Source organism: Brachybacterium halotolerans (genome assembly GCF_016623465.1).
Classification (GTDB): Bacteria; Actinomycetota; Actinomycetes; order Actinomycetales; family Dermabacteraceae; genus Brachybacterium; species Brachybacterium halotolerans.
In genome coordinates this window covers 405365-449911 of sequence record NZ_JAEDAJ010000003.1, presented here as the reverse complement: position 1 = coordinate 449911, position 44547 = coordinate 405365, and the positions used below count along the sequence as shown (strand labels likewise).

The following is a 44547-nucleotide window of genomic DNA, read 5'->3' as shown; positions in this document are numbered from 1 at the left end:
TGGGCCTGCTTGCCCACGAGGTGGAGCGCAGTGAGCTCCACGAGCACGCGCTGCAGGTTCTTGGCCAGGGCATCGGAGGCCAGGAAGCCCCCCTCCGCGTTCTCGGGCCGCGTGCGCTCGGCTCCGGACGGGGTCGGGACGTCAACGGTCTCGTTCATCGCACATCTCCTTCTTCCCATGTCGACTGCGGATGCCGTCCTCCTCGGAAGGACACTTAGACAGCCTATCAATAGCTGAAGCCAGCGAGACGCGACAGCACGAGGCGACCGACCACTGCCGAGCACATCACCGGCCGAGCGCAGCACACGCGCCAGCGGCGCATCCGTGCCCGTCGCGCGCTTCGAAGGAGCGCGGGGCCGACGAGTCGGCTGCACGGGATCGGCCGTTGCCACGCGTTCGCCCTAGTCCCGGAGCGGCTCATCGCCCCCGGGCCGTCCCGTCGGACGGTCCGGGTGCGCCCGCCACTTCGGTTCCGGAGGTGAGCCTCTCTGCTGCGCGCAGCACGAGGGGCTCGCGGCTGTGCCGGGCGCTGCGCATGACCGCCTCGACGTGCGCGGGGTCGGCTTCCGGCGCGCCGGGCGATCCGGCGTCGAACGGCGGCTGCGGGTCGTACTCCATGGCGAGCTGGACGCCCTGGGCGACGTCGGCCCCATAGATCTCCGCGGCGAGGGCCAGCGCGAAATCTATCCCGCTGGTCACCCCTCCCCCTGTGAACAGCTCGCCGTCCCGCACCACGCGCTCTCGCACGGGGATCGCGCCCAGGTGGCGCAGCAGCGGGTGCACCGCCCAATGCGTCGTGGCGCGTCGGCCCTGGAGGAGGCCTATCACCCCGAGCACGAACGCGCCGGTGCACACGCTCGTCACGAAGCGGGCGCCCGCAGCCTGGCGCCACACGAAGTCGAGCGCGACGGGGTCCTCGAGGGTGTCGAAGGCGCCCTGCCCGCCGGGGATCATGAGGACGTCGGCCTGCTCCGCCTCCTCGAAGGCGACGGTGGGGAGCAGGGAGAAGCCGGCGTCGGTGGGGACGGGCTCGCGCCGGTGCCACGCCAGATCCACGACGGCGCCCGGCAGGCCCGCGAATACCTGCGTGGGACCGGTGAGATCCAGCTGTGTGACCTGCGGGAACAGCAAAGTCGTGAAGCGGAGTGCGGGCGGTGTCGTTGCCATGGTGCGGTGCTTCCTCTCCCGGGGCGCCCGCCTCCTCGGCGGAGACGGCGCGGACCGGACGCGATGGGGCAGATGCGGTGGTGCGAATCGGGCGGCGCGGATGCGGTGGGCGGTGCTGATGGCCGGCGCCGACGGACTCACCGGGGCGCGGGAACGGGCTGCTCCGCGGGCGGCCTGCGGTGCGGGGCGCAGCGCCCCGGGACGAGCCAGGCGCACAGGGCCAGGGCGGCGACGGCGACGGTCGCCACGGCGTAGACCACGCCGGCGGCGCCGAGCCCGATGAGGTCGCTGAGCAGGCCCGCGCAGAGGGCCGAGGCACCGTAGGCGAGGTAGCCGACGATGTAGAACGCCGCGAAGAACCCGCCGCGCTCGTGGGGCCGCACATCGGGGAGCAGGAGGCGAAGGGTCGCGGAGAAGACCGCCCCGTAGCCCACGCCGGTGACGAGCGCCCCCGCGATCACCAGGGCCGCGCTGCCCGACGCGAAGGAGGCGCACTCGGCCAGGACGCCGAGCATCACCGCGCCGTACCCGCCCGGCACGAGCGCGCGCGGCCCGATGCGCGGGGCGAGCACGAGCGTGCAGAGCGTGGCGACGAGCGGCTGCGTCGCGACGATCAGCGCCGAGGGCAGGCCGACCCCCAGATGCAGCACGCTGCTGGCGAGGGATCCTCCGAGGCCCAGGATCAGCCCCGCGGACATCCAGATGGCGACGAGCCCGGGCGCGAGCCGGAGGAAGCGAGCGCGCACCGCCCCGGGGATGCGGATCCGCGGGACCAGCGATGCCGCGGCGCCGGGGCGGGGTGTGACGGTCTCCGGCGAGAACAGCAGGAGCACGACGGAGGAGAGGACGACGGCGAGCGCGATGCCGAACAGGGCCGCGTTCGGGGCGGGCGCCGCGTCGATCGCGATCCCCGCCACCACCACGCCGATCCCGAGCCCGCCGGCGGTGGTCAGGCTGACCGCCGTCTGCGCGAGCCGCCGGTGCCGGTCGGGCGCGAGCTCCACGATCGACGCGCTCAGCGCGGCGGTCGCGACGCCGATCGCCGCGCCCTGCACGGCCCGCGCGAGGACGAGGCCCCCGATGGTGTCCGCACGCAGGAAGAGGATCAGCGCCACCGCCGTGAGCAGCAGGGAGCCCACCGCCACCGGGCGGCGCCCGAGGTGGTCCGAGAGCGATCCGCAGGTCAGCAGCGCGACGAGGAGAGTCAGCGCATAGACGGCGAAGGCGCCCGTGAGCGCGCCGTCCGAGTACCCCCAGGCCTCCTGGTCGTAGCTCAGCAGGACGCTCGGCGCCCCCGCGGCGGCCATCGCCGCCAGGAAGGCGAGCACGGACACGCAGCAGGCGGCCCATCGGGGCATCGACGGCACGGTGATCAGGGTCCTCTCGGTGTGCTTCTCGGGTTCTCGTCGGCGCCTGCGCTCTTCGTCGGCGGCCGACGGACCCCATCCTGCGAAGGCCGACACCCGCTTCGACAGTGGCAGAGATGCCGCCCTGTGCAAGGATTGCGCCATGAGCGTTCACGAACCGTCGGACCTCCGGACCCGGCACGAGGTCGCCGTGCTCGTGATGCCCGGAGCGCTGCCCCTCGACGTCGGGATCCCGCTGCAGGTCTTCATCGACCGCCCGGGCGTCCCGTACGCGCTGAGCATCTGCGCCGAGCACCCCGGCGCGGTGGCGGCGGCCTCCGGACTCTCGTACCAGGTGGAGCGGGGGTTGGAAGCCCTCGGGAGCGCCGACACGATCGTCGTCCCGGGCTATTCGCCCCCGGATCGTCAGGTCTCCGCGCCCGTGCGCGAAGCGCTGGTGGCGGCCCATGAGCGCGGAGCACGCCTGGTGTCGATCTGCTACGGCGCGTTCGCACTGGCCGACGCCGGCCTGCTGAGCGGGCGGCGCGCGACGACCCACTGGGACGCGGCGGCGCAGCTCGCGAGGACCCACCCGGACGTGGACGTGGACCCGAACGTGCTGTTCGTCGACGAGGGCAGCGTGCTCACCTCGGCCGGGGTCGCGGCCGGCCTCGATCTGTGCCTCTACATCGTGCGCAAGGACCTGGGGCCCCGGACGGCCAACGAGATCGCGCGGCGACTGGTGGCCTCACCCCGCCGCGCCGGCGGCCAGGCGCAGTACCAGCCCACCGGCTGGATGCCCGTCGCGGGCGGAGAGGAGCTCGAGGAGGTGAGGACGTGGGCGCTCGCGCATCTCGACGACGACCTCACCACCCAGCAGATGGCCGACCGCGCCCGGATGTCCCGTCGGACCTTCGAGCGCCGCTTCGTTGAGGAGACCGGACGCCCTCCGCACCGCTGGATCCTGGGCGCCCGGGTGGACCTGGCGCGCCGCCTGCTCGAGGACAGCGACCTGCCGATCGATCAGATCGCCTCGCGCGCGGGCCTCGGCACGGGGGCGAACCTGCGGCTGCACTTCCGTCGCGCGCTGGGCACCTCGCCCGCCGAGTACCGCAAGACCTTCTCCGCGACTCTCACGCAGTGACCGGAACGCCCTGCTCGAGGGCGGGGGCGATGTCGCGCGGCGCGTCCTCGCGAGGCGCGTCCATGCAGGTCTCGTCCGTGCGGGGCTCGTCCTCGCAGGTCGGCGTCTCCCCGAGCAGCTCGAGCAGGAGCGCCGACGCGGCGTCGGCCGCCGGGGCGAGCGGGCAGATGGCGCTCACGGACCAGCTGGGCTGGGCGGCGCCCGGGAGCTCGCGGGTCACCAGCGTGGCCGCCTGCGGCTTCCGCGCGACGTGCGCGGGGACGATCGCGACGCCGAGCCCGCGGGTCACGAGGTCCAGCAGGGTGTGCACGTCGTTGACGCTGCAGCGCACGCGGCGGTGCACGCCGTGGGTCGCCAGCAGGTCGTCGTTCATGGTGCGCACGCCCCAGGTCTCGGAGAAGTCGACGAAGTCGGCGCCGTCGAGCATCTCCCAGCGCAGGGTCGCGCGTCGGGCGAGGCGGTGATCGGGCGGGACGACGAGCACGAGCGGCTCCCCGCCCAGGAACGTGTGGCGCAGCGCGCCGAGGTGCCGATCGGTCGCGACGAAGGCGACGTCGAGCTCGCCCTCGCGCACCGCCCCCACCAGCTCGTGGGAACCGGCCTGAGCGAACTCGGTGGCGACCCCCGGGTGGCGCTGGTGGAAGGTCGAGAGCAGGGCGGAGACGTCCACGAGCCCCAGGCACTGCTCGGCGCCCACGCGCAGGGAGCCGCTGATCGCGGGGCCGACGCGCATCACGGCCTCGCGAGCGCGCGCGGCCTCCTCGAGGAGTGCGCGGGCGTGCGGGAGCAGCGCGAACCCGGCGGCGGTGGGCTCGACCCTCCGGGTGGTGCGGTCGAACAGGGCGGTGCCGAGCTCCTGCTCGAGTCCGCGGATCGCGCTGCTGAGCCCCGACTGCGAGATCCCCGCGAGCTCGGCCGCGCGGGTGAAGTGCCGCTCGTCGGCGAGCGCCACCACGTACTCCATCTGCCTCAGGTCCATCTCCGCCTCGCATCCCTCGTGTCCATCGCCGATGTGCCGGGTTCGGCCCGGCCCATCCGCCGGCCCGGCCCCTCCGGCGGCCCGGCCCCTCCGCCGGCCCGGCCCATCCTCTCATCTACCAGCCCGCGCCATGAATGGCATCGCTGCCAGCTGTTGGACTTATATATCGAGGCTTCCTAGGCTCGAGCCCATGACTGTTCCCACGATCGAACTCAACTCCGGACACACGATTCCCCAGCTCGGCTTCGGCGTCTTCAAGGTCCCGGCCGACGAGGCCGAGAAGGCCGTGACCAGCGCACTCGAGGTCGGCTACCGCCACATCGACACCGCCGCCATCTACGGCAACGAGGAAGGCGTGGGCGCCGCGATCGCCACGAGCGGCATCCCGCGCGACGAGCTGTTCGTGACCACCAAGCTGTGGAACGACCGCCAGGCCGGCGAGGAGCCGCACGCGGCGATCCGCGAGAGCCTCGAGAAGCTCGGGCTCGAGTACGTGGACCTCTACCTCACGCATTGGCCCACCCCCGAGAAGGACACCTACGTCAACGCCTGGCAGAAGCTGCTGGAGATCCGCGACCAAGGCCTCTCCCGCTCCGTCGGCGTCTCGAACCACCTGCCCGAGCACCTCGACCGCCTCGTGCAGGAGACCGGCGTCGTGCCGGCCGTCGACCAGATCGAGCTGCACCCCGCGCTCCAGCAGCGCGACGTGCTCGAGTGGGCCGGCAAGAACGGGATGCACATCGAGTCCTGGGGCCCGCTGGGCCAGGGCAAGTACCCGCTGTTCGAGGAGTCCTCCGTGGCCGATGCGGCCTCCGCGCACGGCGTCACCCCCGCGCAGGTCGTCATCCGCTGGCACCTGCAGCGCGGTTTCATCGTGTTCCCGAAGTCCACGCATCGCGAGCGCATGGAGCAGAACTTCGACGTCTTCGGCTTCGAGCTGTCGGCCGACGAGGTCGCCGCGATCGACGCCCTCGACGCGGGCGACGGCTCGGGCCGCGTGGGCACCCACCCGCTCGAGTTCAACTGACGCCTGCGTCGCGAGGCACGTTCCCGGCCACGCCGACGGGGCCCGCACTCGCGGATCCCCTCGGCCGGCCGGGCCCGCTCCTCCGCCCCCGCCTGCCGAGGAGCCCGGAGACCGGCCGGGGCGCGCCGACTCCATCGTGATCTGCGGGCTGTACCCTGACCGCCCCGACGAAGGCGAGGGCACCATGAGCGAGTTCAGCATCGGCCAGACCGTGCAGCTCACCGGGACGACGATGACCGGCAACGTCGGCACGATCGTCCACATCGACCAGAAGAAGGACCGCTACCTGGTCCGCATCGACGCCCAGACCCAGAACTGGTTCTCGGCCGCCGATCTCCAGTCCTGTCCCGAGTCCTGACGCGGGCGGCCGCGGCCACCCGCCATCAGGCTGTTCGATCCGCTTCACCATGCCGGTCGGCTCCGCCGCACCGGTCCCCCGAGAACCAAGGAGCCCCTGCGATGAAGCATTTCCCCCTTCCCGGCACCGAGGTCACGGCACCGAACGTGGTGCTGGGCCTCATGCGGATCAACGACAAGTCCGACGAGGAGATCCGCACCCTCGTGAACACCGCCCGCGACGCGGGCATCGACTTCTTCGACCACGCCGACATCTACGGCGGCGACCACCTGTGCGAGCGGCGCTTCGCCGAGGCGATGCACCTGAACGCGAACGAGCGCTCCGAGATCACCATCCAGACGAAGGCCGGGATCGTCACCGACGGCCCCTACTTCGACTACTCCTACGAGCACCTGATCGAGTCGGTCGAGGGGTCGCTGAAGGCGCTGCGCACCGACTACATCGACATCCTGCTGCTGCACCGTCCCGATGCGCTCGTGGAGCCCGACGAGGTGGCCCGCGCCTTCGACGACCTGCACGCTTCCGGCAAGGTGCGCGCCTTCGGCGTCTCGAACCACACGCCCCGCCAGATCGACCTGCTCAAGCGCTCGGTGACCCGCCCGCTCGTGGCCAACCAGCTGCAGCTGTCGATCACGCACTCGCCGATCATCGCGCAGGGCATCGCCGCGAACATGAGCGGCGAGGAGCAGTCCAACGTCCTGGACGGCGGCGGCATTCTCGACTACTGCCGCCTGAACGACATCACGGTGCAGGCCTGGTCACCCTTCCAGGGCGGCTTCTTCGACGGAGTCTTCCTGGGCAACGACAACTACCCGGAGCTCAACGCCGTGGTGGACCGCCTCGCCGCGAAGTACGGCGTCGCCCCCGAGGCGATCGCGACCGGCTGGATCACCCGGCACCCGGCGAACATGCAGGTCGTGCTCGGCACCACCACGCCTCAGCGCGTCAGCGACTCGGCCGCGGGCTCGGAGCTGCCGCTCACCCGCGCCGAGTGGTACGAGCTGTTCCGCGCGGCGGGCCACCGGGTGCCGTGATCGCGGCTGGCGACGAACCAGGCGGGGCCGCCAGGGCCGACGGGGCGGACTGGGCCGACAGGGACGGCAAGGCGGACTGGGCCGACTGGGACGGCAGGGCGGACGCGCACCGGCCCCGCCAGGAGCACGTCGCCGGCGAGCATCGACTGCGCCGGAGGGGGGCGGTCGCCGAGCGGCGTATGCGGGACGTCTCTGCCATATCTGGCAGAGATGTCCCGCATAGGCCGGCCCATGACATCGCCGACGGGGACGGCATGGGCGACGGGGGCGGTGCCGTCGATGAGCCCGTGGTGCTCGACGTCGACGGCACCCTCTGCTTCGACGGCCGCACCCTCGCTGCCGGCATCGTCGAGGCCCTGCTCCGCGTCCGCGAGCGGCGCCCTCTGGTCTTCGCCTCCGCGCGTCCGGTGCGCGACCTGCTGCCCGTGCTCCCGGAGGAGCTCGCCGGCAGCGCCCTGATCGGCGGGAACGGTGCCTTCGTGCGGCGTGCACAGCACGCGGACGTCGAGGTGATCGGATTCTCCGTCCCCGCCAGGGCCCTGCTCGACGGGATCATCGATGCGCGCTCCCTGCCCGCGCTCGTGGACGGGCCCTGGGACTACTCGTTCACGGGCGACGAGCAGCACCGCATCTTCCGCCAGCTCGACGCCGGACGGCTCGCCCGCAATGTGCCGCGCAGCGCGCTCCCCGACTACGCGAAGGCGGTGCTGTTCACCGAGGATCCCCAGGTCATCCAGCAGCTGAGAGGCACCGGCCTGACCGTGTCCGTCCATCCCGACGAGCACCTGATCGACGTGGCGCCGAGCGGCGTCACCAAGCACTCCGCGCTGCGCCGTCTCGGCATCCTCGACGGCTCGTACACCGCCGTCGGCAACGACGTGAACGACGTCGAGCTGCTCCGCCACGCGCGACGCGGCATCCGGGTCGGAGAACACCCCGCGCTCGACTTCGCCCATCGCACCATCGATCGGGAGAGCGTCGCCGAAGCTCTCACCTCACTGGTCGCATGAGACGAAGGACCACCGCCGGTTCCCTCACCGCCGGATGGAGCGCGCGCTCCAGCGGCCGTCCTCGTGACGCACGGCGATCGGATGGTCGAAGGCCGCGGAGACCGCCTCGGTGGTGAGCACGTCCCTGATCGGGCCGTGCGCGCTGGGGACGCCGTCCCGCAGCAGCAGCGCGTGGGTGACGGTCGTCGGGATCTCCTCGAGATGATGCGTGACCAGCAGCGATGTGAGACCCGGATGGGTGCCGGGGAGCACCTCGAAGGTCTCCATGAGCTGTTCGCGGGCGGCGACGTCCAAGCCCGTCGTGGGCTCGTCCAGGAGCAGCAGCTCGGGATCGGTGACGAGCGCCCTGGCGATGAGCGCGCGGCCGCGCTCGCCCTGGGAGAGCGTGGGCCAGGTCGACTCGCGCTTGGCGCCCAGGCCCAGCGTGTCCATGAGCTCGCGGGCCCGATCGACCTGCGACGGCTCCGGGGCCCAGCGCATCATCTTCTCGGCGGTGCCGGTGAAGCCGGTGAGCACGACCTCCTCGATGGTGAGCGGCGAGCGCACCAGGTGTCGCGGGTCGACGTGCCCGATGCGCTCGCGCAGGGCCCGCAGCTCGACGCGGCCCACCTGGTCCCCGAGGATGCCGACGGCGCCGCTCGTGGGGTGCGCGTTCCCTCCCGCAAGACCGAGGATCGTGCTCTTGCCGGCGCCGTTCGCGCCCAGCATCACCCAGTGCTCCCCCCGGCCGATCGCGAAGGTCACGCCGGGCAGTATGAGCTTCCCGGAGCGCTGGAAGGTGACGTCCTCGAAGGAGAGGACGGGGGCATCGGGCGCGGTGGTCATGGTCCTCCTGGGACGTGGTCGCTCGGCGGGCGGGCCGACGATCGGACGCTGCCCCCCCCGAAGCATGCTGCGGCTCCGGCCGCCGATCGGGCATTGCCGTCCGATCCTGCCAAGCATCGCCCGTGAACGGCGGCCCGCGTCAATCTCTGGGCACCAGGACGTGGAGGCGGAGCCCTTCGATGCGAGCGAGAACGCGCTCTCCGACCAGTCGTCGATACGGTCGGTGAGGGGAGGAGCGAGATCCTCTCTCTCCGCCCCTCAGCGACTGCTCGATTCGCTCGCGCGAGAGCGAACGGCGTCATGCCGTGAAGCGCCGCACCGTCTCCCGGATCGTCTCCGCGTGGGCGTAGATGTCGTCGACGTCCTCGATGCGGTGGCGGGTCTCGACCTTGTTCTCGTCGAACAGCCCGATGTGCTTCGTGTTCTTCCCGTTGAACCAGAGCCTGGCGATGGTGCGGCGGTTGTTGTCGTCGAGGAGGACGGCGAAGTAGGACTTCGAGTCGCGCTGCGTGACCCGCTGCGGCTTGACCTCGCTGCAGGCGATCGCCTTCACCACCTGGTATCCCGCGAGCTCCTCCTCGGTGGTCACCACGTCGCCCTTGACGGGTGCCTCGGTCTCGGGAGCTTCCCCGCTCGTGCCCGGAGCCTCGGCACCCGCAGCATCCGCGACATCCGGCACCGCAGGCTCCGTGTCCCCGAGCGCGGTCTTGAGTCGGGCGTTCACCTGCTCCTTGAGGAACTGCCGCGTCGCCTTCTCGGTGAGCTCGGTGAACTGACGGATGTTGTCCACGGTTCCCCGACGGTCCGAGACGCGACCCATCAGGAGCTTGACCCACTCGGGTGAGGGGTCCCGGAACTCCTCGGCCACCTGGCGCTTCAGCGCGCCGACGTACTTCAGCTCCTCCGCGGAGCTGATCACCGAGTCGAGGTTGAAGGTCTCCTTCGTGAGCTTCTTCAGCTCGGGAAGGGTCGTCTCGTCGATGTCGAGCATGTCCAGGACCAGGAAAGGACGCTCGTCCATGATGTTCGGGGCGTCCAGGTCCGTGTAGAAGTTGAAGACCTGGCCATTGGTGAGCACGCCGATGCGCGCGTTCGTCACCGAGAAGTACCGGAAGAGCTGCGAGGCGTGCTTGATGTCGAGCCCGTCCCCGATCCGCTTGCACTCGATGAGGATCTGGACCTCACCCTCCTTCATGATCGCGTAGTCGACCTTCTCCCCCTTCTTCGTCCCGTGGTCCGCGGTGAACTCAGGGACCACCTCCAGGGGGTTGAAGACGTCGTAGCCCAGCACACGGGATATGAACGGCATGATGAACGCGTTCTTCGTCGCCTCCTCGGTCTGTATGGACGACGACTGGGTGCGGATCTTCGCCGCCAGATCAGCGATCGCTTCCTCGAAGCTCATGACGTACTCCTCCACGGGCTGCAGCAGGTGACACCTGCATGCGCGGCACTGCGCATGCACACATCTTGATGCGTCATCGCGCCCGAGGAGAACGAATCCGAGAAACCGGTTCATAGGTGACATCGGGACGGCACGTCGGCGCTCCGCCCCACCACGACCACTCCCCCTGCGAGAGCCAGCACCGCGAGCAGGACGACCGCGATCGGCCGGCCCCGCCGTCCCCGGCACGCGCGTCACCCCACGGGACCGAGCGAGCTCCCCTCCATGAGCCGTCCGACGCGCAGCACGTGCCGCGCCGGCCCTCCGGCCCCGTCGACTCCGTCGACTCCGTCCCGGACGCACCGCTCTTCCGCGTCCGTGAGCTCGACCATCCTCTCCAGGGCCTCGCGCGCCACGGCTTCGATCGGCAGGCGGACGGTCGTGAGGCCCAGCAGGTCGAGTCCGTCGCTGATGCCGTCGAAGCCGACCAGGTGGACGTCCTCCCCGATCCGCACACCCCGCGTGCGGGCCGCGCGCCAGAGCTCGAGAGCCGCGTAGTCGACGGGAGCGACGATGCAGGTCAGGCTCTCGCCGGCCGCAGCATCGAGAGCGGCGGCGACACCGGTCCGCACGGGCAGCAGGTCGATCTCGCGCACCACCGCCCCCCGCTCGTGCAGCCGCTCCCGCACGCTGCGCATGCGCAGCTCGAACACGCGCGAGTAGAGCACGGGCGCGACGAGCAGTCCCACCCGGCGGTGACCGAGGGCGAGGATCCGATCGGCCATCATCCGGCCGTGGGCGGCCTCGTCGTAGCTGATGGACTCCAAGCGAGGATCGTCGTTGGGACGGCCCACGACCATCACCGGGACCGAGGCGTTCGCCGCGACGATATCCTCGGGAGGAGTCACTCCCGTGGCGACGAAAGCCCCGGCCACGCGCATGCCCACGAGCCGCCGCAGCCCCGCGACCTCTTCGGGGCCGTACTCGTGGGGGAAGGCGGAGACGCTGATGAGGTGGCGCCCGCGCTCCTGCGCGGCGGCCTGCAGGGAGCCGATGAGCAGTCCATAGGCGGGGTTCGTGGCGTCGCGGACGACGAGACCCAGCACGGTGCGCTGAGTGAGCCCGCCCGCGAGCCCGCCCGCGACGAGGTTCGGCACGTAGCCGAGCTCGCGCGCGGCCTCGTGGACGCGGATCTTCGCGTCATCGGAGACGCTCGATCCGGGTTGGAACACCCGCGAGACCGTCGAGCGCGAGACGCCGGCGCGCCGGGCCACGTCGTCCATGGTCGAGGTGGGGCGCGCGGGTGCTGCCGTCGGGCGCGGGGACGGCGAGGGCGCGGCCGACGGGCCCGAGGACGACGTGGGCGAGGACGACGCGTTCGGGGACGACGACGGCGGTGCCCATGAGGGCGATTCCGACGGCTGCGCCGGCTGTTCCGACGAACGCGCGGGTCCCCCGGGATCCTGCGACCGGTACGGCGAGGGCTGCATCTTCTGTCCTCCGGTGGAGAGGGGTCGACGGCACTCTGCACGGCCCCCATCACAGCTCCACGACGAGCACATGGCGCCCGGGTGACACCACGGAACCGGTCCGAGGTGCGCCCGGGTCGGGCGCGCGGCGTTCGCCTCAACGTCTCCGGAACTCTGCGTGAACCCGTGCCGACGTCGGCCCCCGAACCGGGCGCCCGCGATGCCCGCGTGCCCCTCACCTCGCCTTTGGGAGCGCTCTCACCTGGCGTTCCATGTCCAGGCCACCGCCTCGTCACGCCTCGTTCGCGAACATTGCCCGTCCTCCCCGCCCTTCCTACGGTGAGATCGCCTCGCCCCGGAGCCCGCCTCCGGAAGCCACCGGGAGCAGGTGCCCGGACCGGCCGCCGACGTATGGCGCGCACCGTCCTGGGCATCTCCGCAGCGATCCGCGAGGCGCGTCGAGACCCCTCTTCGTCCCCTGATCCCGAGGAGCCCCGCATGTCCTCCTCCGCCGCTGTCCCCGCCACGACGGCCGGTCGGTCCGCCGTCCTCTCACCGCCGGCTCCCACGGCCCCGGATGCCGGGGAGACGGGGGCCGACGCCGGACGGGCCGCCTCCCGGCCGCCGCTGCGCCGTCGGCCGATGAGCCCCGTGCGCCGCCGTCGGCTGATCCGCGAGAGCCTGCTGTTCTGCGTGCTGATCCTGCCGAACCTCGCGGCGATCCTCGTCTTCTCCTACTGGCCGGCGATCTACAACATCGTGCTGAGCTTCATGGACTGGGACCTGGTCGCGCCGATGCCCGAGTGGGTGGGCCTGGAGAACTACATCGACCTGTTCACCGACCCGGAGTTCTGGTCGGTCATGCTGAACACGCTCGTGTTCACCACGGTCACCGTGGTCGGATCGCTCGTGGGAGGCGTGCTGCTGGGCACGCTGCTGGCCACGAAGGTGCCGTTCACCGGGATGGTGCGCACGTTCGCCTTCGCTCCGCACATGCTCCCGGGCGCCGCCGTCGGCATGCTGTGGCTGTTCATGTTCGATCCGAGCTTCGGCCTCTCCCGCTTCCTGTTCAACCTGGTCGGGATGGACTCCCCGCAGTGGACGACCACCTCGGACTGGTCGCTGGCCGCAGTCACCGTCGCCTACCTCTGGCAGCGCCTCGGCTTCGTCACCGTCATCTACTACACGGCGATCCTCGACCTCCCCAAGGACATCCTCGAGGCGGCCTCGCTGGACGGCGCCCACGGCGTGAAGATGCTGCGCCACATGGTGCTCCCGCTGCTCAGCCCCATCACCTTCTTCCTGTCGGTGACCGGGGTGATCGCGGCGGCGCAGGCCTTCGACCTGATCTCCATCCTCACCAATGGCGGGCCCGGGATCTCCTCCTCCACCCTCAGCTGGATGATCTACGAGGAGGCCTTCCAGAAGTTCGACATCGGCAAGGCCTCCTCCGCCGCGACGGTGCTGCTGGTCCTGCTGCTGGTGCTCACGTTCATGCAGGTCCGCTTCGGCGAGAAGAAGGTGAACTACGCGTCATGACCACCACCGCGCGCACTCCCGGCCCGCTCTCCCGCCTGCTCCCGGGCCGCAGCCGACCGCAGGGCCGCACCGCCGGCGCCGTCCGTCGGCCGCTCTGGCAGACGATCGTGCTGACGATCCTCGTCATCGCCTCGCTGCTGGTGTTCCTGGTCCCGATCTACTGGCTGTTCAGCGGGGCCGTGAAGTCGAACTCGGACATCTACTCCTGGCCGCTGAAGTGGTTCCCCACCTCGCTGCACCTGGAGAACTTCCGGGCCGCCTGGACCGCCGCTCCCTTCGACCGGTTCCTCGTGAACTCGGTGATCACGACCTCGGTGGGCACGGCCCTGGAGATGTTCAACGCGATCCTCTGCGCCTACGCCTTCGCGTTCGTGCACTTCCGGATCAAGCGCTTCCTGTTCCTGTTCCTCATCGGCTCGATGATGCTGCCCGGCCACGTCACCCTGATCGTCAACTACATCACCGTGGGGAACCTGGGCTGGCTGAACACCTATCAGGGCCTGATCCTGCCGGGCATCGGCTCGGCGTTCGCGATGTTCCTGCTGTACCAGCAGATGCGCACCATCGACCCCGAGATCCTGCAGGCCGCCGAGGTCGACGGCGCCGGCCATCTGCGCCGCATGGTGCTCATCGTCGTCCCCATGAGCTGGCCGATGATCCTCACCGCGACCCTGATCGTGCTGGTGGGGAAGTGGAACGAGTACGTGTGGCCGCTGATCGTCACCTCGACCGCCTCGATGCGCACCCTGCCCATCGGCCTGCTCTTCCTGCGCAGCCAGGAGGGCTACACGAACTGGGGCGCGCTGCTCGCGGGCACCGTCATCGCGGCCGCCCCGATGCTCCTGCTGTTCTTCCTGGCCCAGCGCCGCATCATCGGCGGCATGGCCGCCGGGGCGCTCAAGTGACCTGTCCGTCCCCGATCGCACCCACCCGCACATGACCCACTCCCGCACTCCTGGAGGCTCTGCCATGTCCCGTTCGCTCCTCACTCCGTCCCGCCGCCTGGCGGCACCCAGCCGGCGCTCCCTGTTGGCGGGCCTCGGCCTGGGAGCCGTGGGCCTCGGCGCCGCGGCCTGTGGCGCCCCCGGCGGCTCCGACGACGCCTCCGATCCCGTGCGCGACGGCTTCTCGCAGGCCGACATGGAGGTCCCCGCGAAGTACAAGGGCCGCACCGCGATCCTGTTCTGGGCGCCCTTCACCGGGAACCTCTACGCCGAGGTCCAGAAGCTGTTCACGACGTTCAACGAGTCGCAGGACGACATCGTCGCGATCAGCGAGTCCCAGGGCTCCTACGCGGACCTGAACCAGAAGTTCACGGCGTCCCTGCAGGCCAAGGCCGTGCCGGACATCGTCTGCTTCCCCGAGATGCAGTGGCTGCAGTTCTACTTCTCGAGCGCCCTCGCGCCGCTGGACGACTACTTCGACGATTCGTGGAACCTCGACGTCTACCTGCCCAACTACGTGGGCGAGGGCAAGGCCGCCGGCAGCACCTATGTGGTGCCCTTCGCCCGCTCGAACCCGCTGTTCTACTACAACAAGACGCTCTACAAGAAGCTCGGCCTGCCCGAGGAGGGCCCGAAGACCTGGGACGAGCTCGCCGAGTTCGCTCCCGAGATCACGAAGGTCCAGGTCGACGGCAAGCCGATGGCATCGATGACCTTCAGCTCGGCCGACGAGTGGTTCGGCCAGGCCGACATCTGGGCCTTCGGCGGCCAGAACTCCAAGGACTTCGAGGTCACGATCAACCAGGACGCGGGCGTCGAGTGGCTCGAGTGGCAGCGCACGTTCATCCACGAGGACAAGTTCGCGTACATGGCGAAGGCCTCCGGCACGGACTTCACGACCGGGATCTCCGCCGGCACCCGCGGCTCGACGGCCTCCCTGCGCGGATTCACCGACGAGGCGGACTTCGAGGTGGGCGCCGCGTTCATGCTGGGCCAGGTCAACGCGCCCACCAAGGTTCCCACCGGCGGCAGCGGCCTCTCGATCGTGCGCTCGGACTCGAAGGATCGCCAGGACGCGTGCGCGGAGCTGTTCCGCTTCCTCGCCGAGCCGGAGAACTCCGCGCAGTGGCACAAGGGCAGTGGCTACGTGCCGATCGTGAAGGCCGCCCAGGACACGAAGATCGTCAAGGACCTCGTGAAGGAGGACCCGAACTTCAAGGTCGCCCTCGACCAGCTGGAGAACGCCCACACCGCCGATCGCACGAACTGGTTCCAGGGCGCCGTCACCGAGATCGCCGCCGCGATGGCCCAGGTCTACGGGGACAACAAGGAGGCGAAGCCCGTGCTCGACGCCCTCGCACCGAAGCTCCAGGAGACCCTGGACGACAATCGTGAGGACATCGAGAAGGTGCTCGGCTGATGCCGCCGCTGATCGTCGGGCACCGCGGCGCGAAGGACGTCCTGCCCGAGAACACCCTGGTCTCCTTCCGCCGTGCGATCGCCGACGGCGCCGACGTGCTCGAGTGCGACGTGCACCTGAGCGGCGACGGACGCCTCGTGGTCATGCACGACGCCCGCATCGACCGCACCGTCTCGGAGGACTCGCCGCGCCGCTCGGGTGCGATCGCGGAGCTCACCGCCGCGGATCTGGCCGACGTGCGCGTGGGCGGCGGCCGGGAGGGGACGGACCAGCCTGTCCCCTATCTCGAAGAGGTCCTCGACCTCGCGGCCGACGCGCAGGTCCCGCTCCTGCTCGAGGTGAAGGCCCCCACGGCGGCCGAGCCCGTCGCGCGCCTGCTGCTCGCCCGAGCCGGGGACGGGGCGGGCGCCGCCGTCCGGTCGTCGCCCGTGGAGGGGAGCGCGTCGTCCGACGAGGACGCACTGCTGACCGACGTCGAGAGTCCCGGCCTCGCCCCCGGGGTGCACGCGCTGGTCGAGCCGTCGGGCAGGGACCGGGTCGTGGTGATCTCGTTCCTGCGCGAGGTGCTCGAGACGCTGCGCGAGGTCGCTCCGCGACAGGCGATCGGCCTGATCACGAAGACGCCCACGGAGGACGACTGGCAGTACGCGACCAGGATCGGCGCGCGCACCTTCGGCCTCACGCTCACGAACCTGCGCGAGCACGACGTGGTCCGCGCGCAGGAAGCGGGCATGGCGCTGAACGCGTGGACGCTCAACGACCCGGACGCGGTCGTCTTCGCGGCCGAGATCGGCGTCGACACCCTCACCACGGACGATCCCGCCTGGGCGCGCGCCGTCCTGGACGCGACCGCCCTCGAGCAGTCGGCGCTCGCGCGCTGACGCCGGGCCCTCCGGTCACGCTCCCGCTCCCCGCCCGGCCTGCCGATACCTCCTGCCGCGCACGGCGTGCGCGGCAGGAACGACGGAAGCGGCATCCGCGGTAGGAACTGCGTGCGCGCCGGGAACGACGATGGCCAGGATCTATGACAGGAATCGCCCGATCTCGCCATAGATCCTGGCCATCGTGCAGTCCTGCGGGGCGAGCCCGCGGACGAACGGAGGCGAAGCGGGAGCGCCCGGGTGCCGAGCGCCCATACTGGACATCTGATCCGCCCGGAATCGCGTCCCACCACCGGAGGCCCCGATGCGCCGCATGCTCCCGTTCCTCACGCTCCAGCCCGCGCGCGGCCAGCACGCCGCCGAGGCGATCGCCCTGTACACGAGCCTGTTCGACGAGGGCCGCGTGGTCAGCCACCAGGCGTGGCCCGAGGGTGCGCCCGGCCTCGAGGCCCTGGATGATCCGGCGGAGGCCGTCCAGCTCGCCGAGATCGAGATCGTCGCGGGTCAGCGCCTGCGCCTGAGCGACACCCTCATCAGGCACGGCTGGGACATGACCCCGGGCGTCTCGCTGTGGATCGACTGCGCCGACGCCGCCGAGCAGGAGCGTGTGTTCGGCGCACTCGTCGAGGGCGGCATGGCCCTGATGCCCCTGGACGACTACGGCTTCGGCCCCTTCGGCTGGGTCCAGGACCGCTTCGGCGTCACCTGGCAGCTCGCAGTGGCGGCCGACGACCCGCAGGACCCCGCGCTCTGACGCCGCCCCGGAGCGAGATGCGGGGCCGACGGATCAGTCCGCGTCGGTCCTCTCGTCATGTCCGGCAACGCCCGGCTCCGCCCCGTCGGCCGTCTCCTCCGGCTCCGCCCCGCCGGTCGTCCCACCGTGCTCCGCCCCGTCGGCCCCGCTCGCCGCGATCCGATCCGCCGGGGACTCCTCCGCCGCCCGCGGCGAGTCGGCGAGGAATGCGTTCAGCCACCGCGCCTGCGGGTCGGAGTCGACGAACAGCTCCTTGACCAGCAGCGTCATCGGCACCGACAGCAGCGCTCCGGCGGCGCCGAGCACCCAGGACCAGAACAGCACCGACAGGAACGAGACGCTCGCGGAGAGTCCCACGGCGTGCCCGGTGACCCGCGGCTGCACGAGTCCCTGGAGGATCATGGCGACCGCGACGCAGAGCGCGACCACCGCGACCGCGGTCCACGGGCCCTGGGCGAGCAGCGCCATGAGCGTGGGCGGGATCATCGCGAAGATGAAGCCGATGTTCGGGATGTAGTTGCACAGGAACAGCAGCACGGCCCAGACCCCGGGCAGCGGCACGCCGAGAGTCCACAGGGCGAGCCCGTCGATCACCGCGACGACGGCGCCGAAAGCGGTGGTGACCAGCCAGTAGGTCCGCACCGAGTGCGCGAAGTCCAGCAGTGCGTGGTGGGCGCGGGGGTGGGTCCGGCGCACCACGTCGAGGCGCTCGGGCAGGCCCGCCGCGTCCAGACCGAAGAAGACGATGGTGGCGACGGCCGCCGCGAGCAGTCCGCCGAGCGCGCCCAGCGAGCTGAGCGCCTGGTTCAGCAGTCCGAAGAGGCTCGAGAAGTTGAAGTCGGAGAGCCACTGGTCGATCTGGTCCTGGCCGACTCCCCAGCCGGCGAGGCGGTCCAGGCTGCTCTGCAGCAGCGCGTTGAACTCCGTGCCGTACCGGGGCAGCTGCCCGACCAGCTGGGAGATCGACCAGCCGATCGCGAGGAAGAAGACGGCGAGCGCGAGGAGCACGGTGAGCATCGCGGCGACCGACCCCAGGATCCGGGGCGCGCCCAGGCGCTCGATCCCGCGGGCGAGGGGCTGGACCGCGATCAGCAGGTTCAGGGCGAGGAACACGGGCACGACCAGGCCCGCGACCTCCTGCATCCCCTCGAGCACGAGCCAGATCGCCGCGAGGCCGACGAGGATCATCAGACCCCGGGGCAGGAGGGCGAGGCGCTCGTTCATGGAAGGATCGTAGGACGCCGGCGTGCGCGGGGTCACCGCCGTCCCGCGGCCCGCCGCACGGGTCGATCCGTCCCGCACCTCTCGACGCCTCGCCCCGCAGTCCACGCCTCCCCGCCATCCGCGCCACTTCGCACGACGATCACGGAGCACCGATGCCCCACGAACCCTCCAGCACGCGTCCGCACGCCGCGGCGGGTACTGCCCTCCCGCGGATCGCGGTCTGCGGGATCCACATCGAGTCCTCGACCTTCACGCCGTACGTGTCGACCGCCGCCGACTTCGACGTGCGCCGGGGCGACGCCGTGCTCGATCGCCACCCGTTCCTCGCCGCGGGATCGCCGCTGCGCGAGGCGGCCGCGTGGCACGGCGTGCTGCACGCCGGCGCCCTTCCCGGCGGGCCGCTGGACCGCGAGGACTTCGAGGCCTGGCGCGCGGAGATCCTCGAGGGCCTCGCCGCGCTCGTCTCCGGATCCGACGGTGCCTCGCTGGACGCCCTCTGGTTCGACATCCACGGCGCCATGAGCGTGCGCGGCATGGACGACGCCGAAGGCGCGCTGATCACGGCGATCCGCGAGGTGATCGGCGAGGACGTGCTCGTGGGCACCTCGATGGACCTGCACGGGAACGTCTCGCCGGCCCTCTTCGCGGGCTGCGACCAGCTGACCTGCTACCGCACGGCTCCGCACGTCGACGTCGCCGAGACCCGCGAGCGCGCCGTGCGCAGCCTCCTGGACGCGCTCGCAGCCGCGCCCGACGGCCTCCCGGCCCCGAAGCCCCATCGAGCGCTCGTGCACGTGCCGATCCTGCTGCCCGGGGAGATGACCTCGACCCGCGTCGAGCCCGCGGCCTCGCTGTATGCGCGGATCCCGGAGCTCGCCGCCCGCGAGGGCGTCACCGACGTCTCGTACTGGATCGGCTTCGCCTGGGCCGACGAGCCCCGCTGCCAGGCGGCGGTCGTCGCCTTCGGGGCCGACGGCGAGGCGGTCGACGCCGCCGCCCTCGAGCTCGCGACCGCGATCTGGGAGACCCGGCACGAGTTCGTGTTCGTCGCTCCCACCGGCACGCTCGAGGAGTGCCTGGATACGGCGATCGCCTCCCCTGCGCGGCCGTTCTGGATCTCGGACTCCGGGGACAACCCCGGCGCGGGCGGGGCCGACGACACCACCGGGTGCCTCGCCGCGCTCGCCTCGCGGCCGGAGATCCGCGCGGGCGAGGTCACCGCGCTGCTGGTCTCGATCGTCGATCCCGAGACGGCGGGGCGCGCGGCCGAGCTGGGCGTCGGCCGGCGCGGGGACGTCGTCGTCGGCGGACGCATCGATGCCCGCGACCCCGGTCCCGTGCCGCTGCACATCGAGGTCGAGGCGCTCGACCACTCCCCCGCGACCGGCGTCGCGGCGGTGCTGCGGGTGCTCGCGCCGGCGGGAGGCGAGTCACCGTCGGAGCCGCGGTCGCCGGAGCTGCGGCCGACGAGCCAGCGGTCGACTGGGCTGCGGCCGACAGGGCTGCGGCTCGTCGTCACCTCGCGCCGTGCGCAGTTCTCGACCGAGGCGATGTTCGCGCGCCTGGGCCTGACGATGACCGTGGCCGACGTGGTGGTCGTGAAGATGGGGTACCTCGAGCCCGACCAGCACGCCGCGGCGGCCGACTGGATGATGGCGCTGACCCCGGGCGGGGTCGACCAGGACCTCGTGCGGCTGGGCCACCGCCGGATCACCCGGCCGATGCTCCCCTTCGACGCCGAGATCCCTGCGCCGTCGGCCGCGGACGTGCTGCGCTGATCCGAAGCCGCGCCCGGACCCGGGCCCGCACCCGCGCCCGCGCCTTAGCTCAGCCCCGGTGCGCGTACAGGTCGCGCAGCAGCGCGATCTCGGCGAGGTGGTGGATGAGCTCGCGGTTGATGTGGGCGACGATCGCTGCCCGCGGGTGGTCGGCGTACGGGCCCTCGGCGGGACCGCAGGGAGGGGAGAAGTCCTCCTCGCTCCAGGAGCGCAGCCCGGTGACCCAGCGTGCGTACTCGGCATCGAGCTGGGCCAGGGCGTCCTGCGCGCCGCCCGCGTAGTCCCAGCTGAAGTAGTCGACCTCGGGCCCGTCGAAGTGGCCGTGGCTGCGCATGGCGAGCACGCCCACGATCACGTGCCCGAGCCGCCAGGCGATCGTCGTGAAGGGAGGCGGGGTGGGCTCGGGGAACTCGAAGTCGATCACCATCTCGCCGCTGCCGCCCTGCGTGCCCGAGCGGACCTCGCTGCGCGGGTGCACGCTCCAGGCCGGCCCGGCGGTCTCGGGCGTGGGGTCGTAGAAGTACTCCTCGTCGGTGAGGCCGTCCAGGCGGGGCCGGGCGATGTCCTCCCAGTGCCCCTCGATCTGCGCGAGGAGGGCGCCGCGGGTGGTGGTCTGGTCGTAGTCCCCGTGCTCGGACAGGGTCACGTGCTGGCCGTTCATCGTGCTCTCCATTCTTCTCACCAGCCCTCGGGCGGCCAGGTGCCGCCCTCGGCGAGGGCGTTGAGCTCGTAGGTGCCCTTGCCGTCGATGCTCTCGCGGATGATGTCCGCGTGCCCGGCGTGCCGGGCGAGCTCCTCGATGAGGTGCAGGGCGCTCCAGCGGTTGTTCCAGTGCTCGGCGCCCGTGAACCACGGGGCGTCGGGAATCGGGACGTCGGTGTCGAGGTCGACCTTCCGCAGCAGGGAGTCGGCGGAGCGGGCCTGCTCCTCGAGGGCGTCGATGAGCCCCTGCGCGGTGTCGTCGGCGCGCAGCGCCGCGGCGTCGACCGTTCCCTCGGCCTGCGCCTGCTCGGTGCTGCGCTCGGCGCCGGTGCTGGGCTGCGGCGCCTCGCAGATGCCGCCGAGGATGTTCTCGGTGACGAAGATGGCGTGCCTGGCCAGGGCGCCGAGGCTCATGGCCGAGGCGCTCGGGGTCGCGGCGAGCTGCTCGGGCGTCAGGCCGTGCAGGGTCGTCCCGAGCTGGCGGATCTGCTGGGAGGCGAAGGTCGCGAGGGCGTCGCACTCGTCGGTCACGTCTGCGGTCAGGAAGGACATCTCGATCTCCTCGGGTCGTGCGGCGCGCCATGGCGCCGACGGGACGTCCGCCGGACGGCGGAGCGATCGACCGACGGCGGTTCCCGTCGACCGGCAGAACCGATGCTCCTCGCCCATGCGGACAGTTCCTGTCCGCGATCTCGTGCAGACTCTTCCCATGAGTGACGTGACCCGCAGGACCCTGCGCCTGCTGAACCTGCTGCAGTCGCGGACCGTGTGGACCGGTCCCGAGCTCGCCGACGAGCTGGGCGTGACCACCCGGTCGGTGCGGCGCGACGTGGACCGCCTGCGCGACATGGGATACCCGGTGCTGGCCTCGAACGGGCACGGCGGCGGCTACCAGCTGGGCGCCGGGCGGGCCCTGCCTCCCCTGCTGCTCGAGGGCGACGAGGCGACCGCGATCGCCGTCGCCCTGCGGCTCGCGGCCGGATCGGGGATCGACGGGCTCGGCGAGCAGGCCGTGCGCGCGCTCGCGAAGCTCGACGGGATCCTCCCTCCCAGCGTGCGCGCCGAGGTCTCGGCGATCACCGACGCCCTGCACGTCGTGGAGCCGCACGCGGGCGCCGGCGGCATCCTCTCCTCGACCCTGGTCACGCTCACGCGGGCCGTGCGGGACGGGGTGCAGGTGCGGGTCGACTACGAGCGGGCCGACGGCCACCGCGCGACGAGGCGCCTCGAGCCCTACCGCGTGCTCTCGATCCAGGGCCGCTGGTACCTGTTCGCCTGGGACCTCGACCGCGAGGACTGGCGCACCTTCCGCCTGGACCGCATGCACGAGGTGCGCGCGAGCACCTTCCGCTTCACCGCCCGCCCCACCCCCGACATCGAGTCCTACGTGCGCGAGTCGATCAGCGTGGGCGCGTACCCGATCGGCGCCCGGGTGCGGATCCTGCGCCCTGCGAGCGAGGTCGCGCCGCGCATCCCCGCCTTCGCCGGCACGATCACGGCCGACGGGGAGGAAGCGTGCATCCTGCGCTCGGGCGCCCGGGACCTCACCTGGATCGCGATGCAGCTCGCATGGCTGGGCCTGCCGATCGAGGTGATCGAGCCCCCGGAGCTCGCCGCGGAGATCGCGCGGATCGGGACGTGGGCGAGTGGGGTGCACGAGCGCTGAGGCGGCGTGCCAAGGGCCCCGCACGAGCCTCCCGTCACCCCGCGCTCCCCCGCACCACCAGCCGGTAGGGCGCCTCGATCACGCGCGCGGGACCGTCGTAGCCGCCGATCCGTTCGATGAGCAGGTCGAGAGCGGTCGCGGCGAGCGCCTGCTTGTCGGGATCGATCGTGGTCAGCGGCGGCGTCGTGAAGGCGGCCTCGTGGATGTTGTCGTAGCCGATGACGGCGACCTGCCCGGGCACGTCGATGCCGGCCATGCGCAGGCCCAGCAGCACGCCGCGGGCGAGGTCGTCGTTGCCGCAGACGATCCCGTCCACCTCCGGGTGCGCGTCCATGAGCTCCCGCCCCGCGCTGAGTCCACCCTCCTGGCTCCAGGTGGGGACCGTGGGGACGACGGGTTCCGGTGCTCCCGCCTCGGTGAGCGCCCGGCGCACGCCTCCCAGCCGCAGGCGACTGGTGGAGTGGGCCTGCCGCGCCTCCGTGGTGGGCAGCATGCCCAGGTAGGCGATGCGGCGGCGGCCCAGGCCGAGCAGATGCGCGGTGGCGTCGTGCGCCGCGCGCTCGTTGTCGGTGCGCACGTAGTCGCTGCCGGCGGGCAGCGCGGCCTCGGCCAGGTGCTCGCCGATGAAGACCGTCGGCTGGATGGTCCGCCCCAGTCCCGCGATGACGTCCTCGCCGATCAGCAGGGGGTTGAAGACGACTCCGTCGCCGAGGACCCGGGTGAATCCGGAGAGCACGCTCGCCTCCTCGTCGCGGCCGGCGGCGGTGCTGTGCAGCATGATGCTGCGCCGTCGCCGCTGGGCCTCGTCGGCGAACGCCTGGGCGAGCTCGGAGAAGTAGGTGCCGGCCAGCGACGGGATCGCCAGGGTGATGAGTCCGCTGGTGCCGGTGCGCATCTGCTGCGCGCCCACCTGTGGGCGGTAGTTGAGGTCGCGGATCGCCTGCTGCACGCGCTCACGGGTCGCTGACCCCACGTTGGGCCGCTCGTTGACCACGTTGGAGACGGTCTTGATCGACACCCCGAGCCGCTCGGCGATCTCCCGCATCGTCACGTTCCGCGGGCGCGCGGATCCGGCCGACGGCGCGGCCCGCTCGTCGGCCATCACACCGTGGCGGCGTCGAGCCGCGACTGCCAGGAGCGCACGAGGACGAAGGTGGTCACGGCGACAAGGATCCCACCTCCCAGCAGTAGGCCGACGGGCTGGATGATCGCCGAGACGATCCCGGCCGCGACCAGGGTGATCGTCCAGGAGACGGTCGCCGTCGGCAGCAGCACGGTCCCGGCCAGGGCCCCGCGCCACAGCATCGGCGAGGGTGCGTCGGGCCGCAGCACGTGCAGGGCGATCGCATGGAAGAGCGCGAGCACGCTGACCGCCCCGAGGATGCCCGCGGCCGCGAAACCCGCCGGGAAGACCCATGCCGGCAGCGCCCCGGCGATGCCCAGGGCGAGGTTCGCTCCCGCGGCGAGGCCGATCACGAGGAACGGACCTGCCGCACCGTTCGCGGGCCCGAGCTCCGCGCGGAAGCGGCCCAGCACCGCACGGGCCGCGCCGCCGAACCCGCCGTCGCCCTCGAACGGGTCGGCTCCCGGGACGTCTCCGCGGAGCACGGATACGAGGGTCGCGGTGGCAGGGGCGATCCCGCCGATCACCCCGCCGCAGAGCACCAGCACCACCCAGGCCACGTGGAGGGCGAGCAGCCGCGGCAGCCAGGCGAGCGCGGCCATCACCCCGTGCAGCGCGCCCGACCCGCCGGGCGCTTCCTCCCCGTCGGCCGCACCCAGCCCGCCGGCCTTGTCGACCCCGGCGGCCCCGGCAGCCCCGTCGGCCCCGGCCCGCTCCTCCCGCACCGGCGTCATCGGCTCAGCCCTTGTTCCCGGTCAGCGCGATCGACTCGATGATCTGGCGCTGGAACACGAGGAACACGGCGAGCACGGGCACGAGCGCGATGATCGAGGCGGCCATGATCAGCGGGTAGTCGGTCTCCACCGCGTAGGTCGCGTTGAAGTTCGCGATCACCAGCTGCAGGGTGTGCACGTTCTCCGAGTTCAGGTAGATGATCGGGCCCAGGTAGTCGTTCCAGGTGCCCATGAACCACAGGATCACCTGGGCGGCGATCGCGGGACGGATCAGCGGCAGCACGATCCGCCAGAAGATCTGCGGATGGTTCGCCCCGTCGATCACGGCGGCCTCGATGAGGGAGTCGGGCACGCTCATCAGGTACTGGCGCAGGAAGAACACCATCATCAGGTTCCCGAACAGGCCGGGGACGATGAGCGGCAGCAGGGTGTCGACCCACCCGATCTTCGAGAACAGCATGAAGGTGGGGATCATCAGTGCGGGGAACGGGATCATGATCCCGCCCAGCAGCGCGAGGAACAGGGCGTTCTTGCCGGGGATCCGCATCTTCGAGAAGGCATAGGCGGCGAAGCACGAGGTCACCGTGCCCACCGTGATCACGGTCAGGGAGACGATCGCGGAGTTCACGATGCCGTGCAGCAACGGCCCGGCCTCCCACACCCGGAGGTAGTTCGACCATTCGGCGGGCTTCGGGATCCACTGCGGGGGCAGCGCGAACACGTTCTCCTGGGTCTTCAGGGAGGTCGAGAGCATCCACACGAGCGGCAGCAGCATGGTGAACGCGCCCAGGCAGAGGACCACGAACACGATGACGTCGGCCGGGCTCTGGAAGCGGCGCTCGCTCTTCTTCCGCCGACGCCGGGCGGCGTCGGGCGCGACCCCGGAGGTCTGCAGCGGGGCGGTCGGGACGGCACTGGTGGCAGCCATAACGGGCCTCCTCATTCCACCGTGAAGACGTTGCGGGAGTTCAGGTAGAACTGGAAGGCCGTGACCAGGAAGATCAGCGCTCCCAGCACGAGCGACATCGCCGTCGCGTATCCCAGCTTGAGGTTCTGGAAGCCCTGCTGCCAGATGTACCAGACGATGGTCGCGGAGCCGAACTCGGGGCCCCCGGTGGGGGTCATGATGTTGATCTCCGCGAACATCTGGGCGCCGCCGATGATGCCGGTGACCACCAGGAAGAAGGTGACGGGGCTGAGCATCGGCAGGGTGACGTGGCGGAAGCGCCGCCAGGCGCCCGCGCCGTCGAGCATCGCCGCCTCGAGCAGGTTCCGGGGCACCGACTGCAGGGCCGCGAGGTAGAGCAGGGTCGAGAACCCCAGCCCCTTCCAGACGCCCATGAGGATCAGCGCCGGCTTGACCCAGGTCTTCTCCGCGAGCCAGTTGGGCCCGTCGATGCCGACCATGCGCAGCAGCTCGTTGACCAGCCCAAAGTCGCCGTTCAGCGCCCACTGCCAGAGGATCGAGATCGCGGCGACGGAGGACACCCCGGGCAGGTAGTAGATGACGCGGAACGCCGCCCGGCCGGGCATTCGCCGGTTCAGCGCGATCGCGAGGGCCAGGGAGATCGCGAGCCCGATCGGGATCCCGATCATGAGGAACAGCGTGTTCCACAGCGACTGCCAGAACTGCGGGTCGCCGGCCATGGTCCGGAAGTTCGTCAGCCCCGAGAACACCGGGGAGGACAGCCCGTTCCAGTGGGTGAAGGCCGCGTAGCAGGAGAACAGCAGCGGGGCGAGGGCGAACAGCGCGAAGCCGAGCACCGGGGGTGCGATGAAGATCCGGCCCCAGATCCGCTCGGGCCGGGTGAGCCGGCCGCGGCCGGGCGGGCGCGATGCCCCGGAGGCACGGGTCCCGGCCGAGACGCGCGCGTGGCGCCGGCCGGAGCGGACGAGCGCGGCGGGCGGCGGGGTGTTCGCGGCGGGGCCGACGGGCGTGGTGGCGCTCATCAGGAGTTCGCCTCCTGGTCGATGCGGAGCTGGTCGTAGCCCTGGTCCAGGAACCCCTGCATCACGGGCTGCGTGGCCTTCAGGTACTCCCCCACGTCCTGCCGGCCCTCGAGGACCGGCTGGATGTTGGTGAAGAAGGTGTCGAGCCACTCGGGGGTGTACGTGCGGGAGGTGGGCACGAAGTGTCCGTAGTCCTCGACGATGTCGACGTACTCCTGCTTGTTCTGCGGCTCGATCGACGTGTCCTTCACCCATTCCTTCGCGCGGGTGCGGGTGTTGGGGATCGTCTGCCCCTGGCCGACGATGATCTCCTGCGCCTCGGGGTCGCAGGACAGGAACATGGCCAGCTCCGCGGCGCGGTCCGGGCGCCTGCTGTTCGCGGAGACGCCGATGCCGAGCGAGCCCACGTTGGTCGCCGAGGTGCCCGTGCGGCCCGTCGGGTAGGGGCACAGGTCGAAGTCGAAGTCGAGCGTGCGGTAGAGCGTGAGATCCCACGGGGCCACGGGGAAGAACCCGATCTGGCCGCGCAGCCAGCGCTGGTAGCCGTCGAGCCCCTCGGACTCGTTGATCGAGGGCGTGACCTTGTGCTTCTCGCGCAGGTCGACGACGTACTGGAGGGCCTCGGCGAACTCGGGGGTGTCGACGGTGACGGTGCGGGCGTCCTCGTCGACCCAGTCGGCGCCGTTGGACCACACGTACGAGTGCAGCTCGGCGGTGATGTTCACCGAGTTGCCCCAGCTGTCGGTTGTCCCGTCGCCGTCGCGGTCGCCGGTCAGGGCCTTGCAGCGGTCCAGGAACTCGTCCCAGCTCAGCGGCTCGTCGGGGTCGGGCGGTTCGACGTCCATCTCCTCGAAGAGGGTCTTGTTGTACCCGAAGGAGAAGGGGCCGACGTCCTTGGGCATCGCGTACAGCGGGCCCGTGCCGATGCTCTCCCCGTCGAAGCGGTAGAGGTCCAGGCCCGCCTGCCAGATGTCGTCGACGGGCAGGTCGGTCTCGTCGACGTACTGCGACAGGTCCGCGAGGACCCCGTTGGTCACGTACGCCATGGTGCGCGTGGGCTCGAGGTAGAAGAGGTCGGGCGTGGAGTTGCCCAGGATCGCGGTCTGCAGCTTCGTCGCGTACTGGTCGACGCTCGTGGAGATGAGGTTGACCTGGATGCCGGTGCGGCGGATGAACACGTCCACGGCGCGGGCGAAGACGTCGCGCTCCTCGGTGGAGCCGCGGAACATGAAGGTCAGGACGTCGGGGTCGGAGGAGTGGAGGTTCCCGCAGCCGCTCGCCGCACCCGCCGTGGTCGCAGCGGCGGCGGCCCCGAGGGCTCCGGTGAGGAATCGTCGTCGTCTCATGGGGATCCGTTCTGCCTCGTCCCGTCCGTGTCGCGTCTGCGTCCTCGCAGCCCGGTCTCTCCGTCGAGACCCCGCGGATTCGTCGTGAGGTGTGGCACAAGGTACATCGTTGAACTAGAGTCGGCAAGCATCGGCCCGCGGACACGTCCGAACGCCCCGGGGAACGGTCCCCGACTGCGCCCCGTGCGCATCCGGGAACTCTCCCGGCGCACCCGCTGCGCGCGCCTCGTGCGCAGACCCGTCCTCGATCCCGCGGCCGGAGGAGTCGGTCATGACCCTGCACGCCGCCGTGCATCTGCACCCCCGTCTCGCCGTCGGCCCCGTGCGCCGCCGCACCTTCGGCAGCTTCGTCGAGCACATGGCGCGCTGCGTGTACACGGGGATCTTCGAGCCCGATCACCCGAGCGCCGACGCCGACGGTCTGCGCACCGACGTCCTCGAGCTCGTGCGCGAGCTGGGGGTCTCGAGCGTGCGCTACCCCGGCGGGAACTTCGTCTCCGGCTACCGCTGGGAGGACGGCGTGGGACCGCGGGAGGGGCGCCCGGTGCGCCGCGACCTCGCCTGGCACTCCACCGAGACCAATGCCTTCGGCCTCGACGAGTTCATGACCTGGGCGGATGCCGCGGACGTCGAGCCGATGTACGCGGTGAACCTCGGCACCCGGGGCACCCAGGAGGCGCTGGACGTCCTCGAGTACGCGAACGGTGCCGTCGGCACCGACCTCGCCGACCATCGGGCGCTGAACGGCCACGCCGAGCCCTACGACATCCGCATGTGGTGCCTGGGCAACGAGATGGACGGGCCCTGGCAGCTCGGCCACGTGCCCGCGCGCGACTACGCGGTGCTCGCCGCCGAGACCGCCCGCGCCATGCGCCGCGCGGATCCCGACCTGGAGCTCGTGGCCTGCGGCTCCTCCCATGCGGCGATGCCCACGTTCGGGGCCTGGGAGCAGGCCGTGCTCGAGGCCGGCTACGACGCGATCGACATGCTCTCCGCCCACGTCTACTACCGCGAGGAGGACGGCGACCAGGCCTCCTACCTCGCCTCGGCCGACGACATGGACGCCTACATCGACGCCGTCGTCGCGACCAGCGACCATGTGCGGGCGCTGCAGGGCGCGGACAAGCGCATCATGATCAGCTTCGACGAGTGGAACGTCGCGGCCTCGCGCGGGGACGCGGGCAAGGAGCCGAACGGCTCGGACTGGCCCGTCGCGCCCCGGTTCGCCGAGTCGACGTACAGCGCACAGGACGCCGTGGTGGTCGGATCGCTGCTGATCAGCCTGCTGCGGCACACCGACCGCGTGGCCTCCGCCTCGCAGGCGCAGCTGGTCAACGTGCTCGCGCCGATCCGCACCGAGGTCGGCGGGGCGGCCTGGCGCCAGAGCATCTTCCACCCCTTCGCGCTCACGTCCCGGCACGCGCGCGGCCAGGTGCTCGTGACCGGCGTCGACTCCCCTGCCGTCGAGAACCGCCGCTTCGGCGAGAGCGCTGCGCTCTACTCGGTCGCGACCTGGGACGAGGAGACCGGGCAGCTCGCCGTCTTCGCGGTGAACCGCTCCGGGGCCGACGCGCTCGCGCTGGACGTGGACCTCGCGGCGTTCGGCGACGCCGGAGCGGGCGGACCGGCGGGGTTCGAGCTCGTCGAGGCCGTGCTCCTCCACGAGGACGACCCGCACCGCACGAACTCGGCCCGCCGCCCCGATCGGGTCGTCCCCCGCCCCCTGGAGGAGGTGACCCTCGAGGCCGCGGACGGCCCCGACGCCCCCGCGAGCTCCCGCCTCACCGCGGTTCTGCCCCCGATCAGCTGGGTCATGATCCGGCTGGAGAGAACCCGGTAGTCCCGAAACCCCAGAAGAGGACGTGACGCAGATGCAACGACGCACCCTGACCACCGCACTCACCGCCGCCCTGACCGGCACCGCTGTCGCCGGCATCGCAGGCCCCGCATCGGCCGACGGGACGAGCGGAGGAACCGACGGGACGGGAGGACGGTCCCACGGAACGGGAGGCCGGGCCGGCGGCACCGGCACCGGCACCGATGTCGGCCCAGGCCCGGCCGACCAGGCGCCCCGCCTGCTGCACGAGGGCATCGGCCTGTACCCGCGGGCGATCCGCCTCGCGCACCAGGGCGCGGCGGACGACCGTCTGCTCGCCTCCGTCGTCACCTTCGAAGGGGCCGACGGCGCAGAGGGCTCCGGCGCGATCTTCGAGTCGACCGACGGTGGCGCGACGTTCGCCCAGGTCGGAAAGGTCTTCGACGAGGCGACGCAGGGTGGGGAGGGCATCTGCTGCGCCACGCTCTACGAGTTGCCGCGCGCGATCGGCGACCTGCCCGAGGGCGCGCTGCTGTGGAGCGCCTCGGTGGGCGCCGACCGTGCGGAGCGCCGGATGACGATCCGCGTCTGGGCGAGCACGGACCTCGGCCGCAGTTGGGAGCGCGTGGCCATCACCCACGCCGCCGCGAACGAGGGCGGGATGTGGGAGCCGGAGTTCGCGACCACGGACGACGGCACCCTGGTGCTCCTCTACTGCGATGAGACCGACGGCAAGCGCCACTCGCAGAAGATCGTCCTGCAGACCTCCACGGATGCTCTGACCTGGAGTGACCCGGTGCCCGTGATCGAGCTCGAGGACCCGGCGTCCCGCCCGGGCATGCCCAACGTGCGGCGCCTGCCCGACGGCCGCTGGGCCATGACCTACGAGGTGTGCGGTCCCAGCCCCACGGATGCCTGCCGTCTCTTCGTGCGCACCGCTGACGACCCCCGCGACTGGGGGCCGGTCACCGCGCGGGACGCCGTCATCGTCGCCGACGACGGCACCGAGCCCCGCCACACGCCGACCCTCACCCTGGATGCGGACGGCTCGGTGATCCTGGGCTCGCAGATGCACTACACCGTCGACGGCGCGATCTCCCCGAACAACGGACAGGTGCTGCTGCGCACCCGTAACAGTGCGCTGACCGGGGACATCTCCTGGGCGACCGAGCCCGCGCCCGTGCCCGTGGAGGACCCCGACGACTCCCCGTGCCCGAACTACTCCCCCACGATCGTGCGCACGGCGGCCGGGCAGCTCCTCGAGATCACCACCGCTCCTGGTTCCGACGGCTGCCGGGCCTGGTACGGCTCGCGGGGGTGAGGCCGCCGGGCACCGGTCCGCGCACCGTCCCGGGCGCCATCCCACGCCCTACTCCCCCGCCACAAGCTCCCGCGCGGTCGTCGAGTCCACGACCAGGTGCGTGACGAGCCCGGCCGTCAGGGCCGCGCGCAGCGCCTCGGTCTTGCCGGCCTCGGCGGCGACGAAGAGGCGCACCGGGATTCGACGCACCTCGTCGAAGGGCATGCCGGTGGAGCGGTCGTTGACGGCGATGCCGTCGGTCGAGCCGTCGGCCCGGAAGAAGATCGAGGCGAGGTTCCCGACGGTCCTCTCGCGGGCGAGCTCCTCGACGTCCCCTGCGGTGAGGAAGCCGGACTCGTAGAGCCGGCTGGGATGGTCGGTGTCGGGGACGCCCACGGAGGTCAGCAGGATCTGGGCGCCCGCGCGCATGGCGAGCGTGCGGCGGATGCTGCCCTCCTGCCACATCAGGCGGCGGGTCTGGGCCGAGTCGAAGATCGCGGGCACGGGGAACAGGTGGACGTCGGCCCCGAAGGCGCCGCCGAAGCGGTCCAGGATCACCGTGCCGTAGTTCTTGCCGAGGCTCGCGACGTTGCCCGAGCCGTGCATCTGGACCACGTGCAGCCCGCGCACGCGACGGTGGGTGAGCTGCGAGGAGACGGCCTCGATGGTGGAACCCCAGGTGACGGCGAGCGTCGAGTCGGGCTGGACGAGGCCCAGCAGCAGCCCGGCGGCCTCGCGCCCCACGGCGAGGCGGCGGGCGGCGTCGCTCGCGTCGGCCGGAACGTCGGCGATGACGGCCTGGATGCCGAAGCGGTCCTCGAGCTCCTGGCGGCGGATCGCGGGCGAATCGGGATCGCGGTGGATGAGGAACTCGACGACGCCCTCGGCCCGGGCCTGCGCGAGCATCCTCGAGACCGTCGAGCGGGAGACGCCGAGCTCCCGGCCCACGGCCTCGACCTTCAGATCGCGGCCCCAGTAGAGCTCCGCGGCATCGGCCAGGCGATCGCGCTGGGACGGACTGAGCATGGTCGGCTCCTTCGGATCGCTGCGGGCGGCCCCGGGGGCGAGCCGTCCTCACCGGGCACCCCGCCCGGCGCATGACGTGGGCGCTGGGAAAAGTCCCGCACCTCGCGCCACATACTCCAGAGTGACACATTTTCCCGATTCAGTCCCTCTCATTGCTCAGATCCACCCTCTCGATGCGACGATTGCTCACGCTTCACCCGCCCGGACCCACGAAGGAGTGAGCGATGTCCGCACCGCGCAGCCACCTCGGCAAACCCACCCAGTACCGCTGGCTCGTCCTCGGCGCGATCTTCCTGACCTACGTGGTCGCGATGGCGGACCGCTCGAACGTCGGCACCGTGCTGCCGTACATGCAGCAGGAGTTCCACGTCTCGAACACTGCGCTGGGCGCGATCTCGAGCTTCTTCTTCCTGGGCTACGCGATCTCCCAGATCCCCGCCGGCATCCTCATCGGCCGCATGGGCACGCGCACGATCGTCTCGATCGCGGTGCTGCTGTTCTCGGTGATCACCTTCCTCATGGGCTTCACGACCACCGCGGTCATGCTCATCGTGCTGCGCCTGCTGCTGGGCGTGCTCGAGGGGCCGACGCCGGTGGGCATGACCTCGACGATCAACCGCTGGTTCCCGACCAAGGAGAAGGGCCTGGCGACCGGCGTCTACATCGCCTCCACGCAGGTCGCGCCGCTGGTCGTCCCCGTGATCGCGGTGTTCATCGCGGAGGCCGCCGGCTGGCGTGCCGTCTTCCACTGGTTCGCGATCCCCGGCGCGATCATGGCGATCGTCTTCTTCCTCGTGGTGCGCTCCCGGCCGAGCGACGCGAAGCTCGTGAACCAGGCCGAGGCCGACTACATCAGCGACGTCGCCGGCGCCGTCCCGGTCGTGGCCCGCGAGTTCGGAGACATGGGGATCATCGACCGCATCATCCGCCTCAAGGACTCCGCTCCCCTGGGCGACGCCCGCTCCGTGCTGAAGTCCTGGAACGTCTGGGGCATCACGCTCGCCTACTTCTTCATGAACAACGTCCTCTACGGCATGATCACGTGGGTGCCCACCTACCTGCGCGATGCGCGCGGCTTCGACGCCGTGGGCATGGGCTTCGTCGCCTCGACCCCGTTCATCGGCGGCATCATCGGCGCGATCGCGGGCGGCGCCGTCTCCGACCGCCTGTTCCGCGGCCGCCGCAAGCCCACCGCCCTCATCACGGCGCTCATGACCGCGATCATGATGGCGCTCGTCATCGTCATCCCGCAGAACACGCCGCTGCTGGTCACGGCCCTGATCCTCACCGGGTTCTTCCTCAACATCGGCTGGTCCTCGTTCACCTCGTACGCGATGAACCTGACCACCGGGCGCACTTACCCGTTCACGATCGCCGTCATCAACTCCGGCGGCAACCTCGGCGGCTTCTTCGCCCCCATCATCGTGGGCGCACTCCTCGACGCGACCGGCAGCTACTCGATCGCCTTCAGCTACTTCGTGGGAGTGCTCGTGGTCGGCTTCGTGCTGCTGCTGAGCATCACCGAGATCCGCCCCCGCAAGGAGCAGGGCGCGATCACCGCGACCGACGGACCCTCGTCCCTCGCCTCCGACGACCCCCACGAGGTGATCGCGTGAGCCGTCTCGGGATCGTCGCAGACGACCTCACGGGCGGGACCACCGTGGGCGCGCTGATCGCCCGCGAGGGGTCCCGCCCCACGGTGCTGTTCCGCCACCACGGGATCGCCGAGGCCGTGACCGGCGACGAGGACACGATCATCGTCTCCACGGACTCCCGCGCGATGGAGCCCGAGGTCGCCTTCGGCCGGGTCCGCCACGCGGCCGAGCAGCTCCTCGCCCTCGGCGCCGAGCAGCTGTCCAAGCGCATCGACACGACCCTGCGCGGTGGCGTCGGCCCCGAGGCGGAGGGCATGATGTCGGCCCTCGAGGACGCGGGCGAGGACCCGACCGCGATCATCGTCCCGGCGATGCCGCAGTCCCGCCGGATCGTCGTCGGCGGCTACTCGCTCATCGATTCCGTGCCGCTCGCCGAGACCGACGTCGCGCGCGACGTCCGCACGCCCGTCACCGAGTCCCACCTGCCCACGCTGCTGTCCCGCCAGTTCTCCCGCGAGGTCGCGCACGTGGGCCTCGCCGACGTCCTCGCCGGTCAGGCCGCCCTGCGGGCGCGGTTCGCGCGCCTGCACGAGAGCGGCGTGCGCGCGATCGTGCTGGATGCGGCCACGATCGAGCACGTCGACGAGATCGCCCGCGCAGTGGTCGCCGTCGGCGGCTGCGTGGTGGCCGTCGACCCCGGTCCCTTCAGCGTGCGCCTGGCCGCGCACCGGGGCCTGCTCGCCGGCGCCGAGAGCATCGAGCGGCCGCTGCGCACCGCCCCGTCGGCCGAGCCGGAGCACGGCACCATCGCCGTGGTCGCCGGCAGCGCATCGGCCCGCACGCACGAGCAGATGACCCGGCTCGCGGCCGAGCCCGGCACGCAGGTGCTCACGGCCGACGTGCTGCGCCTGATCGGCGACGAGACCTCCTTCGAGGTCGAGGCGGCGCGCGTGCGCGGGAAGCTGCGCGGCCTGCTGGACGGGCCCGAGCCGGTGCGCGTGGCCCTGCTGGCCCTGGACACCGTGATCAGCGGCGGCCGCACCGCGAAGGCCGACCTCGAGGCGGCCAGCGGGCTCACCGGCCATCGCATCTCCACACTGCTCACGCACCGCTTCGGGCGGCTGGCCCGCCTGGTGCTCGACGAGATCGGTCGCGAGCGCCTCGCCGGCGCCTATCTCACGGGCGGCGACGTCATGGTCGCCACCTGCAAGGCCCTCGAGGCCGACGGCCTCGCCATGGTCGACTACGTGATCCCCCAGGTCGATCAGGCCGGGATCGTGGGCGGCCCGTACGCACATCTTCCGGTGGTCTGCAAGGGCGGACTCACCGGCACCGAGGTCACCGCCCTCCAGTCGGTGAACCGCCTGTTCGACGAAAGGACCCTCTCCTCATGACTGCTCCCGACACCACCGCGCCCCGCAAGCCCACCATGGCGATCACGCTCGGCGACCCCGCCGGCATCGGCCCCGAGATCGTCCTGAAGACCATGCAGTCCCCCGAGATCTACGAGATCTGCGACCCGTTCGTCATCGGCCACCGTGACAGCCTCGAGCTGGCCGCGAAGATCCAGGGCGTCGACGCGCAGTTCCACATGATCTCCGACCCCTCGGAGGCCCGCTTCGAGCTGGGCACGATCGACCTGCTGCAGACCGACGTCGAGAACGACGCCGAGATCGAGTTCGGGAAGGTCCAGAAGGCCGCCGCCCTGCGCGCATACTCCTACCTCGAGAAGTCCATCGAGCTGGGCCTGGCCGGGAGGATCGACGCGGTCTCCACCGCTCCGATCAACAAGGCCGCCCTGCAGGAGGCCGAGGTCCCGCACATCGGCCACACCGAGATCTACCAGGCGCTCACGGACTCGAAGTACGCGCTGACCATGTTCAACTGCCACAAGCTGCGCGTGTTCTTCCTGACCCGCCACGTCTCCCTGCGCCAGGCCTGCGACCAGATCACGCACGAGCGCGTGCTGCAGTACCTCCAGGACATCGACGGCGAGCTGCGCGCCCTGGGCATGGAGAACCCCTCCATCGGCGTCGCCGCGCTGAACCCGCACGTGGGCGAGGGCGGCATGTTCGGCACCGAGGAGATCGAGCACATCGGCCCCGGCGTCGAGGACGCGAAGGCCCAGGGGATCAACGCGGTGGGCCCGCAGTCGGCCGACGCGATCTTCGCCTTCAACCTCGACGGCCACCACGACGCGATCCTCTCGATGTACCACGACCAGGGCCACATCGCCTGCAAGACCTACGACTTCCAGAACGCCGTGACCATCACCCTGGGCCTGCCCTTCATGCGCAGCTCCGTGGACCACGGCACCGCCTTCGACATCGCCGGCAAGGGCATCGCCCAGGGCGAGTCGATGATCGAGGCCACCCGCGTCGCCGCCGTCTACGCCCAGATGCAGCTCGACCACCGCCAGAAGCAGGGCGCCGCGGCCTGAGTCCGGCCGGAGGGCCCGACCACCCCGCGCCACCAGCACGCACCACCTGCGCACATCACGCACCGCACACCGCGCATCACGCACCAGCACCAGCACCAGCACGAGGAGCAGCACCATGGCACTGAGGATCGTCGTCGGCGGGGACAACGCCGGATACGGGTACAAGGAGGAGCTCAAGGCTCTTCTCGTGGCCGACGAGCGGGTCGCGTCCGTGACCGATGTGGGCGTCACCGGCCGTGAGGACGGCGCCTACTACCCCAACGTCGCGGTCGACGCGGCGGAGAAGGTCGCGGCCGGCGAGGCCGACCGTGCGCTGCTGATCTGCGGGACCGGCCTGGGCGTCGCGATCGCGGCGAACAAGGTCAAGGGCATCCGCGCGGTGACCGCGCACGACCTCTACTCGGTGCAGCGCTCGATCCTGTCGAACAACGCGCAGGTGCTGTGCATGGGCGAGCGTGTGATCGGGCTGGAGTCCGCGAAGGCCCTGGTGGACGTGTGGCTGGACCTCGAGTTCGACCCGAACTCGTCGTCCGCCGCGAAGGTCGACGCGATCTGTGCCTACGACGGGTCCCTCGAGGAGAACTGACTCGAGGCGCGGCCCTCGACCGTCACTCCCGCCGATCAGCCGCGTCGGCCGCGTCGGCCGCACCCGCTGAGCCGAGCCGAGTCGCAATCGGGTCGGCCGGCCCACGGTTCCACGCGACGACCCACGATCCGACGGCCCCTCCGATCCAGCGATCGGAGGGGCCGTCGTCGTCCGTGTCCGTCTCCTCCCGGGAGCCCGGGCCGAGAAGAACCTGGAGCCCGGCTTGGCGTCGAGAGGGATGGGGTGGCAGGAGGCTACGAGTTGCGGTGGAAAATCGACGCTTCCGACGCCGGCCGCTGCCCGGGGCAACCCCTGCCGGGGCGTTCCCCTGCCGGGCCGTGCCAGTGCGCGAACGCGCGATGCGCTCGGATCGCGCCCGCCCATAGTCTCGGAGCAGCCCGTCGCGCACCCATGAACGCCCGCTCGAGGAGGAGCATCGTGCCCGCATCCGCATCTTCGACCGCTGCCGCATCCGCACCCCGCATCGCCATCGTCGACTGCGACCACGAGGCCTTCGCCGAGGAGCAGCGGGCGGCCGACGCCGCCGGCATCGAACTCGTGAAGGCGCAGGCCACCAGCGAGGACGAGGTCATCGCCGCCGCTCAGGGTGCCGACGCGATCCTCGTGCAGTACGCCCCCATCACCGCTCGGGTGCTCGACGCGCTGCCCGACCTGAGGGCCGTCGGCCGCTACGGCGTGGGTGTGGACACCGTGGACCTCGAGGCGGCGACCGCCCACGGCGTGCCCGTGTGCAACGTCCCCGACTACTCGATCGAGGACGTCTCCGACCACGCGATCGCGCTGGCCATGACCCTGGTGCGCGGCACCGCACAGCTCGACCGGCAGGTGCGCGCGGGCCGCTACGGGCTCGAGGCGATCAAGCCCCTGCACCGCGTGTGCGAGCAGACCTTCGGCGTCGTGGGCCTGGGCCGCATCGGCCGAGCGACCGCGACCAAGGCGCGGGCGCTCGGCTTCGCCGTCGTCGGCTCGGATCCGATGCTCGAGGTCGGGAGCACCTCGGCCGACGGCACGCCCGTGCTCGCCTTCGAGGACCTCCTCGCGCGCAGCGACGTCCTCTCCCTGCACGTCCCGCTGACCGACGCGACCCACCACCTGATCGATGCCGACGCCCTCGGGCGCTTGAAGACCGGCGCGATGCTCGTGAACACCTGCCGCGGCGCCGTCGTGGACACCGAGGCGCTGCTCGCAGCCCTGCCCACCGGCCGGCCGCGCTCCGCGGCGCTCGACGTCTTCGAGACCGAGCCGATCCCCGCGGGTTCACCGCTGCTGGACGAAGAGAACCTGGTGCTCACCCCGCACGCCTCCTGGTACAGCGAGGAGTCGGAGGCGGAGCTCAAGTCCCGCATCGCCGCGGCCATGGTCGCGGCCGTGCGCGGCGAGCGCCCGCCCCACGTGGTGAACCCGGACGCCCTCGGGGCCTGACGACGCGCCGCACGCGCCGCTCACGCGATGTGGGAGCCCCCGTTGATGTCGAGGGTGACGCCGGTGAGGTAGCCGCCGTCGCGTCCCAGCAGGTAGGCGATGCCCCCGGCGACGTCCTCGACGGTGCCCACGCGCCCCACGGGCAGCTCCTGGAGCAGGAAGGTCTTGCGCTCGTCGCTCAGGCGGCCGCCCATGATGTCCGTGTCGATCGAGCCGGGGGCCACGCAGTTCGCGGTGATCCCGTACTCGCCGAGCTCGCGCGCCCAGGTGCGGGCGATGCCCAGCAGCGCCGCCTTCGACCCGGAGTAGGCGGCGCGCCCGTAGACGCCTCCGCCGCGCTCGGCCGAGGCGCTCGAGACGTTCACGATCCGCCCCAGGCTGTGGCGGCGGAACACCTTCACCGCCTCGCGGGTCACGAAGTAGGTGCCGTGCACGTTGACGTCGAACACTCGCTTCCACTCCTCGGTGCCCACTTCTGTGAAGGGGGTCGGCGAGGAGATGCCGGCGTTGTTGACGACCCCGACGAGCTGCGGGAGCTCCGCGTCGATGCGGGCCACGGCGTCGATCACGGCCTGCTCGTCGGAGATGTCGACGCCTAGGCCGAGCGCGGGCATGCCGGTCTCCTCGGTGATCCGGGCGGCGACGGCCTCGCTCGCGGCGCCGTCGAGGTCGAGCACGGCGACGGCCCAGCCGTCGCGTGCGAGTCGGTGCGCCGTCGCGCGGCCGATGCCGCGCTCGGAGGCGGCGCCGGTGACGATCGCCGTCGGGCGCTCGGGGAAGTCGGAGGCCGGGTAGGCGGGAACGGGCATGGTGTCCTCTCGTCGTGAGCGTGCTGTCGTCGTCGCGGCGACCGTGGGCGTAGTCGACTGCGTCTTCATCTGCGTCTGCGTCTATGCCTCGGGCTCGCCCTTCAGCGCCGCCTCCTGGAGGTGGGCGGTCTCGGACTCCACGTAGCCGTAGACCTCCGGCAGGATGAACTTGGCCGAGAGGAAGCCGGTCAGGGAGAGCACGGAGACGGCGAGGGTCGCGCCGACGGGGCCCCAGGCGGCCGTCATGATCGGGAAGACGAAGGCCCCGAAGAACGACGCCGCCTTCACGAACACGTAGCCGAAGCCCGATGCCGTGCCCTTGAAGCGCGGCGGGGCAACCATCGACACGATCGTCATACCGTTCGAGGCGTCCCAGTAGTGGCCCCACATGAGCACGAGCGCGGCGATCACGATCAGCGGCTTGATGTCGGCCCCGAGCGCGAAGGCGCCCGCGACCAGGCCGATGAACGCCATCCCGTAGCCGGCCATGGCGAGCCCGCGGTGGCCGAGCTTGGGCAGCACGATCGGGGCGGTGAAGCCGGAGACCGTCGCCACGCAGTAGATGAGCGCTGTGATGAGGTTGGTGCCGATGTAGCTCTCGGCGCCGTCGCCGCTCGTGCTCACACCCACGCCGGCGACCACGAGGATCACCGGCAGGTAGAAGCCGAAGGCGGTGAACTCGGCGCCCTGCATGGCGTTGGAGATCCAGCCGAAGATGGTGCTGCGCTTCTTGATCGGGTCGGCCCACATGACCTTGAGGAAGTCGCTGACCTTCACGCGGGGCAGCTCGACGTCCTCGTCGGGCAGCATCTCCAGCGGATCCCCGAACAGCTTCTCGGAGGACTGCTTGGCCTGCCGGAAGCGCCCGCGCTGCACGAGCGAGAGCGGGGTCTCCGGGAGGTTCACGCGGGAGATCAGCAGGATGATCGCGGGGATCGCACCGAGGGCGAGGCCCACGCGCCAGAGGATCTCGTGGGGCATGCCGGTCGCGTACATGATCGTGACGATGACGATCGCGGCGACCTCGCCCAGACCGAACATGAACTGCCAGCGGCTGCCCATCTGCTCGCGCTTGCCCTTGGGCATCGACTCCATGATGTAGGCGTAGCCGTTGGAGATGTCGCTGCCCAGCGGGATGCCGATGAGGAAGCGGATGATGATCAGGTCCCAGATGTTCTGGGAGAAGCCCTGGACGATCGCCAGCACGATGAACAGCGCCATCGTCAGCAGGAAGACCTTCTTGCGGCCCAGACGGTCGGCCACGTAGCCGCCGATCAGCGCGCCCACCAGGGCACCGCCCTGGACGGCCGCCGTGGCCAGGCCCAGCTGGACCGCCGTCGGCTCGTACTCGTTCTTGATGAAGATCAGCAGGAACGAGATCGCGTACAGGTCCCACGCCTCGATGAGGATCGTCGAGATCATCATCCAGCCGCCGCGGGTCGAGGACCCGGTGCCCGGCTTGTTCTGCAGCCTGATGGTGGCCATGTCGGAGAGCTCTCGCACGCGCGATGCGTCCATCTCTGCCCCTCTTCCACGTCGTCGTGCCGGGGCGGGTCGTCCCGGAATCCAGGGGCCAACTGAAGCCCCGCGGGGGCTCGCGCGTCAAGCCCGGGCGCGGGATCTGGACGCGGACCTGGACGCGGGGCGCGCACCGCCACGCGGCGCAGGTCCTCGGCCCGACCATCCAGTGACCCCCTCATGACCTGGGCGTGCGGAGCGGTCTAGGGTGATCTGCGGTCGGTGCTCGCCCCCGTCGGCCCTCCTCGCACCGGCCCCCACCCCAGGAGATGATCCGCACGACCGCCACCGCACCCCGGCGCTTCGCGGCCCTGCGCGACGGGCACTCGCGCCCCTACCTGTTCACCGCGGGGCTCTCGATGATGGGCGACAACATCGAGCACGTCATCACCTACTGGGTGCTGTGGAACCGGTTCCACTCCCCCGGCCTGGTGGGCTTCGAGGTGATCAGCCACTGGCTGCCGTTCCTGCTGCTGTCGGTGTGGTTCGGCGGGCTCGCCGAGCGCTTCGACTGCCGGCGCATCATCCAGATCGCCCAGGGACTGTTCGCCTTCGTGTCCCTGGCCTGGGGCGTCCTCTTCCTCACGGGCACGCTGGAGATGTGGCACGCGTGCGTGCTGCTGGTCCTGCACGGCTGCGCGGGCGCGCTGTGGGCCCCCGCCGAGCAGCTCCTGCTCCACGACTTCGCCGAGCCCGAGGACCTCCCCGGCGCCGTGCGCCTGAACGCGACCTTCCGCAGCCTCGGCGTGCTCGCCGGGCCCGTGGTCGGCTCGGTGCTGATGCTGGTGCTCGGGCCGACATGGGGCATCTTCGCGAACGTCCTGTTCTACCTGCCGATGACCCTGCTCATGCTGCGCACCCCCTTCACGGGCCACACGCGCAGCGGCTTCGTGCGCCGCGAGCGCCTGAGCATCCTGGACTCCTTCTCGGTGCTGCGCACGGTGCGCTCCGACACGGTGCTGATCGCGATGATCGTGCTCGCGGGCCTGGTCGCGGTGTGCGTCGGCTCCTCCCTGCAGGTCTCGATGCCCTCCTTCGCCGACGCGCTCGGCGCGGGCTCCGCGGGGCTGGGATACGGGGTGCTGCTGTTCGCCAACGGCGCCGGCGGGGTGCTCGGGGGCTTCCTGCTCGAGGCCACGGGGATCGTGCGGCCCGACACCCGCGCGGCCGTCGTCGCGACCTTCCTCTTCGGGCTCACGACGGTCGTGGTGGCGACCACCTCGCACTACGCGATCGCGGTGATCGCCCTGGTGGTCGGGGGCGTCGCGAACATGGCGGCGATGTCGATCGGCCAGGCCGTCGTGCAGCTGCGCGCCCCGATCGAGCAGCGCGGACGCGTGGTCGGCGTCTTTAACATGATCGGCAGCGGCCTGCGCACCGGCAACGGCCTCACGCTCGCCCTGCTGGGCGCCGCGGTGGGCGTGACCGGCGCGGTGCTGGTGGGAGGGGCCGTGCTCGCGATCGGCTCCGTGCTGATCGCGGTGCTCGTGTGGGTCGGCTTCTCACGAGCCCGACGCGCCCAGGACTGAGGGGCGGTCGCCCTCGGGTGGACAATGCCTGAATGCCCAGCGCCGCGCCCGCTCCCCCGCCCACCTCGACTGGCACCGGAGGTGCGACCACCCCGCTCGGCGCGGCCCCGCGGATCCTCTGGGGGATCGTCGCGGTGTGCGCCGTGTTCGGGATGTGCGGCTCGTTCGTGCAGACCGTGGGCACCGCGCTCTCCCCGGCCGACGGACCCGGCCTGATCGTGAGCGTGGTCCGCTACTTCTCCTACTTCACGATCCTCACGAACCTGTTCGTCGCCCTCGTCGCGGTCTCGCTCACGGTCGGCCGACGTCCGGGGCCGCTCCTGCGCGTGCTCACCCTCAACGCGGTCACGGGCATCGTGATCACCGGGGTCGTGAACTGGTTCCTGCTGCGCCCGGGCGCGGTGATCGCTCCCGGGATGCCGACGATCCTGGACACCGTCCAGCACATGTTCGTCCCGGTGCTCGCGCCGGTGGTGTGGCTGGTGATCGGCCCGCGGGGCCACGTGCACGCGCGCACCTTCGCCGCGAGCCTTGTCTTCCCGCTCGCCTACCTGGTCTGGACACTCGTCCACGGGGCCGTGACCAGCTGGTACCCGTACCCGTTCATCGACATCCCGCGGGTGGGCTACGCCAGCGCGCTCACCGTGGGCGGGCTGATCCTGGTGATCATGTGCGCCCTCGCGGCGCTCTGCTGGGCCTGGGACAGGTGGCGGGCGCGGCGCGCACGCGCCTGAGCGGCCTCTCCCGGGCGCCTTCTCGGCCGACGAGAACCCCCGTTGCCCGCCGTCTCGACCCGGGCGAAGACTCGGAGGCATCAGGGGCCCGCAGCGGCGGGCCCGACCGTCGGCCCGAAGGAGCGCCGTGCCATGCCCTCCACCACCTCGTCCTCGCTCAGCGTCCTCGCCAGCCCCAGCCGCTACGTCCAGGGGAAGGGGGCGCTCGACGAGCTCGGCACCCACCTCGCCGCCCTCGGCCGCAATCCGCTGATCGTCGCCGACGACACCGTCTGGGGCCTGTTCTCCCAGCAGGTCACCGATGCGCTCGCCGCGGCGGATCTTCCCGCGACCCGCGTGGGCTTCGAGCGGTTCGCGACCCCGGAGGCCGTGGACTCGCTGGTCGACGTGATCGCCGCGGGCGGGCACGACGTGATCGTCGGGCTCGGCGGCGGGTCGACGATCGACGCCGCGAAGGCCTCCGGTCATCTCGCGAGGATCCGCTGGGCGAGCGTGCCCACGGCGGCCTCCTCCGATGCGCCGACGTCCTCGCTCGCCGTCATCTACACGGCCGACGGCGAGTTCGTCGAATACCGCTTCTTCCCGCGCAACCCCGACCTGGTGCTCATCGACACCCAGGTCGTCGCGCACGCCCCCGTGCGCTTCCTCGCCGCAGGGATCGGGGACGCCCTGGCCACGTGGCTCGAGGCACGTGCGACCCGCCGCGGCACGGCCGACGCGATGGCGGGCGGTCGTCCCACCTGCGCCGGGACCGCGCTCGCGGAGCTGAGCTGGGACATCCTGTGGGAGAACGCGCTGCCGGCGCTCGACGCGGTCGCCGCGCACGTCGTCACGCCCGCTTTGGAGGCGGTGGTCGAGGCGAACACGCTGCTCTCGGGCCTGGGCTTCGAGTCCGGCGGCCTCGCCGCGGTGCACGCGATCCACAACGGGCTCACGGCCGCCCCGCAGACCCACGGCCTCACCCACGGCCAGAAGGTCAACATCGGCTCCCTCGCCCAGCTGATCCTCGAGGGCGCCACGACGGAGGAGATCGAGGACTTCATCGCCTTCACCACGCAGGTCGGCCTGCCCAACACGCTCACCGAGATCGGACTGAGCCCGGAGGACCGCGACGAGATCGAGGCCGTCGCCGAGGCCGCGACCGTCGAGGGCGAGACGATCCATGCGATGCCCTTCCCGGTGACGGCGGACCAGGTCGTGGACGCGCTCATCGCCACCGAGAGCATCAGCCGTCGGGTCCGCTCCGAGCGCGGCCTGCCCGCGCCCGAGCTCTATACCGGCGGGGGCCACTGAGCCCAGGGGGCACTCCCCGAGGACCGGCGGGGACCGCGGTGCAGATCCTCGGGGGCCGCCGTGCAGGCCCCGGGGCGTTCGGCCGCGCACGCATTTACGAACCCCACGGATTTTAGAAAAGCAAAGGCTTTTCGAAATACCTCCGTCGCCTTAAGGGGTAAGGCAGGTATTCCTTTCTAGAATTCTGCGCATCCCGCGTCTATTCTTCCTGCAGAGCCCCCGATACGGGCGCTGACCTGCACAGGAGGAGACATGACCGCCATCGAGATGCCGAAGGTGACCGAGTGCTCGGTCACCGGGTGCTCCTACAACCATGACGGCTGCACCGCATTCGCGGTGACGGTCGATGCCGATCACGACTGCGCCACGTTCATCCCCCTGGACACCAAGGGCGGCCTCTCGAAGGTCGTCTCCCAGGTGGGCGCGTGCCAGCAGACCGACTGCGTGTTCAACAAGGACCTCGAGTGCTCGGCCGGTTCCGTGCGCATGGGTCCGGGCGCCGGCGCCGCCGCCGAGTGCCTCTCCTTCCAGCAGGCCTGAGCAGCATCTTCCCCAGGCCTGAGCCGCACCCGCTTCCCCACCCCGTCGGCCCGTCGCTCGCTCGAGCGGCGGGGCGCCGCCCCCACAACGGCCTACCCGGGGGGGCCTGTCGCT

At 71.3% G+C, this 44547-nt stretch carries 40 protein-coding genes; 23 read left to right on the top strand and 17 right to left on the bottom strand.

What is annotated here, in order from left to right; all coding sequences use genetic code 11:
• Positions 1–417: 417 nt before the first annotated feature.
• Positions 418–1167, bottom strand: coding sequence for a DJ-1/PfpI family protein (locus I8D64_RS08565; protein ID WP_200502057.1), 750 nt, complete (start codon positions 1165–1167; stop codon positions 418–420).
• Positions 1168–1304: 137 nt separating this feature from the next.
• Positions 1305–2525 (bottom strand): MFS transporter, encoded by a 1221-nt coding sequence (locus I8D64_RS08560; RefSeq protein WP_200502056.1) that lies wholly within the window; start codon positions 2523–2525, stop codon positions 1305–1307.
• 151 nt (positions 2526–2676) lie between these two features.
• Here I8D64_RS08560 and I8D64_RS08555 point away from each other — a divergent pair, with 151 nt between their 5' ends.
• Complete coding sequence (locus I8D64_RS08555; protein ID WP_200502055.1) at positions 2677–3657, top strand: GlxA family transcriptional regulator; 981 nt, start codon at positions 2677–2679, stop codon at positions 3655–3657.
• On the opposite strand, the gene I8D64_RS08550 is transcribed toward I8D64_RS08555, so the two are convergent.
• Entirely contained in the window at positions 3647–4636 is a 990-nt protein-coding gene (locus I8D64_RS08550) for a LysR family transcriptional regulator (RefSeq protein WP_246482852.1), read from the bottom strand. The genes I8D64_RS08555 and I8D64_RS08550 overlap by 11 nt on opposite strands.
• A gap of 190 nt (positions 4637–4826) precedes the next feature.
• On the opposite strand from I8D64_RS08550, the gene I8D64_RS08545 reads away from it, so the two are divergent.
• From I8D64_RS08545 to I8D64_RS08530, 4 genes are all read left to right on the top strand, one after another.
• On the top strand, positions 4827–5663 hold the full coding sequence (locus I8D64_RS08545; RefSeq protein ID WP_200502054.1) for an aldo/keto reductase: 837 nt from the start codon (positions 4827–4829) through the stop codon (positions 5661–5663).
• A gap of 184 nt (positions 5664–5847) precedes the next feature.
• The gene (locus I8D64_RS08540; protein ID WP_200502053.1) at positions 5848–6021 is read left to right on the top strand and encodes a tudor domain-containing protein; all 174 of its coding nucleotides are present in this window, start codon (positions 5848–5850) and stop codon (positions 6019–6021) included.
• A gap of 101 nt (positions 6022–6122) precedes the next feature.
• Entirely contained in the window at positions 6123–7055 is a 933-nt protein-coding gene (locus I8D64_RS08535) for an aldo/keto reductase (protein WP_200502052.1), read from the top strand.
• 254 nt (positions 7056–7309) lie between these two features.
• Positions 7310–8065, top strand: a complete 756-nt coding sequence (locus I8D64_RS08530) for an HAD hydrolase family protein (RefSeq protein WP_200502051.1) — start codon at positions 7310–7312, stop codon at positions 8063–8065.
• A 24-nt stretch (positions 8066–8089) separates the two neighbouring features.
• Here the strand turns inward: I8D64_RS08530 and I8D64_RS08525 are convergent, their stop codons facing one another.
• The 3 genes from I8D64_RS08525 to I8D64_RS08515 form a co-directional block, all read right to left on the bottom strand.
• Positions 8090–8890 carry an ABC transporter ATP-binding protein gene (locus tag I8D64_RS08525; protein WP_200502050.1) on the bottom strand — a complete coding sequence of 267 codons (801 nt, stop codon included), beginning with the start codon at positions 8888–8890 and terminating at the stop codon, positions 8090–8092.
• A 298-nt stretch (positions 8891–9188) separates the two neighbouring features.
• Positions 9189–10295: a type I restriction endonuclease gene (locus I8D64_RS08520; protein ID WP_200502049.1), complete on the bottom strand. Its 1107-nt coding sequence runs from the start codon at positions 10293–10295 to the stop codon at positions 9189–9191.
• Positions 10296–10528: 233 nt separating this feature from the next.
• Positions 10529–11557, bottom strand: coding sequence for a LacI family DNA-binding transcriptional regulator (locus I8D64_RS08515; RefSeq protein ID WP_200502048.1), 1029 nt, complete (start codon positions 11555–11557; stop codon positions 10529–10531).
• A gap of 684 nt (positions 11558–12241) precedes the next feature.
• Between I8D64_RS08515 and I8D64_RS08510 the strand changes: the two genes are divergently transcribed.
• From I8D64_RS08510 to I8D64_RS08490, 5 genes are all read left to right on the top strand, one after another.
• Complete coding sequence (locus I8D64_RS08510) at positions 12242–13282, top strand: carbohydrate ABC transporter permease (protein WP_200502047.1); 1041 nt, start codon at positions 12242–12244, stop codon at positions 13280–13282.
• Entirely contained in the window at positions 13279–14187 is a 909-nt protein-coding gene (locus tag I8D64_RS08505; RefSeq protein WP_200502046.1) for a carbohydrate ABC transporter permease, read from the top strand. Before I8D64_RS08510 ends, I8D64_RS08505 begins: the two co-directional genes overlap by 4 nt.
• A gap of 64 nt (positions 14188–14251) precedes the next feature.
• Positions 14252–15646 carry an ABC transporter substrate-binding protein gene (locus tag I8D64_RS08500; protein WP_200502045.1) on the top strand — a complete coding sequence of 465 codons (1395 nt, stop codon included), beginning with the start codon at positions 14252–14254 and terminating at the stop codon, positions 15644–15646.
• Entirely contained in the window at positions 15646–16527 is an 882-nt protein-coding gene (locus tag I8D64_RS08495) for a glycerophosphodiester phosphodiesterase (protein ID WP_200502044.1), read from the top strand. Before I8D64_RS08500 ends, I8D64_RS08495 begins: the two co-directional genes overlap by 1 nt.
• A gap of 304 nt (positions 16528–16831) precedes the next feature.
• Positions 16832–17281 carry a VOC family protein gene (locus I8D64_RS08490; RefSeq protein WP_200502043.1) on the top strand — a complete coding sequence of 150 codons (450 nt, stop codon included), beginning with the start codon at positions 16832–16834 and terminating at the stop codon, positions 17279–17281.
• 33 nt (positions 17282–17314) lie between these two features.
• Here the strand turns inward: I8D64_RS08490 and I8D64_RS08485 are convergent, their stop codons facing one another.
• Entirely contained in the window at positions 17315–18505 is a 1191-nt protein-coding gene (locus I8D64_RS08485) for an AI-2E family transporter (RefSeq protein ID WP_200502042.1), read from the bottom strand.
• 152 nt (positions 18506–18657) lie between these two features.
• Between I8D64_RS08485 and I8D64_RS08480 the strand changes: the two genes are divergently transcribed.
• Positions 18658–20283 (top strand): M81 family metallopeptidase, encoded by a 1626-nt coding sequence (locus I8D64_RS08480; RefSeq protein WP_200502041.1) that lies wholly within the window; start codon positions 18658–18660, stop codon positions 20281–20283.
• Between the two features lie 49 nt (positions 20284–20332).
• On the opposite strand, the gene I8D64_RS08475 is transcribed toward I8D64_RS08480, so the two are convergent.
• Together I8D64_RS08475 and I8D64_RS08470 are read right to left on the bottom strand one after the other, a co-directional pair.
• Positions 20333–20944, bottom strand: a complete 612-nt coding sequence (locus tag I8D64_RS08475) for a DinB family protein (RefSeq protein WP_200502040.1) — start codon at positions 20942–20944, stop codon at positions 20333–20335.
• Between the two features lie 17 nt (positions 20945–20961).
• A complete protein-coding gene (locus tag I8D64_RS08470; protein ID WP_200502039.1) occupies positions 20962–21537 on the bottom strand; it encodes a mycothiol transferase in 576 nt (191 codons plus the stop codon).
• 157 nt (positions 21538–21694) lie between these two features.
• Between I8D64_RS08470 and I8D64_RS08465 the strand changes: the two genes are divergently transcribed.
• Positions 21695–22651 (top strand): helix-turn-helix transcriptional regulator, encoded by a 957-nt coding sequence (locus tag I8D64_RS08465; RefSeq protein WP_200502038.1) that lies wholly within the window; start codon positions 21695–21697, stop codon positions 22649–22651.
• Between the two features lie 34 nt (positions 22652–22685).
• Here the strand turns inward: I8D64_RS08465 and I8D64_RS08460 are convergent, their stop codons facing one another.
• Genes I8D64_RS08460 through I8D64_RS08440 form a run of 5 tightly spaced genes read right to left on the bottom strand, consistent with a single transcriptional unit; the run spans position 22686 to position 27804 of the window.
• Positions 22686–23753: a LacI family DNA-binding transcriptional regulator gene (locus I8D64_RS08460; RefSeq protein WP_200502037.1), complete on the bottom strand. Its 1068-nt coding sequence runs from the start codon at positions 23751–23753 to the stop codon at positions 22686–22688.
• Positions 23753–24508, bottom strand: a complete 756-nt coding sequence (locus I8D64_RS08455; protein ID WP_200502036.1) for a DUF624 domain-containing protein — start codon at positions 24506–24508, stop codon at positions 23753–23755. Before I8D64_RS08455 ends, I8D64_RS08460 begins: the two co-directional genes overlap by 1 nt.
• Before the next feature lie 4 nt (positions 24509–24512).
• Entirely contained in the window at positions 24513–25436 is a 924-nt protein-coding gene (locus I8D64_RS08450) for a carbohydrate ABC transporter permease (protein WP_200502035.1), read from the bottom strand.
• Between the two features lie 11 nt (positions 25437–25447).
• A complete protein-coding gene (locus tag I8D64_RS08445) occupies positions 25448–26458 on the bottom strand; it encodes a carbohydrate ABC transporter permease (protein WP_200502034.1) in 1011 nt (336 codons plus the stop codon).
• Positions 26458–27804, bottom strand: a complete 1347-nt coding sequence (locus tag I8D64_RS08440) for an ABC transporter substrate-binding protein (protein WP_200502033.1) — start codon at positions 27802–27804, stop codon at positions 26458–26460. The genes I8D64_RS08445 and I8D64_RS08440 overlap by 1 nt, the downstream gene beginning before the upstream one ends.
• A 271-nt stretch (positions 27805–28075) precedes the next feature.
• On the opposite strand from I8D64_RS08440, the gene arfA reads away from it, so the two are divergent.
• Together arfA and I8D64_RS08430 are read left to right on the top strand one after the other, a co-directional pair.
• The gene (gene arfA / locus I8D64_RS08435) at positions 28076–29644 is read left to right on the top strand and encodes an arabinosylfuranosidase ArfA (RefSeq protein WP_200502032.1); all 1569 of its coding nucleotides are present in this window, start codon (positions 28076–28078) and stop codon (positions 29642–29644) included.
• 31 nt (positions 29645–29675) lie between these two features.
• Positions 29676–30941, top strand: a complete 1266-nt coding sequence (locus I8D64_RS08430; protein WP_200502031.1) for a sialidase family protein — start codon at positions 29676–29678, stop codon at positions 30939–30941.
• 48 nt (positions 30942–30989) lie between these two features.
• On the opposite strand, the gene I8D64_RS08425 is transcribed toward I8D64_RS08430, so the two are convergent.
• On the bottom strand, positions 30990–31946 hold the full coding sequence (locus I8D64_RS08425) for a sugar-binding transcriptional regulator (protein WP_200502030.1): 957 nt from the start codon (positions 31944–31946) through the stop codon (positions 30990–30992).
• A gap of 224 nt (positions 31947–32170) precedes the next feature.
• Between I8D64_RS08425 and I8D64_RS08420 the strand changes: the two genes are divergently transcribed.
• The 5 genes from I8D64_RS08420 to I8D64_RS08400 all read left to right on the top strand — a co-directional run bounded on the left by I8D64_RS08420 (position 32171) and on the right by I8D64_RS08400 (position 38010).
• Positions 32171–33562, top strand: a complete 1392-nt coding sequence (locus tag I8D64_RS08420; protein ID WP_200502029.1) for an MFS transporter — start codon at positions 32171–32173, stop codon at positions 33560–33562.
• On the top strand, positions 33559–34935 hold the full coding sequence (locus I8D64_RS17785; RefSeq protein WP_200502028.1) for a four-carbon acid sugar kinase family protein: 1377 nt from the start codon (positions 33559–33561) through the stop codon (positions 34933–34935). The genes I8D64_RS08420 and I8D64_RS17785 overlap by 4 nt, the downstream gene beginning before the upstream one ends.
• Complete coding sequence (gene pdxA / locus I8D64_RS08410; protein WP_200502027.1) at positions 34932–35981, top strand: 4-hydroxythreonine-4-phosphate dehydrogenase PdxA; 1050 nt, start codon at positions 34932–34934, stop codon at positions 35979–35981. Before I8D64_RS17785 ends, pdxA begins: the two co-directional genes overlap by 4 nt.
• A gap of 115 nt (positions 35982–36096) precedes the next feature.
• Entirely contained in the window at positions 36097–36567 is a 471-nt protein-coding gene (locus I8D64_RS08405; RefSeq protein ID WP_200502026.1) for a ribose-5-phosphate isomerase, read from the top strand.
• A 438-nt stretch (positions 36568–37005) separates the two neighbouring features.
• Entirely contained in the window at positions 37006–38010 is a 1005-nt protein-coding gene (locus I8D64_RS08400; protein WP_200502025.1) for an NAD(P)-dependent oxidoreductase, read from the top strand.
• Positions 38011–38030: 20 nt separating this feature from the next.
• Here the strand turns inward: I8D64_RS08400 and I8D64_RS08395 are convergent, their stop codons facing one another.
• Together I8D64_RS08395 and I8D64_RS08390 are read right to left on the bottom strand one after the other, a co-directional pair.
• Positions 38031–38819, bottom strand: coding sequence for an SDR family NAD(P)-dependent oxidoreductase (locus I8D64_RS08395; protein WP_200502024.1), 789 nt, complete (start codon positions 38817–38819; stop codon positions 38031–38033).
• An 81-nt stretch (positions 38820–38900) separates the two neighbouring features.
• Positions 38901–40337 carry an MFS transporter gene (locus tag I8D64_RS08390; protein ID WP_200502023.1) on the bottom strand — a complete coding sequence of 479 codons (1437 nt, stop codon included), beginning with the start codon at positions 40335–40337 and terminating at the stop codon, positions 38901–38903.
• Between the two features lie 269 nt (positions 40338–40606).
• On the opposite strand from I8D64_RS08390, the gene I8D64_RS08385 reads away from it, so the two are divergent.
• The 4 genes from I8D64_RS08385 to I8D64_RS08370 all read left to right on the top strand — a co-directional run bounded on the left by I8D64_RS08385 (position 40607) and on the right by I8D64_RS08370 (position 44433).
• Positions 40607–41866: an MFS transporter gene (locus I8D64_RS08385; protein ID WP_200502022.1), complete on the top strand. Its 1260-nt coding sequence runs from the start codon at positions 40607–40609 to the stop codon at positions 41864–41866.
• 32 nt (positions 41867–41898) lie between these two features.
• On the top strand, positions 41899–42600 hold the full coding sequence (locus I8D64_RS08380) for a Pr6Pr family membrane protein (RefSeq protein WP_200502021.1): 702 nt from the start codon (positions 41899–41901) through the stop codon (positions 42598–42600).
• A 132-nt stretch (positions 42601–42732) separates the two neighbouring features.
• Positions 42733–43893: a glycerol dehydrogenase gene (locus I8D64_RS08375; RefSeq protein WP_200502020.1), complete on the top strand. Its 1161-nt coding sequence runs from the start codon at positions 42733–42735 to the stop codon at positions 43891–43893.
• A 252-nt stretch (positions 43894–44145) separates the two neighbouring features.
• Positions 44146–44433, top strand: coding sequence for a DUF1540 domain-containing protein (locus I8D64_RS08370; protein WP_200502019.1), 288 nt, complete (start codon positions 44146–44148; stop codon positions 44431–44433).
• The last annotated feature ends 114 nt before the right edge of the window (positions 44434–44547 follow it).

Excerpts from the sequence above, each read along its gene's own strand:
- I8D64_RS08470 (WP_200502039.1), bottom strand. The coding sequence starts at position 21,537 with ATGTCCTTCCTGACCGCAGACGTGACCGACGAGTGCGACGCCCTCGCG.
- I8D64_RS08465 (WP_200502038.1), top strand. The coding sequence starts at position 21,695 with ATGAGTGACGTGACCCGCAGGACCCTGCGCCTGCTGAACCTGCTGCAG.
- I8D64_RS08535 (WP_200502052.1), top strand. The coding sequence starts at position 6,123 with ATGAAGCATTTCCCCCTTCCCGGCACCGAGGTCACGGCACCGAACGTG.
- I8D64_RS08420 (WP_200502029.1), top strand. The coding sequence starts at position 32,171 with ATGTCCGCACCGCGCAGCCACCTCGGCAAACCCACCCAGTACCGCTGG.
- I8D64_RS08495 (WP_200502044.1), top strand. The coding sequence starts at position 15,646 with ATGCCGCCGCTGATCGTCGGGCACCGCGGCGCGAAGGACGTCCTGCCC.
- I8D64_RS08395 (WP_200502024.1), bottom strand. The coding sequence starts at position 38,819 with ATGCCCGTTCCCGCCTACCCGGCCTCCGACTTCCCCGAGCGCCCGACG.
- I8D64_RS08480 (WP_200502041.1), top strand. The coding sequence starts at position 18,658 with ATGCCCCACGAACCCTCCAGCACGCGTCCGCACGCCGCGGCGGGTACT.
- I8D64_RS08425 (WP_200502030.1), bottom strand. The coding sequence starts at position 31,946 with ATGCTCAGTCCGTCCCAGCGCGATCGCCTGGCCGATGCCGCGGAGCTC.
- I8D64_RS08450 (WP_200502035.1), bottom strand. The coding sequence starts at position 25,436 with ATGGCTGCCACCAGTGCCGTCCCGACCGCCCCGCTGCAGACCTCCGGG.
- I8D64_RS08550 (WP_246482852.1), bottom strand. The coding sequence starts at position 4,636 with ATGGACCTGAGGCAGATGGAGTACGTGGTGGCGCTCGCCGACGAGCGG.
- I8D64_RS08490 (WP_200502043.1), top strand. The coding sequence starts at position 16,832 with ATGCGCCGCATGCTCCCGTTCCTCACGCTCCAGCCCGCGCGCGGCCAG.
- I8D64_RS08430 (WP_200502031.1), top strand. The coding sequence starts at position 29,676 with ATGCAACGACGCACCCTGACCACCGCACTCACCGCCGCCCTGACCGGC.
- I8D64_RS08530 (WP_200502051.1), top strand. The coding sequence starts at position 7,310 with ATGGGCGACGGGGGCGGTGCCGTCGATGAGCCCGTGGTGCTCGACGTC.
- I8D64_RS08455 (WP_200502036.1), bottom strand. The coding sequence starts at position 24,508 with ATGACGCCGGTGCGGGAGGAGCGGGCCGGGGCCGACGGGGCTGCCGGG.
- I8D64_RS08505 (WP_200502046.1), top strand. The coding sequence starts at position 13,279 with ATGACCACCACCGCGCGCACTCCCGGCCCGCTCTCCCGCCTGCTCCCG.
- I8D64_RS08390 (WP_200502023.1), bottom strand. The coding sequence starts at position 40,337 with ATGGACGCATCGCGCGTGCGAGAGCTCTCCGACATGGCCACCATCAGG.
- I8D64_RS08500 (WP_200502045.1), top strand. The coding sequence starts at position 14,252 with ATGTCCCGTTCGCTCCTCACTCCGTCCCGCCGCCTGGCGGCACCCAGC.
- I8D64_RS08555 (WP_200502055.1), top strand. The coding sequence starts at position 2,677 with ATGAGCGTTCACGAACCGTCGGACCTCCGGACCCGGCACGAGGTCGCC.
- I8D64_RS08380 (WP_200502021.1), top strand. The coding sequence starts at position 41,899 with ATGCCCAGCGCCGCGCCCGCTCCCCCGCCCACCTCGACTGGCACCGGA.
- I8D64_RS08515 (WP_200502048.1), bottom strand. The coding sequence starts at position 11,557 with ATGGACGACGTGGCCCGGCGCGCCGGCGTCTCGCGCTCGACGGTCTCG.
- I8D64_RS08520 (WP_200502049.1), bottom strand. The coding sequence starts at position 10,295 with ATGAGCTTCGAGGAAGCGATCGCTGATCTGGCGGCGAAGATCCGCACC.
- I8D64_RS08375 (WP_200502020.1), top strand. The coding sequence starts at position 42,733 with ATGCCCTCCACCACCTCGTCCTCGCTCAGCGTCCTCGCCAGCCCCAGC.
- I8D64_RS08560 (WP_200502056.1), bottom strand. The coding sequence starts at position 2,525 with ATGCCCCGATGGGCCGCCTGCTGCGTGTCCGTGCTCGCCTTCCTGGCG.
- I8D64_RS08460 (WP_200502037.1), bottom strand. The coding sequence starts at position 23,753 with ATGGCCGACGAGCGGGCCGCGCCGTCGGCCGGATCCGCGCGCCCGCGG.
- I8D64_RS08485 (WP_200502042.1), bottom strand. The coding sequence starts at position 18,505 with ATGAACGAGCGCCTCGCCCTCCTGCCCCGGGGTCTGATGATCCTCGTC.
- I8D64_RS08370 (WP_200502019.1), top strand. The coding sequence starts at position 44,146 with ATGACCGCCATCGAGATGCCGAAGGTGACCGAGTGCTCGGTCACCGGG.
- I8D64_RS08540 (WP_200502053.1), top strand. The coding sequence starts at position 5,848 with ATGAGCGAGTTCAGCATCGGCCAGACCGTGCAGCTCACCGGGACGACG.
- I8D64_RS08405 (WP_200502026.1), top strand. The coding sequence starts at position 36,097 with ATGGCACTGAGGATCGTCGTCGGCGGGGACAACGCCGGATACGGGTAC.
- arfA (WP_200502032.1), top strand. The coding sequence starts at position 28,076 with ATGACCCTGCACGCCGCCGTGCATCTGCACCCCCGTCTCGCCGTCGGC.
- I8D64_RS08525 (WP_200502050.1), bottom strand. The coding sequence starts at position 8,890 with ATGACCACCGCGCCCGATGCCCCCGTCCTCTCCTTCGAGGACGTCACC.
- I8D64_RS08475 (WP_200502040.1), bottom strand. The coding sequence starts at position 20,944 with ATGAACGGCCAGCACGTGACCCTGTCCGAGCACGGGGACTACGACCAG.
- I8D64_RS08445 (WP_200502034.1), bottom strand. The coding sequence starts at position 26,458 with ATGAGCGCCACCACGCCCGTCGGCCCCGCCGCGAACACCCCGCCGCCC.
- I8D64_RS08545 (WP_200502054.1), top strand. The coding sequence starts at position 4,827 with ATGACTGTTCCCACGATCGAACTCAACTCCGGACACACGATTCCCCAG.
- I8D64_RS08510 (WP_200502047.1), top strand. The coding sequence starts at position 12,242 with ATGTCCTCCTCCGCCGCTGTCCCCGCCACGACGGCCGGTCGGTCCGCC.
- pdxA (WP_200502027.1), top strand. The coding sequence starts at position 34,932 with ATGACTGCTCCCGACACCACCGCGCCCCGCAAGCCCACCATGGCGATC.
- I8D64_RS08385 (WP_200502022.1), top strand. The coding sequence starts at position 40,607 with ATGATCCGCACGACCGCCACCGCACCCCGGCGCTTCGCGGCCCTGCGC.
- I8D64_RS08440 (WP_200502033.1), bottom strand. The coding sequence starts at position 27,804 with ATGAGACGACGACGATTCCTCACCGGAGCCCTCGGGGCCGCCGCCGCT.
- I8D64_RS08565 (WP_200502057.1), bottom strand. The coding sequence starts at position 1,167 with ATGGCAACGACACCGCCCGCACTCCGCTTCACGACTTTGCTGTTCCCG.